A 57,671-nucleotide genomic window follows, 5' to 3' on the forward strand; every position below is an offset into this window, starting at 1 on the left:
TGGGTCAGGGTGCAAAAACTACATTTAGTAAAATAGTAGCTGATACTTTAGGTATTTCGTTAGATAAGGTAATCTATTCAAACCCAGATACAGACAGAGTACCAGATTCTGGTCCTACTGTTGCCAGCCGTTCTTTAATGGTAGTAGGACAATTAATAAAACGTGCAGCTGAGAAATTAAAAGAACAATGGAAATCCGGAGAAGAGCAATTAATTGAGGAACATTATGTTCATCCTGATTTCTTAATTCCATTTGATATTAAGATATTCCACGGAGATGCTTATCCTACTTACTCTTGGTGTGTTAATGTAATTGAACTGGAAGTAGATACTATTACTGCTACTACTCAGGTAATTGGTGCTTGGGGTGTATATGATGTAGGTACCCCTCTTGATTTAAACATTTTACATGGTCAAATGCAGGGTGGTTTCTTACAATCCATTGGATACGCTTCTATGGAACAATGTAACTATAATGAAAAAGGAATCATTCGTAACAATAGTTTCAGCGATTATATTATTCCTACTGCAATGGATATACCGAACCTTGTTACAGATATTATTGAAGTTCCTTATGTGGAAGGACCTTATGGTGCAAAAGGTGCCGGAGAATTACCATGCGTTGGTCCTGCTCCTGCCTACATTGATGCTTTAGAGAACGCACTTGAAAATAACATTTATCACATTCCTTATACACAAGAGGATGCCATGAAATATTTACAGGAGGTGGAAAAGTAATGGTTAAATTTATTCTTAATGGCGAAGAAGTTACAAGCAATGCAAACCAAAATGAACGCTTATTGGATGTAATCAGAAATGAATTCCGCCTTACAGGTGCAAAATGTGGTTGTAAAGAAGGCGAATGCGGCGCCTGTTCCGTAATCCTTGATGGAAAACTGGTTAACTCCTGTATGGTAGCTATGGGAAGCATTGAAGGCAGTACTGTTATGACAATTGAAGGATACAGTCATACAGACCGTTTCTCAGTTCTTGAAAAAGCATATGCTTCTGTTAGTGCTGTACAATGCGGTTTCTGTATCCCTGGCATGATGCTTGCTTCTGAAAGTATACTTGCAGAGAATCCAAATCCTACCGAAGAAGATATTCGCAGAGGAATCTCTGGAAATCTTTGCAGATGCACCGGTTATAATGCTATTGTAGAGGCAATCGGCATTGCAGCAAAGGAGGGTAAAGGACTATGGTAAAAAGTTATTTTGCAACATCCTTAAAAGAAGCTCTGGAAATACGAGGTAGAGAATCAGTAACTCCATATGCAGGCGGTACCGATTTAATGATTGAAGCAGATGATAATGCTTCCTACCTGTTTCTGAACAAGATACCGGAATTAAAACAAATCACAGCAGATGATGAATATATACGCATTGGTGCTGCCAGTACATTTACAGAAGTTTATCATAGCGAACTGATTCCTCAGATTTTAAAAGACGCTGTAATTGAAATTGCTGCTCCTGCTATCCGTAACTTAGGAACTGTTGGCGGTAATATCTGTAACGGCTCTCCAAAAGGAGATAGTGTATTAATCTTCTTTGCAACCGACTCTAAACTACGTCTTGCAAGCAGTAAAGGAGAACGTATTCTTCCAATTAAGGAATTTTATTTAGGAAGAAAAAAACTGGCTATACAAGATGATGAACTTTTGGTAGAAATACTTATGAGTAAAACAGGACTTGATAATTATTATTACAAGAAAATCGGAGCAAGAAACGCATTAGCGATCTCCAGAGTATCTTTTGCAGGGATACTTGACATAAAAGACGGTAAGATTATGAACTGTATGACTGCATTCGGTGCTGTAAGTGATGTAGTTATCAGAAGACCGGAGCTTGACGGAATATTAATTGGTAAAACTATCGAAGAAGCAAAGGCTGTGAAGGAAAAATATTTGGCAGCATTTGACGAAGCAATTGTTCCTATTCGAGGCAGAGTTTCTGCTGAATATAGAAAATCTGTATGTATGAACTTACTAAAAGATTTTCTTGAAAGTAATGGAATTTAATAATTAATAACCTTTGCTTATATAAACTAAATAGCCATTCACTTTACTCCTTGTAATATAAATATTATGTTAATTGGGCTACAAATCAGGTTAAGGTCTAAGAAAAGCAGTCTAGCCCTGTTTTTCTTAGATTCTTAATTTGAGTCCTGCAAGAGTACTAAGTAATGGCAGGAAATAGGTATGTCTTTTTTGGATTTTTAGTACCTATTTTTACCACATTTTACTATATTTTGTTAGTTGTATTCTTAGACATATGGTATAATGCATAAACTCTCAATACAAAAGTTCAGCAGTAATCAGGAACACTGATTCATTCTTTTAAAGAATAAAGGAATGAAAATTAATGAAATTAAATAGTTCTAGATGTAATTGCTGCTTTTAATATAAATAACTAGGTTAGCTAAAATTTTAGAGAGGTGAAAACACACATGGGAAAGAATGAGTCAACAGAAGCAAAAACAATGTCAGGACTAATTTATCAAGTATCTGACAAACCTAAAATCCTTACGGCTATTATATTGGGATTTCAAAATATTTTAACCGCATTTAGCGGTATTGTAGCAGTTCCATTAATTATTGCAGGAATTGCAGGACTTAATGTAGTGGATACAGCTTATTTGGTATCTGCTGCCCTGCTTGCTTCAGGTATAGCATCTATTATTCAATCAAGAGGTTTTGGTCCTAAGAAATTTAGAGTCGGTGTTGGCTTGCCAACTGTTATGGGAACTGACTTTGGTTTCGTACCTCCTGCTAATACCATTATCAACACAATGGGGGGTGGAATGGCAGGTTACTTCGGAGCATCTATTTTAGGAGCAATCTTTGAGTTTGTTCTTAGCTTTTTTGTAAAACCTTTAATGAAAATTTTCACACCAGTTGTAACAGGTACAGTTATCGCACTTATGGGTATGTCTATGATGCCAGTTGCATTCGACTGGATTGGCGGTGGTGTTGGTAATCCAAATTACGGTGATCCAATGTACATACTGGTAGCCGCAATTGTATTCCTTGTTATTCTGCTGTTAAACCGTTATGCAAAAGGTATGTTAAATACAGCTGCCGTTATGATTGGTATTGTGGTCGGATATATTATTAGTATTCCATTGGGGTTAATTGACTTTTCACAAATTGCTTCCGCTGATTGGATACAGTTACCTGAAATCGCACGCTTTGGAATTGATTTTAATCCAAAATTCGTTGTTCCATTTATTGCAGGTTATTTAGTTACAGTAATTGAAACTGTTGGTGTTATGGAAACCCTTGGAGAAGTTACAGGTTCACACTTGACCAGTGATGATATTGTTGCAGGTGTAAGAGGTGACGCAGTAAGTTCCGCCCTTTGTCCTTTTGTAGGATCCGGCCCTGCACAAACATTCAGCCAAAACGTAGGATTAATTCCTTTAACCAAATGTGCATCACAGTTTGTTGCTATCGTAGCTGGTGTAATTCTTATATTAATGAGTCTTTTCCCTAAACTTTCAACTATCGTATCCATTATGCCATCCTGTGTACTTGGTGGTGCAGGTATCTTAATGTTTGGTACAGTTGCAATTTCCGGTATTAAGACTCTATCAAAAGTTAAATTTACAAACCGTAATCTATTAATCATTGCAAGTTCTTTAGGAATTGGCTTAGGTGTAACTTTCAGACCTGATGTTGTTGCTCAACTTCCTGGAATCTTAAGTAGTTTATTTGGTTCAGGAATCTCAGCAGGTACCATCGTTGCATTAATATTAAGCGTAATCCTGAAAGATGATCCAAATGAAGCTGAAATAGATTAATCAGAAAAAGCCTGTAATAGCTTTAATAAATATACCCTTTATAAATAAAAGGCTGTTCAAATAAAAAATAAACTGTCATTCGCCTTAATACTTAGAATGACAGTTTATTTTTTACCCCTATACTCCTAGCACATGATTTATAGTAGAAATCAGCCGATTCTTTTTAATCGGTTTTATTACATAATCAGAGGCTCCTAATTGTATTGCCTCTATGATCATGGACTTCTGTCCCATGGCAGAACACATGATTACCTTAGCTTTCGGATCAATTTTCTTGATCATCTTAAGCCCTTCGATTCCGGTCATATAAGGCATGGTTACATCCATAATAACCAAATCCGGCTTAAGGTTCAGATATTGCATCATTGCCTCATTACCATCTGTTGCCTCACCTATAACCCTATGACCTGCCTCTTGTATCATATCGCCAACAATCTTTCTAATAAAAAGGGAGTCATCTACTACTAATATATTTGCCATATTAATTCCTCCGTTATAACTCCACTCTTCCCTCTAAGGCTCTTAATAAAGTTACCTCATCAATATACTCTAAGTCCCCGCCTACAGGAACACCGCTGGCTATTCTGCTCACTTTTATTCCGGTTGGTTTTATCAGCTTACTAATATACATTGCAGTGGTTTCTCCTTCAAGGCTTGAGTTAGTTGCTATAATAACCTCATCCACATCTGCTTGAAGTCTTTGTATTAATTCCTTAAGTTTAATATCATCGGGTCCAATACCTAGCATAGGAGAAATTGCCCCATGAAGAACATGATAAACCCCACCATACTTTCCTGTTTTTTCATATGCTGCCAAGTCTCTGGGATTCTCCACCACCATAATTACATTCTGGCTTCTCTTATCACTTGCACAAATAGGGCATAATTCTTGATCGGTTAAGGTATAGCAATTCTTGCAGTACCGGACATTGGCTTTTGCATTCGTAATTGCCTGAGATAGATTGTTCACCTGATCTTGCGGCATATTTATAATATGAAAAGCTAATCTCTGGGCTGTTTTTGCACCAACACCTGGAAGTCTGGATAATTCTTCGATTAATTTGCTAATTTGGCTGCTGTAATAATTCATTGATATACCTCATATTCTTTTGATTTATAAGTCAAATCACTATTACAATTATAACATAATAGAAAAATTAATAAAAGCTTTTCTATATTATCTTAACTAAGATACGTAAAAATATGGATAAAAAATCGAACATAAAATCCAAGTGTGTCTACACTCTGGATATATGCGGAATTACAAAGATTTTTTATTTATATCTTTAACGTATTAGTATAAATAAAGAAAAGCTTTTATCATAAAATCATTTTATAAGATTTTAAATTACCTAATTAGGAATTACAAGAACCTGGCCAATGTATATTAGATCCTGATTCTTAATCTCTTTGTTCAGCTTAAGAATATCTGAAATTGTACAGCCAAACTTCTTTGCTAAATTCCAGAGGCAGTCACCTTTTGCTACAGTATATTTTGTATCCTCAACAGGTTTCACTGTCTCTTTTTCTGCCGGTTTTTCTTTTGCCGGTTTTTCTTTTACCGGATTCTCTTTTACCGGTTCTTCTTTTACTGGTTTCTCTTTTACCGGTTTTTCTTCTGCCGGTTTTGCAGGTTGTTGGCTAACCCTCTTAGCATCTTCTGGGGTAATAACACCTGCTTTAACTAATTCATTCATATTCACAGCCTTGACGTTGGTAGTCCTGCCATCTACAGAAGTAGGAATCGCAATTTCACCCTTACGAATCATATCATATACCTTTTCAGCACCTGCATAGTCAAAATTATATCCAATGATTTCCCAGTTCTTATCTGTTTTAGGCATGATACTTCCTTGTTTTGCAACATATTCAGATATCATATCACGTACTGCAGGAACAGATGCCGTAGCTGCTGAATCATAAACAACGTCTGCGGGATCGCTGCTGATTAATCCTGCTGCAGCTAATCCGCCGTAACGGTAATTGTTCAATGCAAGAACAAGCTGTTCATTATCCTTCAATGGAGCACCTTTGTATGTAACATTTACAATACGTTTACCTTCCGGCTTGGATATATCGATTTGATAATTTACGCCTGCAAACATATCATAATTATATAGCCTTATATTTTCATTAAAGCTGATGGTAATATCCCCATCTTTATATTGATTGAAAAAGTTCCCTGCCTGAAGCTCCATAATGGCTTTTAGCTGTTTTCCGGTAATCTTTACAGCAAATAAGGTATTATCATATTTATATACCTTTACCCCATCTTTCATCTTGTAGTCACCTTTAGTAAGGTTAGAATTCACATCAAACAATGCTGCTAAAGATACGTCTGCACCGGTGACTTCTAACTGTACTTCATTGATTAAATCAACCAATGGTCCATCTGCAATGACTGCATTAGGAATTCCCGGTAAGAAGAATGGATCGTCATAAAAATTCTTGCCCACTTTGCCAACAACTGTATTAGCAGTCTTTACACTGGCTTCATGGATATCTTTTATTGCTTCCACTAATTCTGCATCTTCTTTGTATTCTGCAGTAGATATATTTCCAATCTTTTTATCTTCAACTTTCCAGCCTGCTCCATCCTTTTGAACAGAAATTGTGATTTTACCAACATTCTTTCCATTACTTCCGGTTTCAAGAAGTACAGTACTTGCATCTTTGGAATATTCATCTGTAAATTCACCATTTACAAGGTATTTTGTAAGGGTAGAATGTGCATGGCCAATAAAAAATGCATCAACTTTGTCCTGATACTTTTTGGCTACTTCATACATACCTTCTGCTCCGTATTCACCATCTTCACCATAGTGAACAACACCGATAATAACATCTGCCTTGCCTTCCAGCTCTTTTAAGATTTTACCCGTTTCTTCCATCGGTGTAGTGAAATTCATGTTATCATAATGGCTCTTGTCAGATTCCCATCTGTCAACATGAGGAGCAGTTACACCAAATATAGCAACTTTAACTCCCTTTACCTCTTTTATAACATAAGGCTGTAGGAATCTGGTACCATCCTGCTTATAAATATTACCCCCAAGTACAGTTGCATTGGATTTAGCTATAATATTTTGTAAGCTTGAGAATTCATAATTGAATTCATGATTACCTAAAGTAAATGTATCATATTTCATCAGATTCATAGCTTTAACTACTGGATGAATATCATTATTACGATAATCTGATACAAAGTTACCCTGAGTAGAATCGCCGGCATCAACTAAAAGAAGATTCGGATCTTTTGTACGTTCTTCTTTTACTACGGAAGCTACTTTTGTAAGGCCGTTAGTTGTGGGCGTATCTGTTGCATAATCGTGGGCTCTTAGGAATCCGTGCATATCACTGGTACCTAAAATATTAATTTCCACACTTTCTGCAGCTCGTACATTTATTGGTCCCAATATTCCAATAAACATAGCTAAAAATAGTACTACACTAAACAGTTTTCTTAATTTCCTGTTCATAAAAACACCTCCTTATAAGATATAATTATAGTCCATTTATTGGTAACATTCAAGTAATAATTAATAAATTAACCATTTATATCATATACTTTTTTGGTAATTTTATATATAAAAAGGTTCTAAAATAAATAGCAGCCTATGCGGTAAACAAACTGTATTTATAATAGAACCATAATCGGTACCATGGAATAAATATTTTAATGCCGGAAAAATCTCAAAAATCAAGATATTTCCGGCATATAATTTTGTATATCAATTTATCTCTTTTTTAGAAAGGGAATCCCCCACCAAAGCCGCTAAGGCCTCCGGTAATTTGTCCCATAATAGCAGATGATTCTTCTTCCATTTTACGATAAGCTTCATTAACAGCTGCCATAATTAAGTCCTGTAACATTTCGATATCATCCGGATCTACCACTTCTTTTGATAATTCTACGGATATTACTTCTTTCTTACCGGATACTTTTACGGTAACCGCTCCACCGCCAACAGATGCTTCCCATTCCTTGGTTTCCATCTCTTTCGTTTTTTCTTCCATCTGTTTTTGCATTCTTTGAGCTTGTTTCATTAGATTATTCATATTACCAGGCATTGCTCCTCCTGGAAATCCTCCACGTTTTGCCATAACATTTCTCCTTCCATCTTACGGAATTATAAATTCCTATTCCTCATATTCAATCTTTATATTTTTAAATATTTTAGAGAGGTCGGGAATATCTTCTATATTTTCCTTCCCCTGAGTTAACAGCTTAGTTTGTACTTCCACTTCTTTTCCAATGACTTTTGCTATTGTATTTTTTATTTCATTTATATGGGATTCCTCAGAAATAAAATCTTTATCCAAAGACTCTGTAAATACTAACAACAGCATATTATTATTGCCTATACTGGGCCTTCCGTTGGCTAAAAAAGATCTTACCAAGGGTGAGGTATTAGCCATAATAGTACTCCAGTTCTTAGCAACTTCCTTTAAATCTTCCGGAACTGCTTTAGGTAAAATTACTGTTTTTTTTTCTTCATCCGGTGTAACCGAAGTTGCAGCGGAAGCCACTGCTGGCAGGGGTGCTGCCACAATACCTTTTTCCAATTTATTCTCAATTGCTTTAATACGGCTTACTATATCATCCGGATTACCTTCCATTTGTGGTTTACATAATTTAATCAGTGCTACTTCCACCATAACTCTTTTTTGGGATGCATATTTAATCTGATTTGACAAATCAGAGAATATGCGGATGTATCGAATTAACGTATCCATATCAACCTGTTTTGCCTGCTCTTTTACTACAGCCATATTCTCGGTTGATACCTCTATAATTTCTGAAGCATCTTCAGAAGTCTGTACCAATAGAAGGTTTCTTAAATACCAGGTAAAATCAATGGTAAATTGAGTTAACTCTCTTCCTGATATAATAAGTTCTTCCAAAAGCTTCATACAGGCAGCTACGTCATTCTTTTGTATATAGGTCAACAGCCTTGAAAATACCTCTACATCCACAGCTCCTAAGACTTCAAGCACCTTATCATAAGTCAGTTTTTCACCAAAATAAAATGCTATACATTGGTCTAACAAGCTTAAGGCGTCACGCATAGATCCGTCTCCCATTCTTGCCACGTATCGCAAGGCTTTTTCTTCCGCATCTACCTGTTCTTTTTCTGCCAGTTCTTTTAATCTGTCTGTAATGGTTTCTATGGTAATTCTCTTAAAATCATATCTTTGGCACCGGGACAGGATGGTTATAGGAATCTTGTGTGCTTCTGTAGTAGCCAAAATAAAGATGACATAAGAGGGCGGTTCCTCCAAAGTCTTTAATAAAGCGTTAAAAGCTCCCGCTGAAAGCATATGAACCTCATCTATAATATATACCTTAAATCTGCCTTCCGTAGGGGAGTATCTTACCTCTTCTACTATTTCACGAATATTATCAACACCATTATTTGAAGCAGCATCTATTTCAATAACATTCATGGAAGTCTGATTATTAATTGCATTACACATGGCACAATCATTACAGGGATTACCATCTATCGGATGTTCACAGTTTACTGTTTTCGCTAATACTTTTGCAATTGTAGTTTTACCGGTACCTCTTGTTCCGCAGAACAAATAGGCATGACCGATTCTGTCCGCTTTAATCTGGTTCTTCAATGTAGTCACAATATGATCCTGACCTTTTACATCGTTAAAATCAGTTGGGCGGAACTTTCTATAAAGAGCAGTATATGACATGCTTGCACTTCCTCTTCAATTACTTTCTAAATTATTTTATCAATATCATGTTAGAATGTCAAAAGATAATTCTTTCTTCTCAAAGCTTCTTCTATGTTATCTAATATGGTTTCCGTATCCGCTTCTACAGTATGAAGGTGGATACCGTCCGTCAATTCCTTTAAAGGAACCGTTTTCTTATACTTGATTTTCTGAACAAAGTCATATACATCTTGCCGGTTACTTATAATCAGATTGGTTGAAATCTCACCATATATATCATGGGAAACAATAACGTCTAATACTTTTCCTCCGTTATCCACAATAGTTAACAGTTCATCCTCTATTTGATCTGTAGTATGTTTCACCAGAAAGCAGCGGTTTACTTTTTGACTCTCCTGATAATAGAGAATATAACCCTTGGTGGTAGAAAGAATATTCTTATTCACTGCTCTCAGCAGAGCTATATCCTGAACAATAACCTGACGACTTACTCCTAACTTCCCCGCAAGTTCGCTTCCTGAAACAGGTTCCTTAGAGCCCTTAAGTATCTCCAACAGTTTTTCTCTTCGTTCACTACCTTCCATAAGCCGTTCTCCTCCTTTCAATAAAACCATACTAATAAAGTTATTCTATATGAACTAACTGGGAAATGCAAGGAAAATACTTATTACCCTTCCTTTATTCTTTCCTACTTTATATTGCTTTTTTCTATATTTTGTTCTAAAATAAAGTATTATTATTTAAATACCGTAATGTCACTGCCACTCATGCATGGTATTGGGATAAGATAAGGGTTAATACAATCTAAGATTCAATAAGCAGTATTTTTATAAGTGGGATTTGTATTAATTAAATACTTTTACGACAAGATAAAGGAGCAATCATTATGTTTAAGAAAAAGAAAGTATCTTCCTGCTCAGAAATGGGAATCATTTTGAATTATTTTGAAGACACAATAAATGGGGTTGACGGCGTGTGTCCAACTACAAATCACCCCATGCATACGAAAGTAATTACGCAATTTGAAAAACTTATGGATAATGAAAAAAGAATGTCAAATGCCGCAAAAGAAATACTGCAAATTACCAATGCCATAAGTTCTTTTGATGTGGGTATGACTCATATCTCTGATCAGTTGATGAAATTTGCTGAAGAACTGGCTGTTCTTAGTGAATCTAACCTTGCGATTGTAGAAGAGACCACCGCAACTATGAATCAGGTTACAGAAACCATTGATTGTACCGCCAGTACATTAGAGACACTATCCAATGAATCAAAACAGCTGGCAGAAAAAAATAATGAAAGTAAAGATCTATTAAATGAAGTTGTCCATTTAAAAGAAAATGTTATTGAAGATACTGGCATTATGAGTAACAAAATCGAGCAATTAGTGGATTTGGCAACAGAAGTAGGTAGAATTGTAGACAGCGTACAAGGAATTGCCAATCAAACAAATTTGCTGGCATTAAACGCAGCTATAGAAGCAGCAAGAGCAGGTGAACATGGTAAAGGTTTTGCTGTTGTAGCAGAGGAAGTCCGTAAATTATCAGAAGATACCAAAATGAATTTAGACGGTATGAAAAGTTTTGTGGAACATATTTATAATGCATCACAAGAAGGTAAAGAAAGTATGCATAGAGCATTAGAATCCACAAATCAGATGAGTGTTAAAATTGATGCCGTTTCAGAAACAGTAGGCAGTAATATAGAAATGCTCCATGGTGTTGTTTCTAACGTAGCGGATATAGATGAAAGAATGCAAGGTATTAAAATTGCTGCTAATGAAATAAATAAGGCAATGGAAACTTCAAGCATTGATGCCGAAAAGTTAAGCCAGATGACATTAAATATTCATAATGATGCTATGGAAAGTGTTGAATATGCAAAAAGTATTGCCGAAATAGATGGTAAATTATCAATCGTGGTAGCAGAATTATATAATAACTTAAAAAGCGGAAAAAATGCAGTAACCAATGAGGAACTTTCCAATGTTATAAATAAAGCATCCCAAGCTCATATTGAATGGCTGGAGCAGCTTAAAACCATGAAAGATACCTTTGAAATAATCCCATTACAAACAAATCCAAATAAATGCTCTTTTGGTCATTTCTATCATGCTTTAACAGTAGACCATCCTGCTTTAAAATCGGATTGGGATAAAATCGATGGACTGCACAACGACTTCCATCATTTAGGAGATTCCATGATGAATGCAATCAAAGAAAACAGAAAGAGCGACATTGATAGTATATATGAAGAAGCAGTTTCCATTTCTAAAAATATGTTAGCATTATTAAGCAAGGTTAATGGGAATATTGAAGAACTGACTAAAAAAGGAATTAAAGTTTTTGAATAGTGTTTAGCACATAATCATAATCAACTATGTATTAGCTTAAGTATCATAACTCTCAGGTAATATATGATACTTAAATTATATAAATTAATAGCCCGTAACCTTAATTAATCAGGTTTTATGGGCTATTTTATATTGTTTTCAAACCACTTTAATACCTCATAAAAGGAAATTCATACGTAAATATTATAAAATAGTATTTTACAAGAAATAACCAGTATTTTTTATTCAAGAGGTACTCTCCAAAATAGAATAATTTAACTTCATAAGGATTACACTATACATTTTCCAAAAGAGTGTGCTATAATATTGGACATATTTAGAATGAAAGAAATGGAGAACACTATGTTTAGATTGTGGGCCAAGGTATTTAAGGACAATCGTATGCAAAAGGATCTGGTAATATGCAACGATGATACTTCCTTAAGCCGAACAAAAAAAATATTTGCAGCAGTGGATGAAATTTGTTATCAGTTTGACTTATCTAAACCAATTTGGTTAGATGTAACTGTTTCGGACTTTAAGAAGCATGATAAAACAAGATTCACCCAGGATAATTTTATAGATTCCATTGATTTTGATTATTTGGAGATACATGTAATAGAGGAAGATTAATATTCCCGGGTTAGGCGCTAAAGCGTCGGAATTGAGGTTGTATGAGAGGAATTCGCCGAAAACTAATAGTAATATGCCTATGTATTATTTTATTTGCAGTATTTTCCCTCTTGAGGTATAGAAAAAGCAGTAAGGATAATGATACAAAAGGAAAGCAGACACAAAGTAATCAGGTAACCAAGACAGAAGATTCAGCTTCGGATGAAAGTACAATGCCGGATAAACATTCAGTGCCGGATGAAAGTACAACACCAGATGAAAATACAACATCAGGTAAAAACACCAACTCTGCTTCAGCTAATAACAAAGAATCTTCCGAATCTCCTACTACTTCTACAGATAAAAAGCCGACTTCCGATACGGAAGTTACTAATGTTCTGAATGAAGTACCGGATACAAGAGAAGCTTTGAATCAGCTTCCGGCAGAGACAATATTAAACATCAGCAAGGTGGAAGATATAGCAATGGATACTTATTTTTATTATGAAGAAATATCTGAGAATGTATTTAATAAAATAAAAGGGAAATCATACGGTGAAGATTGTACGGTTCCCCGGAAAGACTTAAGGTACATAAGGGTACTCCATTATGGATTTGATGAAAAAACCCATATTGGAGAACTAATTGTAAATAAAGCAATTGCAAAGGACATAGTCGAAATATTTAAAGAACTATATGAAGCAAAATACCCTATAGAAAAAATGGTATTGATAGATGCATATGACGCTGATGACAATACCTCCATGGCGGACAATAATACCTCTTCTTTTAATTTCCGTCCGGTACCTGGCGGAAGCCATTTATCCAAACATGCCCTTGGGTTAGCTATCGATATAAATCCTTTGTATAATCCATATGTTCAATATATGAAAGATAAAACAGTAATCCTGCCTGTTGAGGGCTCCAAATATGCGGACCGAAGTCTGGATAACCCTTATTATATCCGGGAGAATGATGTCTTGTTTAAAGCATTTACTAAACGGGGTTTTTCCTGGGGGGGATTCTGGAAAACCGAACCGGATTATCAGCATTTTGTAAAGAAAATAGATTAACTAAAGTGCCTGATACATGGCATATATCTTTTGGGGATCACTCCTTTAAATCAAGCAGTTTTTAATCTGAACTGTTTGCTTCAAGGGGAGTATCTCAAAAGGCATTATACCACCATGTATCAGGCACTAACTTCTTTTATTAAGCTTAAAAACATTTTTTAAACATTCTGAACATAATCGCACTACAATCGGTATTTGTATTCAAAATATAAACATCTAATTCCACTTTTGCTATATCATGAACCTGAAGCATGTTCATAAACTTAGTTCCTTCATTCGTTTTTATATCATAAAGGATTATAATCTTTTAAGCAATTCTTCTCTTTGCTTTTCAAACCCTGGTTTACCTAATAATGCAAACATGTTTTTCTTATAACTTTCCACACCTGGTTGATCAAAAGGATTTACTCCAAGAATGTAACCGCTTACACCACAAGCAAATTCAAAGAAATAGAATAATTGACCTAAATAAAATTCATTTTGCTCCGGTATATTAATAATTAAGTTAGGAACACTACCGTCTGTATGTGCCAGTCTGGTTCCCTTCATAGCGCTCTTATTAATAAAGTCTACACTTTGTCCGGTTAGGTAATTTAAACCGTCCAAATCTACTTCTTCCTCTTCTATTAATATTTCACAAGTTGATTTCTCAAGATTCATCACTGTTTCAAATAAAGTTCTTTGACCATCCTGAATAAATTGTCCCATGGAGTGTAAATCTGTAGTCAAATCAACGGAGGCAGGAAAAATACCCTTTTGATCTTTTCCCTCACTCTCTCCATAAAGCTGTTTCCACCATTCCGAAACAAAATGCAAAGATGGCTCATAATTAGCCAGTATTTCTATTGTTTTTCCTTTTCTCAGTAAAATATTACGGATAGCTGCATAAAGTACTGCATCATTATTCTCATAAGAGCTGTTAATGCAATGCTCTCTCATTGCAGCTGCACCTTCCATTAATTTTACAATATCCGCACCACTTACTGCAATTGGAAGCAAGCCTACTGCTGTTAGAACAGAATAACGGCCCCCAACTTCATCCGGAACGATAAAGCTTTCATAACCTTCCTCAGTAGCCAGGTTCTTTAGAGCTCCTCTTGCTTTATCTGTGGTTGCATAAATTCTCTTGGCAGCCTCTTCTTTACCATATTTCTCTGTCAGCATCTTTTTAAATACTCGAAATGCAATGGCAGGTTCTGTTGTTGTACCTGATTTACTAATCATATTGATAGAAAAGTCACGGTCTCCAATTACTTCAATTAGGTGCTTCATATAAGTACTGCTTATGTTGTTTCCAACATAATAGATTTCAGGTGTTTTTCTGATTTCTTTTGAAACAGAATTATAAAAACTATGTCTTAAAAATTCAATTGCTGCTCTGGCACCTAAATAAGAACCGCCGATACCTATTACCAATAATACTTCCGAATCATTTTGAATCTTCTTAGCTGCGGCTTGTATACGCGCAAACTCTTCTTTATCATAATCTATGGGTAAATCAATCCAACCTAAAAATTCATTACCAGGACCTTCCTTTTTTACCAGCTCCTCTTTTGCATTTTCTGCGATTCTTTCCATCATTGTAATTTCAGAATCGGAGATAAAACCTTTTGCTGATGAATAATCAAACGTTACCATACTTTTCATTTTCTTATGCTCCTTTGACATTCCAAATGTAATTAACAGTTACTAAAATCTTTCCACTTATTCTATCAAAGTCAACTTATTTTATCAATATGCAAATCTAATAAAAGGAAATAAATGATTCTAGTCTATTTGTATTGAAATATAAATAATTTTATATTAATGCTGGTTGTACGAAATAACTCGTATACTCTAACATTTATATATAAAAAATCCTCCAAGCATTAATCTATCAAACATCGCTTGGAGGTGCAATTACAGCTTAATTCACATCAGAATTGGTATTGTCATCCTTGTCCTCTGTCTTTTCTGCTGTATCCCGTTTATCTTTATCCTTTAGTTCTTTCTCTAAATCATGGTTCTTAGCGGTTTTTGAGCTTACTGCTTCCGTTACTTGATTCTCATTAATGTCCTTAATTTCTTCGTACACCTTACTTAAGCTTTCACCTATTTTAGCGGTCAAATCAGATGCTTTATTTTGTAATTCAGCAAGACGTTCATATTTAGATTTATGTACTCCCTTACGTGATGCATCAAGTTTAATTTCTGTTCCTAAAACTCTTAACTCACCCTCTGCTTTGGTTTTCACAGAAGACACCACTTTCGCTTGATCCAAGCTTGAAGACATATTTACCATTGAATGCAACCGTTCCGTTTCAATCTCATCTTCTGTTTTTGGCTTTTTGTATGCCACTTTTTTTTGTTCTTCAACTTGCTGCTTTAATTGCTCAGAGGTAATTTGAGCAATTTGATTATCTATGTTTTTAATCTGTTCCTCAAAAGTTTCAAGCCTTGTTTTAATGCTGTCCATACTTCCCCCTTTTTCAAGGGTTCTGCCGATAAGCTCATTTTTATTTTCAATTATCTTTTCTTTTTGCTTTGTTAAGGATTCAATAAGACTCTTTGCCTTTCCCAAAGAACTAATCGATATGGAATCCGAATCTTTTCCTCCTTGCTGTTCACTTCCCTTTATAGCAAAGTTTTTTTCATACAAGCCTTGATTAATAGGAGTCGAATTAAAAAAGTTGTTTTTTATAGTAATATTCATATTAGTACCCATCAGGCTTCCTCCTCTCTTATATATAATATCGTTTTAAATTTTAAAAACTTTATGACAAGGTATAATAATTTACTTATTTGTAAAATTTATTAATACTAGTTATTTTCATAAAGATTATTAAGCAGTTTATAACATAAACCAATCTTTTATAATACCAAATTTATAAAGTTAAAGGAGGATTTATTATGTATTACAGCAGTGGTAATTATGAAGCTTTTGCACGTCCGGTTAAACCAGAAGGTGTTGACCGTAAATTAGCTTATATTATAGGTTCCGGGCTTGCTGCTCTGTCCGCGGCATGTTATCTCATTCGTGACGGCCAAATGAAAGGAGAACGGATTCATATTCTTGAAAAGGAAGATATCCCCGGTGGCGCATGTGACGGTTACGAGCACTCTGACCGGGGATTCGTAATGAGAGGCGGACGCGAAATGGATAATCACTTTGAATGTATGTGGGATTTGTTCCGATCCATTCCTTCTATTGAAACAGAAGGAGTCAGTGTCCTGGATGAATATTACTGGCTAAATAAAGAAGACCCTAACTATTCCCTGATGCGGGCTACCATAAACCGGGGAGAGGATGCTCATACCGAAGGTAAGTTTAGTCTGTCCGATAAAGGCAGCATGGAAATAATGCGCCTGTTCTTCACTCCGGATGAGAAGTTATATGATAAAAGTATTGAAGAATTGTTTGATGATGAAGTACTAAATTCCAACTTCTGGCTATACTGGCGTACCATGTTTGCATTTGAAAACTGGCATAGCGCCCTTGAAATGAAAAGATATATTCACCGCTATATCCACCATATTGGAGGCCTTCCGGACTTTAAAGCTCTTAGATTCACCAAATATAACCAATATGAATCCATGATTCTCCCTATGATTAAATATCTGGAAAGTCATAATGTTCAGTTCCATTACGGAACACAAGTTGTCAATGTGGAATTTGATATTCAAAATAATAAAAAAACAGCCAAAAAAATCAGCTGTCTCCGAGAGGGGAAGGAAGATAACATCAACTTAACAGAAGATGATTTGATATTTATAACTAATGGCGGATGTGTTGAGAACTCTACCTTAGGTGATCAGAATCACCCTGCTGAATTTAAAACGGAATTAAAACCCGGTGGCGGTTGGGATATGTGGCGTAAGATTGCTATACAGGACTCTTCCTTTGGTTACCCGGACAAATTCTGTTCCAATCCGGAAAAAACTAACTGGATGTCTGCTACAGTAACCACCTTAGATGATAAAATCCCACCATATGTTAAGAAGATTTGTAAACGTGATCCATTCAGTGGAAAGGTTGTTACCGGTGGTATCGTTACAGTTGTTGACTCCAACTGGTTACTCAGCTGGACCTTCAATCGTCAGCCTCAGTTCCGTACACAACCTAAAGGTCAGCTGGTAGGCTGGATTTATGGGCTGTTCACAAATAAACCGGGTAACTATGTGAAGAAGACCATGACTGAGTGTACCGGAAAGGAAATATGTATGGAATGGCTCTATCATATGGGTGTTCCTGAAAATGAAATCGAAGGACTTGCAGAACACAGTGCTAATACCATTCCATGTATGATGCCTTACATTACTGCTTTCTTTATGCCTCGTTCTGCCGGTGACCGTCCTGCAGTTGTACCACAAGGAAGTGTTAACTTTGCATTCATCGGTCAGTTTGCTGAAACAGAACGGGATACCATCTTTACAACGGAATATTCCATTCGTACTGCCATGGAAGCTGTTTATACACTTTTGGATGTAGACCGGGGGGTACCAGAGGTTTGGGGAAGTGTTTATGATATACGGGCACTTTTAAATGCAACGGTACAGTTAATGGATGGTAAGAAAATAACAGAACTTAATCTTAGTTTAAAACAGAAATTGGCACTAAAAGAAGTCCTTAAAAAAATAAAGGATACTGAAATTGAAAGGCTGCTTAAAAAATATCATGTAATTTAACAGATAAGCTCAATTAGAAATTGTCAATCTAAAGCTGAAAAGGAAGAGCCTCACTTTAAGAGTGAGGTTCTTCCGGTATATAATTCAGTTTTGCTGAAGTTATGCTCTTAGAATGACAATGTCATTTTACCACAACCTTTTAGCTGCTATTTGCTGCTAACAAATAAATGTTTTAATATAGAATAGAATATCCCTTTGTTTATCCTATTCCTTTATAAATAATTCCTAAAATAAAAATCAAGATAGTTATAGGAACATAAATATATCTTGCCACTACTGAATATACCTTCGGCAATTTTTTCTTTCTACCACAATTTAATTCTTCTTCAATCTTATTTCTTCCCAGTATATAATAAATAGATACTGCACCAAATACTGCACCAAGGGGAACTACTAAAATTGTTATGAAATCCATAAATTTACCCACATTCAACTCATTCTCCAAAAATACACCTATAGAAAATGATATTAAAATACTAATCAGTGCCGCTATATTTCTGGAAATCTTATATTTATACTGTAAACTTTCAATAACAGCCTCGAACATGTTGATTAATGAAGTAATTCCTGCTACAAGCACTGAAATAAAGAAGATACATGCAAATATCCTGCCGAATGCGATCTGCCTGAAAATGTCGGGCATTACCAGGAACATAAGTGAGGGTCCTGCTGTTGGTTCAATACCAAATGAAAACACAGCTGGCATAATTACAAGTGCAGATAATAAGGCTGCTAATGTATCATATATAGAAGTCTGCAGTGAAGCATTAACTATATCCTCTTTTTTACCAAGATAAGCTCCATAAACAATCATGCCAGATCCTGTAATTGATAACGAAAAAAATGCCTGTCCCATTGCCATAATCCATGTTTCAATCTGTAATAAAGACTGCCACTTAGGAATAAAAAGAAATTTATATCCTTCCACAGAACCTGGCAATAATAATACCCGTACCGCCAAGAAAGCAAAGAGTATGTAAAATACCGGCATTAATACTTTGCTGACTTTCTCAATTCTTGCCACTGAATCTGTAAATAATATAAGAACCGTAATTCCTAAAATCGCAATATGCCATATTACACTACCAAAATCTCCGGTTGCCTGTGAAAAATAATTCCCGCTTGAAGTTTCAAATAAGGCTCCGGTTGCAGAGCCAAATAAAGCTCTTAATACCCATCCTATTATAATTGCATATCCGGTTGCAATACCAAGAGAACCGACTAATGGAATCCACCCTAAGGCTGTTCCCGTCTTGGAATGCTTTGATTTCTTCCAGCAAACCTCATATGCTCCAAGAGTACCCGTTTTTGCCTTCCTTCCTATAGCAAACTCTGCTGATAATCCAACATAACCAAATAGAAAAATGAATAATAGATATGGAATCAAAAATGCTGCTCCACCATACTGTCCCAGTCGGTATGGAAAAAGCCAGATATTACCCAATCCAACTGCTGATCCGACACAGGCCAAAATAAAACCCCATTTACTTCCAAATAAATTACTATTTGAATTTGTTTGTTTCTTTTCCTTCATATATTTAACCTCTAAGTATTTTGATATTGAATTTCTTCATTAATTACTATACCATACTACTTAGGATAAATATAATTGATAATATAGATAATATCATCAATATTTTTGATATGGCTTGGAGGGTAAAAATGGATTTTAAGAATATACAGACCTTTATAAAAGTTGCAGAATTAAAAAGCTTTTCCTTAGCCGCTTTAGAGCTTGGTTATTCACAGTCAGCGGTCTCTACACAAATTACTAATTTAGAAAAAGAGTTAGGCCACTTACTTTTTGACCGCATCGGCCATAAAATTGCACTTACTGCAAATGGGGTTATATTTTTACAATACACACAAAACATCCAGCTTTTAACCGAAGAATTAAAAGCACAACTAAATGGATGTACCGATGAAATATCCGGTACCATTCGAATTGCAATGGCTGATTCCATCTGTACATCCATTTTTCCAAAAATACTTACCGGATTCCAAAAACAATATTCTAATGTAAAAATTGTTATAAAAACCGGGGTAACATCGGATATGTTCACTTTACTTAACCATAATGAGGTAGATATAGTATGCACTTTGGACTTAAAAATACAGCGTCCCGATATTGTTATATTAAAAGAATCCCCTGTCAACGCTAATTTTTATATTTCCTCCAACCATCCTCTTGCAGGTAAGACTAATACTACCATATCTGATATTAAGCAATATCCTATCTATCTTACGGAAGAAAATATCAGTTATCGAAAGTATTTAGATCATATCATAGCAGAGCTTGATGAATTTATAATTCCCACATATGAAATCGGGAATGTACAGGTGATTAAGGAACTTATCTTAAACTCTTTTGGTATAGGATTTATTCCTGACTTTGTGGTAGCAAAAGAACTAAGTGAAAAATCAATTCTTCCAATTTCCAACCCAAACTTTCTGGTTACCATATGGAAGCAATTAATATGCCATAGAGGAAAAGCACTCACTCCAGCAATGAATGCCCTGATTAATTTTATAGACATCTGACATTATACAAAAACATTTACTGTATGAATCTAAATTCCATCTGCAGTCATAGCAGAGAGAACATTAGGATTATAATTGTTTGGACTTTTAATAGTCCAAACAAGAGCAGCAACTTGTTCTGAATTCAAATCCCGGGGAGAAACGCCGTAATAGTGGTAAGAAGCCTCTTTTATTCCATAGCATCCCTCACCGAAATAAATAATATTTATATATAGTTCCAATATCTGGTCTTTTGTTAAGTGCTGCTCCAGATCATGGGAGGCAAAAAGCTCAGCTACTTTTCTTTCTAATTTCTTTTCAAATGAAAAATATATATTTTTTGCAAGCTGCTGGCTTATGGTACTTCCCCCCTGGGCAAAATATCCTAGCCTAATATTGTTAAACATTGCTCTTGTTGTTGCAATCAGATCAAAGCCGCTGTGACTATAAAATCTTTTGTCCTCCGATTTTATCAGATCTTTTATAAACTCTTCGGAAACTTCATCAAGTTTAACGTAATTATCACGGCTTTGAACTTCTGCTATGGTTTTTTCAAGATTAACTGTATTCTTGGAATTGCGGTACATTTCATATCCACTGCGAATAACCGGATAAACCTTTATTGTAAAAACAGAAAGAAAAATAAGAAAACATACAAGTATCATAGATTTCAATATTTTTTTCATATTCTATACTCCTTTCAATATAATACAATTATATTGTATCACAGGAGTATTATTATGCCATAGTCTAAACTTACAATAAACTAACATTTTTGTAAGGTTATTTCTTTTTTCTTACAGGAATCCATACCTCAAACTTAGCATTTTGTGGTTCTGGGTTAAGATAAACTTCTATATCCGGGCCGTTATCATATTCGTATCCGGAGGTAGGAAGCCATTCTGTTACAATCCGTTGTTCTAACTCTTGTATAGCCTGGGGGCATTGACCTTCTCCTGAGAATATTGCCCATGTAAAAGGTGAAACCACATATTCCTCCAATGCTTGATCCACTGTTTCTTTTGCACTTGCAACGGCAATAAAATATTTCCACTCTTCGAAATCATTGCAGACACTTACACCTAACACCCCCACAGGCTCCCCTTCCATTATGGAAACCAATTTAGGGATTGATCCATCCATAGCAGCTTTTTGCCACATCTGGGGTACAATCTCAAAGTTCTTATCAATTTCTTTGTGAAGGGGCTCTGCTATTCCTACAATACGAAATGCCTCTTTCTTTTCAATTCTGTAGTTCATTTTATCTGCTCCTTTAATAATTATTTTGAAGCTGATAGGAGGATAGGCTCTTAAGGACACTCCTTCTTCTTTTACAAGAGAAGGAGCAATTCCATGGACACTTTGAAACGCCCTGTTAAAGGATGTGGGAGATGTGTAACCATATTTTAAAGCAACATCAACAACTTTTTCATCTCCACTTTGCAAATCCACAGCTGCCAAAGACATACGCCTGCGGCGGATATATTCAGAAAGAGAAACATTCGCCATATAAGCAAACATTCTCTGAAAATGATATGTTGAACAGCAAGCTACTTTTGCAACCTGGTCATAATCAATTTTCTCTCCCATATGTTCTTCAATATAATCAATCGCCTTATTTAATCTTTCAATCCACTCCATATAGTCAACTCCTTATTATTAGTATATTGATTTTACAAAACCATGTCCTCTCAATTGATGCACAAATAAGCGAGGCTGCTAACCACTCTGAATATTCAACTTTTCTGGAACTTTCTTCAGGGTATATTTTATTTTACAATATCTTTTTTCTCTGAAGATAATTACATTGTATCATTAAGTCCAATGAAAGCAATTCCTTTTACTTTGTCACAGAGAACAATATATATAAAAATAGGCTATGTTTTTCCATTAAAGAAGAACATAGCCTATTAAATATTATGACTATAGTTTAAGCAATTTTAGTATAACCTCATAGTTTTCCGGCCGATGTGGGAATGTACAGTTAGTGCAGACTTTTATTACTTTACCGTCATATTCCTTGTATTCCGGTTTTCCCGGACAGTTTTCTCTTGTATAAAAAGGACAATAACAAAAAAGGCAGTTAAAATCCTTAAGTCCCTTATGGCACGGAAAATACTTGCAGTCCCTGTTTTCAAAAAAACGATATGAGTTCTCCATATATCCTGCTATCCCTTTCAAACTTTCTCTTTCACTATTACAATAGTCAAATAACCACTTTCCGTATCCAGATTGTTTATCCCGATACTTATTGACTCCTCTTTCATTCCGCAATTTGATACAGCATAAACTTCCAAACCCTCTAAACCCTCATATTCCAGCAAAGTCTTCTTTAACTGGGCAAGGTTTTTTCCTGATTTCATATAAATCTTTGTTCCATCCAGTTCCAAAGTATGGACTACATCATAGGAGCCGGGTATGATATGTATTTCGTCACTGTTATCTCCTAAGGAAATACCAAGTGCCGCCGCAACTGCACAAAAAGAAGGAATTCCACTTATCATAACCGCTGTACCTTTATCCTCTGACACTCTGGCATGAATATAGCTATATGTGGAATATATGGAAGGATCTCCAATCACAAGAAATGCAACGGTTTTATCTTTTGCTAAAAACCCCGCAATATCTTTATATATCTCATCATGGGTCTTTTTTAATATCTCTTTATCTTTAATCATTGGAAAAGGCATGCATTTAATTTCTTTTTCCTTAATCTGAGGATATACTTTCTCAACTATATGGTATGCATAGCATTCCTCTTTCGATTCCGTAGGAAGAATGATTATATCACTTTCTTTGATGCATCTTAACGCTTTCAAAGTTAATAGTTCAGGGTCCCCCGGACCTACTCCAATTCCATATAAAACCTTACTCATTCAAACCTCGATTCCAGCGTTTTACACTTCGTATTTGCCTCTCTTAAATGTCTAATGTAAAGATTACGTATTCCTTCATATTCTCCCATTCCTCTTAAGATACATTCCGGTTCATAACCCTCATTTCTTAGTTTTGATGCTAGGGAATCTTCTTCCCCGGCCATATCATTTACAGCATGGTCTCCTGCCACCAGCATAAAAGGCAGCAGCAGTACACGTCCCTTTTCTTTCGGGGATGCCTTCAGCCTCTCTATCACAGTCTCAATCGTAACCGTTCCTTCCACGGTTGCTATATAGATTTCTTTTCCAGTATAACTCTGCAGTTCCTTCTCAACCATTGCATAACATCTGTCTGCTTCGTGAGCGGATCCGTGTCCCATAAGTATAACAGGCGCGTCTCCTGCTATTTTCTCTATTTCCTTCCAGAAAGCTTTAGCAATATACTTACAATCCTCCTCATTTCCAAGAAGCACATCTGCTGTTTTTATATCATCAAATAACTCACGGCAGCTTTCTATAGTTTGCTTCATTCTGTTATTTTCAATTCCGTCTATGATATGTGTAGGCAGAACTACGGCATGGGTAACCCCCTCCTGGTGCATCTGCTGTAATGCCTCTTTTACATCAGGGACAATAATATTATCCCTTTTCTTTAAAATACTTCTTACAATTCCACTGGAATAGGCCTGATAGATATTCCAGTCCGGGAAGTTTTCCCGGACTGTTTCTGCTAGCTTTTCAATATTTTTTTCCCTGGTATCCTTATGTGTGGTTCCAAAACTAACAATTAGAATTCCCTGTTTCATATATTCCTCCATGTTGCTGACCCGTTATTTGGGTATCTGTACGAATTTGCTATGTAAAATGCCCTCCAAATACATGAAGGTATATCCTATAACTCACTTGTCCCCTTAGTATTCGCCCACTTCTTGCGCTCTACAAAACGTCCCATACAAAAGGCCAGAATACCAATTCCGATTCCTGTCTGAAGGCAGAAGAAAAGACTTTCTACTTCACCTGGAAGTTCTCCCTTAATCATGGTTTCTAAAACCGGTGTAAACCATGGTTCATAACTTCCTCTAATTTCTTCAATCATCACACTTCCGGCATCGTCAGAACCTCCAAACTCCGCACCTTTTAATGCGAATAGGGGTATCAGAGCTATTAATAAGGCTGCAATAATCAATAAGATAACTGTTCTCTTTGTCTTATTCATATTAATTTTCCTCCAAATTTAAATTAACCAGCTTAAGCTCCTGATTTGCATATGTTTTCAACGCAATCATAATTAAGACAGTAAGAATTCCTTCCAGTACAGCAAGAGGAAGCTGTGTTGGTGCAAAAACTCCCAAGAATTTTCCCATAGATGTAATTACTCCGCCTTCTTCCGATGGGTAAGCAATGGCAAGCTGGAAACTTGTAATGCAATATGTAAAGATATCTCCAAAGAAAGCTGCCAGAAAAACACTTACCATAGGATTTACCTTTAATTTTTTGCAAAGCTGAAAGATACCATAACTAAGAAGGGGACCTGCAATTGCCATGGAAAAGGTGTTGGCGCCCAGTGATGTCAGTCCCCCATGAGCAAGGAGAATTGCTTGGAATAACAGAACAATAACTCCCAGAATGCTGACAGCCGTGGGTCCGAATAAAATTGCTCCTAACCCAGTTCCGGTCATATGGGAACAGCTTCCTGTTACAGATGGGATCTTCAAGGAAGATATTAAAAAAATAAACGCTCCTGCCATTGCAAGCAGGGTAATATTCTTTCTGTTATCCTTCAGTTTCTTTTTAATGGATAGATATCCTGTTACTAAAAATGGAATGCTTAAAACTCCCCAAGCAATACAATATTTTGGTGAAAGATATCCTTCCATAATGTGCATCCCATAGGCTCTTTGGGAAAAACCCATGATCACTGACACCACTGCCAGTGTAAAAATCATCTTTTTTTGTTTCGTTGACATATTAACCTCCATTCCGATGCTTTGCACCCTTAAAAATTTTCACAGCAATTTTTTGCTCCGGCACAAATTGCCAGTTGAAGAACTGATTCGGTAGCAACTAATTAGTTGTTACCATTCTTTTATAAAAGTAGAGCAATATCTGATAATTTTTTGGGATATTCTGTTGTCTCTTTGATTTTTCCCTTTTCCCTCAACAGGTCATATAGTTCCATAAAAACCGGCTTTTTTAAATTCGCTTTCTTTAGTATAACCTCATCCCTAAAGATTTCCTGGGCTGTTCCGTCACCAATCAGCTCCCCGTCACAAAAAACCAGAATCCGCTTTGCAAAACGAAAAGCAAAATCCACATCATGGGTTGAAAGAAGAATTGTTTTGCCTTTCTGCTGGATTTTATCCAGAATTTCTTCCAATGCCTGAGCATTCACCGGATCTAGAGATGCAGTAGGTTCATCAAATATCATAATTTCAGAGTCCATCGCCAGAATATCTGCAATACTGACTCTTTTTTTCTCGCCGCCGCTAAGATAATGGGGAGGTCGGGTAATATAATCCTCCAGTTTCATTTCTCTTATGGCCTCCATGGTTTTTTCTTCAACCTCCCCTCTTGGAAGCTTCATATTCAATGGACCAAAGGCCACCTCCGCCTTTACTGTGGAAGCAATAATCTGGCTGTCGGCATCCTGAAAGACTATCCCTACATTACGTCTTAACTTGGTTTTATTTTTCTTGTCAATCATCTCCCCCCGATACCGGATCTCCCCGGATGAAGGTTCCCTCACACCGTTTAAGTTCAGAAAAAAAGTAGTTTTTCCTGCTCCATTGGCACCTAGAACCGCAATCTTTTCCTGTTCGTATATTGCAATACTGATATCCTTTAATGCCTGATGATTTCTATCATAGGCAAAGGTCAAATGGTTTATTTCCAGAATTTTTTCCTTCATCTAAACGTTCCTCCGTAAGACTATAAAAACCAACATTAGTAATAGAGTATATAGTGCTCCGTACATCAGCTGCTTCCCTGTTACTGTCTTGGTTTCTTCCCAAAAAATCCCGGTTCCCTCATAGCCTCTTGCTTCCATGGCATCATAATACATATCCGCCTTTTTCATAGACAGTACTAACAGGTTAGCCATCTCACTGCTAAAGGTATGAAAAGAAGTCTTCATATCACAATATCCCAGTCTTGATTTTGCCGCATCTTTCTGTTTCTGATTGGTTTCTGACAGAATGAAAATATACCGGTAGATCAGATGCATCAGTTCCAGTATCAAGGCAGGTACATGAAGCCTTCGGAACACGGATATAATCTCTCCCATAGGTGTAGAAAGGGTAAGCATATAGAATGCACTAACGGCTGCAAGTGCCTTTAAAGTTACATTAACAGCCAGTAATAGACTGTCCTTTGTAATATATAGCTTCGTCTGAAAAAAGCTGATATAAAATATACTGTTATGCCCCCTTCCAATCTGTACCATAATTGCTGCTCCTCCCATCAAAAGGAAAGCCGCCGGAATTTTCATCAGCCTTAAATAGGCTTTCATGGGGATTCTTCCCACCCCAACACTGAGAAATAGCATAAACAGTATGGTTACAAGTGAAATCCAAAGGGAATCCGCCCCTATTACCGTTATTAACCCTCCCATGGAGAATATTACTTTATAAACCGCATTCCAGTTCCCTAAATCAGAAATATATGAATAATAATCAATAGATTTTTGTTCATAAGCTTTTCCTTTTCCCATATTCCTGCGCCCTCTCCAAATAACATCTCACATAACCCGGATTAGAGTAATAATACAGATGGGGAAAGCCCCACCAGTAGTTTTTTCCGGCGTGAATGCATTGCCATTCTTTCCCCGATACCGGCTTCCACGCGATACAGGAATCTCCATTCTCAGTACTGTCATAATAATGGAATTCATGCCCTCTAATACCGGCATTCTTACTTAGAAAGGCCTCTTTTTCTTCTGTAATATTAATGTAACCGAACCGCACCAGTTTCCCTGTATAATGACAGCTGCCCCTTATGGCTCCCACCATGGAAAAATTCTTTCCTTCCATATCCTCCATGGATTTATGGAGATACATAAATCCGCCGCATTCGGCTATAGAAGGCATTCCATTATCAATAGCCTCTTTAATGCTTGTTTTCATCCGGCTGTTTCCGGATAGTTCCTCTATATAAAGTTCCGGATACCCACCTCCCAGAAGAGTACCATGGATGTGCTCCGGTAGCTTTGAATCCCTTAAAGGTGAAAAGTAAATCAATTGGGCTCCTAATTTCTGAAGCAGTTTTAAATTGTCCTCATAATAAAAACAGAAAGCTTCATCTCTTGCAACTCCGATTCGTATGTTTTTTACCTGAGGGGTAATCTTAACCTCTTCCCCTTCCAATTCAACCGCTTGTAAAGCAAGGGCCATTACTTTGTCAAGACTGACTGTAGTCTTTATAATATCCGCTGATTTTTTTACCTGCTCTTTAAGATCTTCCACCTCATCAGGCATTTGAAGTCCCAGATGCCTGCTCTCAAGGCGGATATCCTTTTGCTTTGGAAAATACCCCAGAACAGGAACAGGTATCTGTGCCTCCAGCTCTGGTTTTAAGGTCTCATAGAACATCTTTGAAGTGTTATTTAAAATCACTCCCCGAATCAGTTGTGATCTATCATATTGCAGAAATCCACTAATTAGAGGAATGACCGACCTTCCCATGCCATGTGCATTAATAACAAGAATAATGGGGGTCTTTGTAACCTTAGCCAGATCATAGGAGGAGGCTTCTTCCTTTATTCCTCCAAGACCGTCATAAAGCCCCATTACTCCTTCGATAATCGAGATATCTTTTCCTTCTGCTTCCTCCAAAAACAGGTGCCTTGTTATATTCTCATCAGTAAAATAAGTGTCCAAATTCTTAGATGGTACACCAATCACCTTCTGGTGGAACATGGGGTCAATATAGTCAGGTCCGCATTTAAAAGCAGCCACTTTCTTATTACAATCCACCATAGCCTGTAATAAAGAACAGGTAAGTAATGTTTTACCGCTTCCGCTGCTCACTGCTGCAATCATAATTCTTGGCGCTTTCATTCTTATAGCCATGCTCCTTTCTGGATAATTTGTGCATAGCGGTCTTCCATTTGTGAAAATGTTTTCTTTTACACTTCTCCCCCTGCCATGTGAACTTTAAAGTCAAAGGAGATAATATAAACAGGATTCTCTGCCTGCATCAAATGATATCTGCCCAAAGTATTTGCCCTGCTTACCTGAACTTGGACAATCTCCTGATTTTCTACCGGAAGAATACTTAGAAGAGCTGTTACTTCGCTGATTGTTTCCAAAGTTATTGCATTGATAACCACATGAAGCCGGGGATTTTTTTCATAAAGTTTTTCAAGAATATCCTTCATGTTTCCGCTGCTTCCACCAAGGAAGGCATGGGTAGGAGCAGGCAATCCGTTAAATACCTCCGGCGCTTCTCCCTCAATAACAGTTATGTTGTTAAGGTTGTGCTTTAACCGGTTATCTTCCGTCAAGCCAGCAGCTTCCCTCTTTTTATCAATGGCATATACCTGTAGATGTTCCGATAATCCGGCACACTCTACCGCTATAGAGCCTGTGCCGCTTCCGATATCATAAAGAACCCCATTCTGGTATAGCCTGAGTTTGCATATAGATATTTCCCTTATCTCTTCCTTTGTCATGGGAACCTTATCTCTGAGAAAGACTCTATCCGGCAACCCATGAGTGAGGAATCTGTTCCCTGCATTGTTATTCTCTATCAGGCAGACATAAAGTCCCTCTTCCTCAAGGGCTGAACAATCTGCTGGTGATAATACCATAATCTGTTCTTCCGGATAAGAAAGCTGATACCCTACATAGATTTTTACCTCTTTCATACCTGCTTTAATAAGAATGGATCCAAGCGCCTTCATGTCCTCTAATCCAGAGACTAAAAGAAATGTCCTCCCATTGGTTCTGACTGCCTCCGGTATATTGGCAGTTCTTCCATGGATACTTATAATAGCTGCATCCTGCCAGCTGCATCCTAGTTTTGCTGCCAGATAGGATACGCAGGATATCCCTGGATAGATTTTTACTGTTGCTGCTAATCTTCCAGCTTTCATCTCCCTCAACAACTCTTCATAAAGCTTCCCGGCTCCGCTGTAGAAACCGGTATCTCCGGAAAATAAAATGGCTGCCCTTAACTTTTCATTATATCCATACCCCTTTGAAGATTTTTCTATTAAACTTGGTATGATATCCTTTGCCAAATAATACGGCAGTTTTTCTACATCTGATGAAATACCTGCCAGAAGCCGCTGCGGACCAAAAATCAGATCTGCTTCCTTAATCCGTTCCTTAGCCTCCAGGGTCAATAGTGCTTGATTCCCCATTCCCGTACCTACCAGTGAAATATCAATTCTGCATTTCTGTTCCAGCTTAACACCTGTCAGCTTTTCCAGCTCTTTGCATACTTCATGAAAGGTATATCCACCAATTTTTTCCGGGTTCCCTATTACCATTGTCTTAATTCCGGTATTTTGGGCAGCCTGTATCTTTTCTAAAAAACCGCCGTTATTTCCGCTTTCCTTGGTAACCATCCAACGGATAGCATACTGCCTTATGATTGCTTCATTTAATTCCAGGGAGAAAGGTCCCTGCAAAGCTAGTATCTGCTTTCCTGTAATTCCATTCTCCTGACATAGGGCTATGCTTTCCAGTCCCGGCAATACTCTTGCATAAATCCGGGAACGTAGATTTTCTGATTTGCTGTATACTCCCAGTTCTTTACTTCCAGTCGTAAGAAGAATATTTCCCTCCGTATCTTCCAAAGCGGCAGCGCAGGTTTCATTGCTGCCAAAAAAGGTAACATCCCCCTCTTGTTCCAATCTGTTATTCGTATTCCGCTTTAGCCGGAAATAAGGAAGATGACTATCCTTCATACTTTGTATGATATTTTCTGAAACAACAGTTGCAAAGGGGTGAGTAGCATCCACTACCCCAAGGAAGCCCCCTTCATCAATGAAGTCCTTCATTTCTTCCGCAGTCATTCTACCCTGACGAACTGTAAGTCCCTCCTGTTTATCCATGACCTGCTCTCCGTATTCCGTAGCGACGCAGACTGTACAGTGAATGCCGTTTCTACACAGGTATTCTGCCAAGCTGCGTCCTTCTGTTGTTCCTGAAAAAATCAGTATCTGTTTCATAGCTGATATCCCCTTTTTGTAACTAATTTCCCTTCCAGTAGCTCTGTCTGGGAATTACCAATAAATACGGTTGTAAACATATTAACCTGTGCTTCTCTTAACTCCCTTAGTGAACAAGTAACGGTTTTTGTTCCTTCCCGCCCTATGTTTTCCACATATCCGCAGATTCTGCTTTCCTCAAACTGCTCTAATAAGATATCACAGGCTTTTCTTAAATAATCCGCTCTCTTATAACTGGAGGGATTATAGATCGCAATGCAGAAATCTCCTGTGGCTGCCGCCCTTAATCTTCTTTCAATGGTTTCCCAGGGAGTCAATAGATCACTTAAACTTATAACACAATAATCATGACCTAAAGGTGCTCCAAGACAAGCAGCTCCGCTATTGGCAGCGGTTATTCCCGGAATAATGGTAAGTTTACAATCCGGATATTCCGTACTCATCTCATACATCAAGGATGCCATCCCATATACCCCCGCATCTCCGCTGCAAATCATGGCTACCTTTTTTCCCTTACAAGCTTCCTCAAAGCACATCCTGCAACGCTCTGCTTCTTTTCTCATAGGTGTGGATAAGAATTCCTTCCCTGCAAAACGTTCTGTCAGCAAATCCAGGTATACCGGATAACCGATAATAACCTGGCTTTCCTCTAAAGCCCTTACTGCCTGGGATGTCATCATCTCTTCTGCCCCTGGGCCCATTCCTACAACATAAATATTATACTTCATCAAAAGTCACACTCCATTTTCGTTCTGCAATTGCTACAGTAATCCCATTCTCCGGGTATTTTCTTGTAAGCAGCCTTCCCCCCTCTCCACAAGCTGCCATGGCAGCGCGCTCACTAACATTATCCACACCCACCTGTTCCTGTACAAAAGAGGAGAAAGTGTACTCTCCTGGGATGTGCTTAAGTTCTTCCTCAGAAAAAGTCTGGTAAGGCAGGTTATATTTCTCAGCATACTCCAATAAACCTACTTCTTCCTTCTTTCGATCAATAGAGGCAAGGGACGCCACCGACTCCTGCCGGATTCCTACCTTTAACAGCTGTCTTTTTACCACTTCCTCTATCTCAAGAAGGGATTTTCCTCGTCTGCATCCAATCCCAACAATATAAACCTTGGGGCAAAGCTGCAGATCTGCTTTGACTACATCTTCCAAAAAAGGAGAGATGATAATGGAAGCCTTACCTACCACCGGGTAGGAAATCAAGGTAAGTTCTTCCGGCAGCCTTCCCTGATAGTTACAAGCCATAGCAATGGTTACCTTTTTCCCAGCAAGCACTGCCGAGGAAACCTCTTTAATTCCTTTTCGATTACAGATTACAAGGCCATTTTTTCTGGCAAATACATCTACTGCAAATAAATTGTTTACATCTGTTGCAGTGGTAAGTACCGCTGTTCCACCCAGTTTTTCTGCTATTATTTCAGCAAGTCCATTGGCTCCGCCATAATGTCCTGACAATACCGGTATAACAAACCTACCAGCCTCATCCATTACCAGAACTGCCGGTTCCTCCAGCTTATCCTTCACAAAAGGTGCAATAGTGCGAATGGCAATGCCACAGGCTCCAATAAACAGCAGTGCATTCTGTGACTGAAACTGCTCTCCCACCCAAGTTAGGAGATCCTTCTTAATATACTCTGGTCCTTCAATACCTTTCCCTTTCATAGGGACTTTATTTGTCTCCAGTATCTTACACTTTGTATAAACGGTAACATCTATTTCCTGCTCCAGGACATTTTGTACAGTCATGGAAAGTGCCCGTCCTCTTTCAGTAAAGCTTATTATGCTTAACTTCATAAACGCATTCCTCTGAATTCTGTTTCAAAATCCGGTGCATATAGTCTGGAACGACTGTATTTTTGAGGGGCTATTGCATCTCCAATCAGAATTATGGCGGTCTTTGTTATTCCATGAGCTTTTGCTGTCTCCTCCAGGGTTTCAATGGTACACAGATAAGCCTCTTCCTCCGGCCAGGTAGCCTTATAAACTATAACCGCCGGCGTATCCGGCCGATATGCTCCCTTAAGCAGTCTTTTTCTCAATTCTCCAAGCATCCCTGTGCTTAGATAAATTGCCATGGAAGTTCCGTGTGATGCCAGGCTTTCTATGCTCTCCTCTTCAGGAACCGCTGTCTTTCCTTCCATCCTGGTAATAATAAGGCTTTGTGCAATCCCAGGCAGGGTATATTCCAGATTTAATGAAGCTGCTGCTCCAAAGCAGGCACTAACCCCTGGACAACTCTCATATTCTACTCCAAGCTCATCCAAAAGATCCATCTGCTCCCTGACGGCCCCATAGATACTTGGATCACCTGTATGAAGGCGTACAGTATTTTTATTATTTTGTTCTGCCTGCTCTATAACCTGGATTACTTCTTCCAGAGTCATTTTTGCACTGTTATATATGCTGCAATCTTTTTTTGTATACTTTAAAAGCTCCGGATTTACCAAAGAACCTGCATAGATGACCACATCCGCTTTCTCCAGCATGTTCATTCCTCTTACGGTAATTAAATCTACCGCCCCTGTTCCTGCTCCTACAAAATAAACCATAGTTACACTTCCACCTCCTTAATTTTTTTTAATAATTTTTCTGCGCCTTTACTCTTTGCCAATTCTCCAAAATCATTGGCATACATGATACATTCTATATGAAGCCTCCCGGCTGCCCGCTTATTCAGATAATAACATGCTTTATCCATGATAATTTCCATAGTCTCCATAACTTTCCCATATTCCTTCAGTATCCGTACTGCTTCCTCCGTAGAGACACAGGTAAGAATATCCTTTGCGGCCTTTAAAGATATTCCGGCTTGAATTCCTGCCGCCATCATTAGTTCCATCCTGCAATCTCCCTCTTTCGAGTGAGTATTCATCATCCCACCGGAGAGCTTAACCAGTTTACCCACATGGCCGGTTAGGAGCATTTCCTCAAACCCCGCCTCAGATGCCATATCAATAACATCTCCGATAAAATTACTGCATTTGACACTTCTGTCCAAATCATATTGATAAGCATTCTTCATAAAAGCCTGCCCATAATTACCCGGTGTTACAGCAACAGCTTTCTGCCCTCCTTCTTTCTTTACATTCAGCTCCACCCGTATAGTCTCAAGAAGTGCCTGACTGCTCATTGGTTCTACAATACCGGTAGTACCAAGGATGGATATTCCTCCGGTAATTCCAAGCTTTGGATTAAAGGTCTTTTCCGCAAGCATTTCCCCATGGGGGACTGATATTACCACTCGAATTTTTCCATGATAATCCGTTAGCTCACAGATTTCCTCAACCTCTTTTGTAATCATTTCCCGGGGAACATGATTAATAGCTGCATTCCCAACGGGCTGATCCAGACCTGCCTTAGTCACTCTTCCAACTCCAAGGCCTCCATCGATCAGAATTTTACCACCTTTAAAACCTGATTCTTCCCCCACTAATGAAACCTCGGCAAAGATCAACGCTCCGGTAGTAACATCCGGATCATCTCCCCCATCTTTTCTTACTGCGCAGCTAACCCTGAATTCCTCTCTGGTAATCTCCTCGATTACTGCATCAAAAGGAATTCCCTTGGGGGTATCAATTGTAATTGTTCTTTTTTCTTTTCCGGTCAAAAGCATATAGGCACTTGCCTTTGCCGCAGCTGCTGCACAGCTTCCAGTTGTAAAACCATATCTCATTCCTATCTCCCAAGTTCATAAAGAATGGCATTGCATATTGCTGCCGCCACATTACTTCCGCCTTTTCTTCCGCGGTTAACGATATAAGGAACATCTGTCTTTAATATTAACTCCTTGGCTGCTTCCACGTTGACAAAGCCAACCGGTACACCAATAATAAATGCAGGCCGGAACATCCTGCTCTCTATCATTTCATATAACTGAACCAAAGCAGTAGGAGCATTCCCAACAACAAATATTACTGGTTTCTCTATTTTGGAAGCCCACTCCATACTAACAGCCGCTCTTGTGATCTGGCGTTCCTTTGCCAGAACCGCAATCTCCTTTTCTGCCATAAAACAATGAGCACTACCTCCAAAACGTGCCAATACAGTCTTATTAATACCTGCCATTGCCATATTGGTGTCTGTAACGATATCCGCACCTTCTTTAATCAACTGCTTTCCTTTCTCAACTGCTCCTTCAGAAAACACAAGGGTATCTGCATATTCAAAATCCGCACTGGTATGGATAACCCGCTTGGTGACCATCTCCTGCTCCGGCGGCAGCAAAATATTTCTTTCCTTAAGCTCCCTGGATATAATCTCAAAACTTCTCTTTTCTATCTCCTCAGGAAGTACAAATTCAATATTATGCATCTTTATATCCATGCTCCTTTCAACGTATTGGAAAGAATGAATTTCTTTCAACCTTCCAAACATGATATCCCCTTGCAACATCTCTTTAACCCCTTTTATCAGCATCACATTATCCGAATGCTTCTTAACCGCAATCCGGTAATATCCTCTTCCTAATCCTCTAAAATTACTGCAATCACGAATCAGTATTTCTTTCTTAAGCAATTCATCATATAGCTGCAGATCCGTTCTTATTAGCAGATAATCCGCGTCAGAAGGATATACCTTAATTCCCAACTGTTCCAACTGACCTTTAAGATATTGCCTCTCTGTCTCTACAACCTGTATGCTCTCTTCTATGTACTCCTTTTCCTGACAAGCTGCAATTCCGGCTGCCTGAGCAAAAACAGATAAATTCCATTCCGGCAGATGTTTTTCAATCCTGTTTCTTAATTCCTTATCACCACAGAACAGGTAACCCAGTCTTGCTCCCGGTATTGCATAGATTTTTGTAAATGCACTGACAACTATCACATGGGGGTAGGTTTCCAGTCTATTTTTGTATGTATACCTTTCTTCCTTACCTGAAAATTCAAGAAAACATTCATCAAGTACAATAAGTATCTGCTTCCTTTTGCACTCCTCTGCAATTTGTTCCAACAGAGCGCTGTCTATCAAATTTCCTACCGGGTTATTGGGATTAGCCAGAAAAAGCAAGTCCGTTTCCTCCGTAAGATATTCCATAATCCCTTTATCAAGTGTATAACCCATCTCTTCCTTCATCTCATAGAAAAGTACTTCCCCCCGGGAAGACATCACTGCTCTTTCATATCCATAAAAGGAAGGAACCGGTATCACGATTCTCCCCGGATCCACGGCATGGATAATTGCTGTAAACAGCTCCGATGCCCCATTCCCAAGTAAGATATGTTCCTTATTAACTCCCATTCTTTCAGCAAGACTTTCTGTCAGCCTCTCTGCCTTAATATCCGGATACTGTTCACAATTTTCCACTGCCTCTAACAGTGCCTTCCTAACTGCAGCCGGCATCCCAAGAGGATTGATATTTACTGAAAAATCTATTTTAACTTTATTTCGATATATGTCACCGCCGTGAAACATCTATTCCTCCTAACTAAAAAACCATCTGCAAAATTCCCATACAAAGCAGACATATTCCTTCACAAAGCCCTGCAGTTATGTACAGCAGGCGATTTACCCGTACAATATCTTCGAATTCCACTGCCCTTAAGTCATCTCCAATATATGGCTTTTTTACAACTTTGCCAAAATAGCTGTTATCTCCGGCAAGACGTATCCCTAAAGCTCCGGCACATACTGCTTCCGTATGGGCAGAGTTTGGACTGGCATGATTTCTTCTGTCCCGCTTATAGATCTTCCATGCATGTTTCCTATTGTATTCTTTTCCGGCAAAGGAGCAGGAAACTATCATAAGTACTGCACTGATTCTGGCAGGAAGGAAGTTTAGCACATCATCAAGTTTAGCAGCTGCCCTTCCAAAATAAAGATACCTGTCATTCTTATATCCCACCATAGAATCCATGGTATTAACTGCCTTATAAAAAAAGCCAAGAACCGGCCCGCCAATTGCCAGACAGAGCATGGGTGCAATAATACCATCAGAAGTATTCTCGGCAACTGTTTCAATGGCGGCCTTTGCTACACCGCTTTCATCCAGTACCCGGGTGTCTCGTCCCACAATCATAGAAACCGCTTCTCTTGCACCCTGTAGATTCCCTTCCTTTAACTTTACATATACCTTCATACTTTCTACCTTTAAGCATTTTGTGGCCAGCATCTGATAGGACATAATACTTTCCACAGCCAGGCCTAGTAAGGGTGCTGCTTTATATGCAGAACATAAGATAATAGCTGTTACAGCTACGGTAATCACTAATACCAGAACAGTAAGGCAAATCCCTTTCATGAATTCTTTTTTATAGTTTCGTTCCCTCTCACTGATATCTCCTAACAGCTTTTTGTCTAATTCTGCTATTAGTTTTCCGATTAATCGGATTGGATGAGGAAGCCAGTAAGGATCTCCAAGTAATAAGTCCATAATAAATCCAATAAAAAAGCCAGCAATATGATAAATCATTGATTATTCCTCTATAACTTCCGTATTATTTCTATTCTTATTTCACTGTTATTCCTGATTAAGGAGCACACATACCCTTCTCCATTCTTGCACCCGTAATCAAAATAATCCCCTCCGCAGTAAGCACTTAACAGCGCCATAATGCTGCCCCCATGAACTATAACTGCTGCTGTGGCCGGTGCTTCTCCTGCTTTTTGCTCCATTACTCCAAGCAGCTTATGTAAACCTTCCTTGCATCTGACTTCAAATTCCTCTCTGCTTTCTCCTTCCGGAAAGGGTAATTCCCCATTGCTGTCAATCCAGGCTTGATACTGTATATCTTCCTTCAATTCCTTATAGTTCTTACCTTCAAAACGGCCAAAATCCATCTCCTTCCATTCCTGTATCAAAATAGGTTTCCTGCAGCTATAGATAATATCTGCGGTCTGAAGGCAGCGTTTCATGGGACTTGAAAATATAATCTCTCCCTTTGGATATTTCCCTGCCATTTTATTGGTAATAAGCTTTTCTCTTCCCTTCGCTGACAGTTCTTCATCTGTTCGCCCAAGATATCTGCCAAAGGAATTGGAGGTTGTCTCTCCATGTCGTATTAGTATCAGATTTATTTGAGTCTCTGTCCGATTCCACATATGACCCGCTCCACCTTTTCTGCTTTTTCTGCCAGAGTACAAAGAATTCTTCCAAGCCGCTCCCTATACTCCCTTTCCTCTGCTTCCATGGGAACAATTCCGTTTCCAACTTCGTCGCTGATAATTATTAACCGGGGACATTTAAGTAATATCCCTTTTATTTCCTCCTCGGGATCCACACCAGCTTTCAACCAGTTCCTTACTAACATATGGAAATTGTTAAGAACTCTTACATCTTCATAAGAGGAACCGTCCGTTTCCAAAGCACCATCCAGTACCTTTTCTAAAGGTACTCCGGTCTGCTTCATCACATAACTTAATTTTCCCTGGGCATAGCCCCCAATATATAATTCCATACTCTTTCCCTTCCATAATTTAAATATTTATTGTAATTGCATCCTCGATTCCGGTACTTTGGCCGCCAAATAATCACAGCAACTTTGTGCCCCACAAATTACCGGTTAAAAATCTTGTTTCAACCTGCCTCCCATTAACATCAGATCAACCCTGCTATTGAGCAAACACCCACAATTACTACAGTAACTCCTTCGCATAGAGTTACAAAATATCCGGAAGTATCCCCAGTAATTCCGCCAAATTCCTTATAGCAACGGTAACGGTAATAACCGAAAGTTAACAAAGTTCCGGCAATTACCGCCATGCCTGCCCATAATGACAAGGTTATCATTACAGCGAAGCATAGTATAAGCTGTATATAAAGAGAAATCTTCACAATCTTTTCATGGGCCTTACTGGAAAATAGAAACAGTAATCCGTCCTTTTTTGCATTTTTAAAGGTTACAACTCCAATTCCGCATAAAGTACGGGAGAGAAAGAAACCGGCGCTGACTACAGCCAATGCCCTAAGGCTTATAATTTCAGAATAAGCCCCCATATACACCAAATAATATAAGACCAGTTGTATTACAGAAAAGGCACCAATATGAGAATCCTTTAATATTTCCAACTTCCTTTCCCTGCTCTGGTAGGAATGAAAGGCATCCATAGAATCCATAAAGCCATCTACATGAAAGCCACCTGTAACAAGAAGAGGTATTGCTGTTCCAACCGTTGTGTATAATACTCTTCCTATAGATAAATTGTTGCAAATTATCCCCCAGAGCATTGTCACAAGTCCAATTACAGCACCCACCCAAGGGAAAAAGCAAAGAACATATTTCATATCCTGATCCTTCCATTCAAGCTGTGGAACGGGAATTTTGGAATACATTGAAAATGAAATTATAAATGATCTGATTAACAATCTAATCATATTTGATCAATTCCCCCTTTACTGGAACCGGAATGCCTGCCACAACTTCTGTTACTGCATCCGCCATAGCTGCCAATTGGGTATTAATTCTTCCCAATGCTTCCATATAACTCTTTGTTGCAATTTCATAATCAATACCATCCTCAAACACATTATTAGTAACAATAATCAGGTCATTTGTTTTTTGCCTGAGGGAACATATACTTCTACAAATTTTGTCTACTACATCCTCCACTACGTTTAATTCTCCTGAAAACATCTCATTTGCTACCAGATTTGACATACACTCCAGCAAAACTATTTTATTACCACTCTTCATATTTTCCAGTGCTTCAAGTATATTGACCGGCTGCTCAATGGTTTCAAATCCTTTTCCAGCTCTTAATATCCGGTGCCGTTCCACCTTTTTTCTGCCTTCCTCACCGTAAACCTGCATGGTAGCAATATAATATAAGGACGGATCGTTTAGCTTATTAGCCAGCGAGACCACTGTTTTCTCTCCATAGGCGGATTTTCCGCTGCCGCTGCCTCCTGTTATTAATACAAACATTGTTATTTACCTATCCTATTGATATCTTCAAAAGTAACGGGGTTATCATATAAGGAGAGTGCCATATCCAGTAATGAAAACATCATCACAGCACCGGTACCTTCCCCTAATGCCATTTCCCCATGGATTACCGGGTGCAGTCCAAGTTCCTCCATTATCTTTATTGCAGCTGGCTCTTTACTCAGATGAGAAGGGATGATATAATCCTTAACTCCCGGAACAAGCCTTTCCGCAGTCAAAGCTGCTACTCCGCTGATCACACCATCCATGACTACCGGAATATGGTGAACCGCTCCGCCGATAAAAACTCCTGTTAGTCCGGCAATGTCATACCCTCCCACAGTTGCCAGGATTCGAAGAGTTTCACTCTTATGAAAGTTATAATTATCCAATGCTTCTTTAATAACTTCCACTTTACGATTCACTCCTTCCCTGCTAAGTCCTGCACCCTTTCCTGTAACATCCTCTACCCTGCACTGGAGCAGGGCTGCTGTCATTGCACTGCTTGTGGTGGTATTGCCAATCCCCATTTCTCCTGTTGCAACAAGGCTGTAACCTTGTTCTTTACAGTCAGCAACCATTGCAATTCCAACTTCTATTGCTTTCAGGACATCTTCCTGTGACATGGCCGGTTCCTTTTTAAAATTCCTGGTTCCATGTGCAATATTACGTTGAATCATGCCCCCTATCTCATTATCCCTGTTTATTCCGATGTCCACCGGCAGGATATCTGCCCCGGTCACTTTTGCCATTTTACACACAGAAGTATCCTTCATTACCATACTGGAGGCTATAATTGACGTCATCTCCTGGCCATACTGGGTTACTCCCTCTTCCACAATTCCATTGTCTGCGCACATAACAATCACGGCCTTTTTTGAAATATCAATGTGTGTGGTTCCCGTTATGGCTCCAATTTGTGCGAAAATTGTTTCAAATTGGCCAAGTCCCTTTAAGGGCTTTGCAATTCCATCCCAGATATTTTTTACATTTTCCCTAATGTTTTCATCCGGTCTGTCAATATATAATTTAGATAATGCTTCTGCTGTCATATTCCCCTCCCTCTAAAATCCTGTATATTCCATCCATGTCCAAATATTTTCTTAAAGTATCTGCAAGCTTATCATATTGGGTTTCTTTAAAGCTTCTATAATCCATCATCAGGCCCCCTTCCAAGGTAATGCCTTTTCTCTCTGCCAGACCATTCACTATAACAGAAGCAATTGTTCCTTCATCAAAAATCCCATGAACATAAGTACCATAGATATTATCTCCGAAAATTCCATCCTCTTTCCATTGACCATTCAATGCATTTGTAAGAGTACATAGGGGTTTACAGCCTTGCTCAAGCCGGGTGATTCCCATATGGATCTCATAACCTTTTAATCCCATGCCGGATAATCCTGATAGTACACCGGTTAGTTTCCCGAAACATCCTTCTACCTGAGTACGAACCTTTTCTTTCTCCAGTACCGTTTCCATTGGGAATAATTCCATTCCGCGGATTGATCCTCCCTCTTCTATAGAATAGGGATCAGATATTCTATTGCCTAACATCTGGTAGCCCCCGCAAATTCCAAATATAACACAGTCACCTTTTCCCTTTTTCACTGCTGCCTCTAAGCCATTCTGCCGCATCCATTTTAAGTCACCCATAGTATTCTTACTGCCAGGCAGAATAATCATATCCGGATGATGCAGCTGAGTAACAGAATCAACATACCTTACAGATACTCCTTTAATTTGTTCAAAAACAGAAAAATCACTGAAATTTGAGATTCTGGGGAATCTGATAATTGCAATATCTATCTGTGCCTCCTCTTTTTTATCAAATCGGCTTGTCAGGCTATCCTCATCTTCCAGAGATACGTTCATATACGGAACTACTCCTATTACCGGAATACCTCCCTTGTTCTCAAGCATTGTGATTCCCGGATCCAGAATTGATTTATCTCCCCTGAACTTATTGATAATAAGTCCCTTTACCCGAGCCTTTTCACAATCTTCCAAAAGCATTAAGGTACCAATAAGCTGGGCGAAGACACCGCCTCTGTCAATATCCCCCACTAAAAGTACCGGTGCGTTAAGCATTTCTGCCAGCCCCATGTTTACTATATCGTTTTCCTTTAAATTGATTTCAGCCGGACTTCCTGCACCTTCAACAACGATAATATCTGCCTGTTTCTCCAGTTCTTCATATGCTTTTTTAATATCCGGCACAAGTTTCTTTTTAAGCTTGAAATAATCCTTAGCATTCATATTCCCCATCACTTCGCCGTTTACAATTACCTGGGAACCAATATCATTGGTAGGCTTTAATAGTATTGGATTCATCAATACCGAGGGCTTTATTCCTGCTGCCTCTGCCTGCATTACCTGGGCTCTTCCCATTTCCAGGCCTTCCTCCGTAATATAGGAGTTCAAGGCCATATTCTGAGACTTAAAAGGAGCGACCCGGTAACCATCCTGCTTAAATATTCTGCATAAGCCTGCTACAAGCAAACTCTTCCCTGCATTTGACATAGTTCCCTGAACCATGATTACTTTTGCCATAAAAAAACCTCCATTGCCACAACGGGCATGGAGGTATAAATTTAGACACAAAAAAAACGTATCATCCATTCCAAACCAGTTACTCGTGGCTGTAGTAGCTTCATCCAAGGCAGGTCTCCTGACTAAAAGATCATCATTAACAGCAGTCTTCCCGATTAATATCAGTGACGTATTTGCCGCAACTCCCTTATCACAGTGACGAGTTCGTACAGGATTTTCACCTGTTTCCCTTTTCATCAGAACCAATTTGGTATTCTGACACCTTAAATGTATTATATTTTTAATAACAGTATTGTATCACATAAATTATAATTCTGCCAACTTTTTTGTCCTCATCTTTCGTCAACAGAATACAAAATTGGCGTATGTTGTCATTTACAATCGTATGGTGTATGTGTATAATAATCTGCAGTTAGAAGTAAATGCTCATTATAAATGATAATATGCCTATAAGCAGAAAATCACGTGCATAATTATTAATAAATTCAGCACTATTATAAATTATAGAAAGAGGTCACAAAATGAAAATGAAATCCAAAGGTCATCCAATAAAAACGGTGCTGCCTAATTCCATTGGTGAAGAAATGGGTATAGAACCCGGTGACTATCTTGTAGCTATCAATGAAGAAGAAATTGACGATGTATTTGATTATCAGTATCTTATTAAGGATGATTATATTGAAGTTCTTATCAGAAAAAGCTCTGGTGAAGAATGGATTCTTGAGATAGATAAGGAATACGACGAGGATCTGGGTATTGACTTTGAGAACAGCCTTATGAGTGATTACCGTTCCTGCCATAATAAGTGCATTTTCTGTTTTATTGACCAGATGCCAAAAGGCATGCGGGAAACTCTTTATTTCAAGGATGATGATTCAAGACTTTCTTTCCTCCAAGGCAACTATATCACATTGACTAATATGTCAGAAAAAGACATCAGCAGAATCATCCGTTTTAATCTGGCTCCAATTAATATATCCGTACAGACAACCAATCCTGAACTTCGCTGTAAGATGCTTAACAATCGTTTCGCCGGAAGTGCTCTTAAGAATCTTGATAAGCTATATGAAGGTTGTATAGAAATGAACGGTCAGATTGTCTTATGTAAAAATGTTAATGATGGCTCCGAACTTGAAAGATCCATAAAGGATCTGTCCAAATACCTTCCATTTATGAGGAGTGTATCCGTAGTACCTGCGGGGATAACCAAATACCGTAAGGGGCTGTATCCTCTCGAACTATTTACTAAGGAAGAAGCCGGTTCAGTAATCGATTTGATTGAAAGCTATCAACAGGGGCTTTATGACAAATATGGGCTTCATTTCATTCATGCCAGTGATGAGTTTTATATTATTGCTGAACGTGAATTCCCAGAGGAAGAATTTTATGACGGTTATATACAGTTAGAAAACGGTGTAGGTATGATGAGACTGTTTATAAATGAATTTCATGAGGCATTGAATAAAGTTATTGCAGCTGAAGAATACAACAGTTTAAAGCTGTCCCTGCACAGAAACATTACAATAGCTACCGGAAAGCTGGCTTATAAGACTATACAGTCCTTTTCAGAAGAAATAATGCAGGCTTTCCCAAATGTAAAGATCAATGTATTTTGCATAAAAAACCATTTCTTCGGGGAGACAATTACCGTAGCAGGACTAATTACTGGACAAGACCTTATTAAGCAGCTAAAAGAGCAGAAAGATAAGGGAATAGATTTGGGTACCAGCCTTCTGATTCCATCAAACATGCTAAGAACCGGCGAGAAGGTCTTCCTTGATGATATCACCGCCGATGAAGTGGAAAGTGAACTTAAAATAAAGCTTGTGCCCATAGAATCTGACGGACATGGATTTATTAATTCCATATTAAATAAAGATTATCAAATGAAAAGAAATAATGAAAATTTTGTATATGTGAAGGCATATGAGGAATAATACTCTCAAAATGGTGCCTAAGCACCGGAATGGAGGATATTAGATATTATGAATCAAGGTCAGGAACAATTTTACAACTTTATTTTAGAAAGAGTACAAGAAGGCAAACAGGATGATGCCAAAGCACTTCTATCAGAGAGTTTCGCAAAACAAGCGGACGGCTCATTCAATACTGAGTATATGGAAAATTTCATTCCCAGAATGATGGCTATTTTAAAGCCGGAATGTATAGAAGAAGTACAGAACATTATGCGGGAGTTTTCGCAAAATATGAAACATTAACTTACTCCTGATAAATGAAAAATTGAACTTTTATCTTTAGTAGAAATAATCACTTACTATATATGGGGCTGTGGCACAATAGAACAGGGATACCAGAACAGGATCAACTGTTTACAATCCATGTCCGGTATGGAATATATTGCAACAACCCCTGATAGAAGTAAATAAGGTAATGATTATAGAAAATAACAGTCACCGCTTCTGCTTAACATTACCAATACTACGGGCTAAATGACTTAGATCAGCTTTCCAACTAGTTTTTAAAAATAGACTGCATATTTTTTCTTACTGCCTTTAACAATTCTTTAGGCAGTTTCTCTACTTGTTCTCCAATTATTACTCCATGTGGTTGTTTATATCCTTCATTCCATACAAAGTTAAAGATTTTTTCGTTTGTTTCACTATTTTTCCCTATTTGAAATGCATAAACTTCCACATGTTTATATAATAATTCTTGAACTGCTTCTTTTGCTGTTCCTGGGAAACTTGATGCGCCGTCCGTAATTTCAAAAACAATCTTTATTTGTTTTCCTTTTTTCAGTTCTCTTTCCTGCAGTGAGGTAATGTTATTGGATATTTCTCTAAGGCAGCTTGCATCATCTGTTGCTCCCCCTGTTGCATCCAACTTTACTATTGAGCGGATGATATCGCTTTTTTCTTTTTCTTTCAGATTTTTATGGTTAAAATCTTTTACATTATAATACTTACTGCCAAAAAACCAGGTCTCACTTAAAACTTCTACTTTTTGATTTAGCAGTTCTGCATTGCCTTTTAAATATCCGTTAAAATCATCTATAGACAACAAAGTCACTGCCAAAGCTTTTCTGGCTGCTTCAATTTTTGACGCATCCATTGATCCGGAATTATCTATTACAAATGAGATTTCTATTCTTTCAGGCAATACATCTGCCTGAGTCTCCAATAGATATTTATTAAAAATAGGCAGATTTTTGTAATTTCCCTTTTTTTCAGCTTCTACAAAATCCGGATAAGTATTAATAAAGCTGTCTATATCTAATTTCCCATTTACCTGATCTTCTTTTTTTACACTAATTTCTTTTTTTGCGTCCCCTATTAACTTTTTCCAAAATTGACGCATTTGTTCTCTTTCTGGTTTCATTTTATTAGAATAAAATTGAAACAATTGTTGATCTGATTGGCTTATACCATAAACCTCTAAATCTACCTTTCCTTGTAGCGTGTTTTGTATGCTTTCACTTGATTGGTCTTGTTGATTCTGCATCTCTTCTAAAATTTTTTCTACTTCCTCTTGTGTAGATTCCAGTGAATCCGGTATTTCATCTGATTTTGATGGTTCAAAAGAATTCTTACTACCTTTAATCAGTTCTTCTTCCTGTCCTTTTGATTTATAAAATATCATTTCATCAATTTCCTGTTTCCATAATTGTTCAAAAGTTGGAAAGATGAAAGAGCGAATGAATGGATCTCTATCTATAATTCCCCGATTATTATTAATTTGTCTTACTAATTGAGTATGAATATAATCAATTAAAGGCTGACTAAAGATTTTTTTGTCAAAAGGATTTTCAATACATTCTTCAATTTTAGGCTCTGCTTTATATAATTCAATCATTAAGAAACTGTTTGCAAAAGCTCTGTGCCTGGGCATCTGAGAAATTGACTCCATAGTCCTGCCTGTTTGTTTCATATAATAAACAATCTTCTCAAAATTTTCTTCATCCCTGTATATAGGACACATTTGTAAAACTCTTAAAAACGCTGTCAGTTTATCCAAAAGATACAAGAAATCAAGAATTTCTTTTCTTACATAATTAGAAATAACTTTTGATTGGTATGCAGGATCATTAACCAGCCCTTCTTTTTTTATCCTGGCTAAAACATAGTTTGTCATGTGATCAATTTCTTTCTGCCAATCGTTTTTTCTGTTCCGATATTTTTTAGCTTGTTTTTTCCAATCCGCATATAATGCTAATTCATAGTAGATATGCCACATGATTTGATTTTCATCTAATTCTCTATCTAAAAAACTTTCCAATGGCAAATACAAGACTCCTTTAGACGGATCCAACAGAAATCTTTGTAGTTTCGGATCCGGAATATACATCAAACCAGAATCTCCTGTAAATGTGGCTAATGAGCGTTGTTCTTTCTGTAAAAATTCTTCGCAATGCCTTTTAGATTCCTCTATTAGTGCTTGTTCATCAAGTTCAAACATACTCATCTCCCTCCTACCTATAAAGTGGCATATTCCACAAATCTTTTGGTGTATTGATCCGATCAATGTATAACAAATTCAATTTACCTTCTATATCCATGACTAAATATTTTGAAATACCCAATTTAAAAACATCTGTAAAAAAGATATCTTTCATAGTTGCCTCTTCATTTAATTTCCAATCTCCAAAATTCTCTTCCAGTAAGTATAAGATTCCATCTTCACTTACAATTACAGCTGTACCTTTTATTGATTGAACATCAAATAAATTACCTTTCAAATTATCCAATTCCATTTTTATATCTTTTGAATCTTCATAGAAAGAAAGAACTTTAAGCTGTCCTTTATTACCTGTTACTATAAGGGAATTCCTGCTGCCATCTTCATCTTCCAAACATTTGATTTGCCTTATCTCATCATCCAGCAAATCAACTTCTTCAGTAATAGTAAGTTGTTTGTTCTTATATTTAAGAAAGTTCAATTTTCCCGTCTTTGTTCCGACTGCAAAATAATCATCTTTTATTTTTCCTAATGTAGTCCAATTTGAAATCATGCAGTCCATATCTTTGTGAGATATTAAACGATACTCCTCATTAACTTTTATTATTTCGAATAAACGTAATGCTTCATCTCCATTTTCCACTAAAAACAAACCATCTCCAATTGGGAAACATCTTCCAAATCCATTCAAATCAGAATCTGCCTGAATCCTTTTCACTTCAATCTGTCCATCCACATTAGGCAGTTTATCAAAGTTATCACTTGAAAGCAGATAACATCCCCCTCTGACTCCCAAAAGCAAAATTTCTTTGTCATTTAATTTATATATAAATGAAATTGTCTCTTTTATTTCCTTGATAGGTGGGCTCCATTCTCCCTCCATTTGTTTATGGTTCGAAGAATCAACTTCTGTATCTATATAAAAAAACTGAACTTTTCTATCTACACTGCTTGTAATAAAAAGATTTTCATTCACCTGTAACGAAGTTTGTAAAAAGCTATCAAAGCTGAAAGCCCCCAATTGTTTTATTGGACTTATCTTCATTGAAATCTTCCTGAAATTATTTGCGTAAACTCGGTAATAAGGAATTAAGCCAGTTAATAATGTTTCTTCTGTTTGTAAAAGTTTTTCCAGCTCTTCTTCGAAGCCTTCCTCTAAATACCCATTTCCTTGGCATTCATCCAGCTTTTTTCTCAGCTTTTCAACTTCTTCCTTAAACTTCTTTCCATCTGCTAATAAACCTTTTTTCATTTTTATACTCATTGCACATCTTCTCCATTACCTTCCATATATTCAAGCAGGTCTTTTGAATGCTCTAAATGAGATAATTGTTGGTCCAGTTCCTGGTATTTCTTCCCATCAATCTGAGGTAAATCATCATTATCAATTTCAAGAGCTTCTTTTAATTCTTTTGAAAAAGCTTTCCTTGGTGTTCCTTTTCCAAATACCAGGTGAACTACATCTAAATAACTTAAGCTTTCTGTTAATGGACGAACATAGTGATATGGACAGGTACGAATTTCGTCATATGTTGTGGTTGCTTCTCCTGTGGCTTTTGTCTCTACGTTCCATCCTTCCCCTTTAGGAAAAAATCCAAACCGCACCCCTTGTGATAGAATATAGTTTTGGTCATCAGGATAAGTGATTGAACTAATAAAGCCATCCCACAAGGCTTTGCTTAAGTCTTTTTCTTCCCCCACATTCCAATTATCTAGAACGTGCAAGATATTTCGTATTGACAATACAGATTCCCTAAGCTCCGGTTCATCCCCTCCAAAGTCTTTTTGAGCTTCGTCATCTTTCCATTTTCCCATAAAAACATTCTGAGTAACCTTACATAATTGAGAAAACCGAAATAATTCTTCTAATGTCCTTTTTGAGTCAGGAACATGAAGATTTCCATTTTTATCAGCCAACCGGGCTATTATGACCCTAAAAAGTTCGTTTTTCTCCGGAAACTCTTGATCTTCTAAGGAACCGGTTGTTTTTTGTGATACATAATTGTATTCAATGGTTACAAAACGTGATTTAAATGCTGGATTTAACTCATTGGTCCCTTCATAATTAACCATTTGGCTTGACAGGTTTCCTGTGCCAATAAATCCGAATCCTGGTTTAATCAAAACAGGGCCAACTCCAGTAATATAAGCTGTATTGCCTGCATGACGCTGTAAAATATCATTTAAAGCGATTAAGTTTTGCATGGCAATTGTATTTAATTCGTCTACAATGACTGGACGTCCTTCTTTTACTGCAATCAAAATTTCTCTTTCTATTTTTTTGATTTCAGTACCGAAAGCACTATTACTTGCTACTAATAAATCAGAAAAACTTTTCCATATCTGAATCTTAAGCTGTAGCTGTTCTTCATCTGTCATCTGCTCCAGCCTGGTTTTATGCTCATCCATCCACGCATAAAAATCTCCTATAATCATGTTCAGATAGTCGGAATAAGATCCTTTGGAGAAACTGCTTTTTAAAGACAAGGTTTTCTCTACAAACATATCTTCATAAGTTAAATTATGAGAACCGGATATAAACAGTGGCTGTAAAGATTCTATTTCCTCCTCACTTCCATTAGTAAATATGTTCTTATAATAAAGTTTTCTTTCATTAAGAAATTCTCCAAACTTTCCAATCCCGTCTTTTTCTGTGGCATTTGGATTTACAGAAAACCACTCTTCCATTTTGTATTCCAATTCACTTTGTATTCTGTTTTGAACAGTAAAATCCACCGCTGCTTCCGTGGCTAATTGCGTTTTTCCACTTCCTAAATGTCCTACAATATATACCGGGACACCTAAATTCAAGGAATCTATTACTTTTTGTTTTGCATTAGCTACATAAGGGACAGTTACCAACCGCTGTTGATGTACCGTTTCTATATCACTTAACAATTGACGTCTATAATAAAACTCCCAAGCTTCCGGGGAATTTTTCAGAATCATTTCTAATTCTTTTTCCAATTCTTTTATACGGTCAACCCGGTATCTTGTAGCTGAACTACTGCCGTAATGACTGTAATTATTACTTTCGCTATTGACTCTTCTTTCCCAGCGAAGAAAAAACTTTTCATATTCTATTAAGTTCTCAATTTCTTGTATTTCTTTTCCCTTGTTTGCTGTTTCTTCTTCTACATATGCTTTGTATTTTTTGTAATACACATTACCTTCTTTAGTATCAGAAGGAATTTTGTCAGCCCTTTTTTCAAATCTTCGGAAGGCTTTAAAAAATGCCCCTTGCTCTTCTACTTTCTTATGATTCTCATATTCCGATGATTTTAAGGCTTCCTCCCGCAAATCATCTTCATACCGGCTTTGCATTTCTCCTATAGTAGGAATATAAACTTGCTTGAGATTTGTTTGCTCAATCACAGAAGCTTCCTCCCTTGCATGATGTTCTAAGCTACCATATAAATTAAAATCCCGATTTAAAAAAATTCGGGATTTTAATTATATTATCAAATTTTAGTATTAATAAATGTTGTTAAATAACTCCATATTCTTTCAATAAATCTTCAATTTCTGTTCCTGCTAATTGTTTTAATATCTTACGTTTAGCCAATGGTGGTATATCAAGTTTTGGTTTTTCTCCATCTAATAGGCATGTACCTGCATTTAATAAATAGCGGATATCGTATTTGGAAGAGAACACCTCAGGAACTCCCTTTTCAACCCCGGTTAGAACATATACTGCTTCCATGGCTGTACGTCCTGAATATTCGATAGTAAATACCGTATCACGTCCCGGATCATCCAATGTTTCAGCAAATTGTCCAAGAAAAGCAAAGTTTACTCCATTCTTAGGTACAACATAAGGACGGTCACCAAGTTCACGAGGCATAAATTGAGATGTAATAAATGGCATCATAACAGGAATTGCAGTACATGATCCTGCTAATTCTTCGATTTCATCTGCTGGCACACCTATGTGATATAACCATTCTTTTGTGATTTCCTTACCAGTACAATCTCTCATTGGTTTTTTAATATAGTCTCCGGGAACATCAGAGAACAATCCATATACCCAAACAACAACATCTTTTTCAGGTTGTCCATAATATTGTTCCTGACGGTTTATAGTCCAGCTCATCAGCCATGAGGAATCAAGTGCTGTAACAATACCACCGGTTACAGTACGTCCGCCGTATGGGGAACGTTTTGTAATCTTTTCAATATACTTAGGAACACGTTCATCATGACAAGTTACAGTACAAGACTCCCAGTTGGATTTCTCCGGATCTGTACAGAATTTATCCGGACGTCCAAATTCATCGGATTGAGCCGCTATATTTCTCCATAATGTCCAGCAGCCTTTCGCTTCCTTATTAAATGGTGCAGGGGTGTTGTCATCACCGTATCCGGAACCTTCTGTCATAGAACCATTGGTGATAAATACTAAGTCATTTTCTGTTAAGTCAATAGAAATATCCTTACCAGTCTTATCTTTTGCAACTATTCTCTTTGCAACCTTTTTATCATCTGAAATTGAGAACTCAACGTTATCAACAGTAACTCCATATTCAAATTTAGCACCATGATCCACTAAATATTTAACCATTGGTTTAACAAATGAAGTGTATTGATCGTGGCGTGAAAATTGTAATGCAGAAAGATTTGGTAATCCTCCAACATGGTGGATGAACCGTGTCATATATAGTTTCATCTCTAAAGCACTATGCCAGTTCTCAAATGCGAACATTGTTCTCCAATATGTCCAGAAGTCAGTATTTAAAAGTTCCTCTGAAAATATATCTTCAATAGTTTTATTTTCAAGATCTTCATCTTTCATAGTAGTAAAAGCAGCTAATTCTTTTGCCAGATCCTGACCTAAATTAAATTTACCATTGTCATAACGCTCACCTTGGTTTTTCGTAATACGGCAATTGCTAAAGTTTGGATCATCATAGTTTGTGTAATAGAAATGATCCAGCACACTCATATTAGGATCTTCTGTAGATGGTAATGAACTAAACAAGCCCCATAAAACCTCAAAATGATGACCCATTTCACGTCCGCCACGTGCTACATAGCCCAAGTTCTGACGAACTTCGCCGTCTAAAGATCCGCCTGGAATATCAAGTTGCTCCAAGAAAGTAATCTTGCTGCCATCCATGTGGGCATCACGAATTAGAAAGCAGCCTGCTGCCAAAGCACCAATTCCGGTACCAATTAAATATGCCTTTTTGTCTTCAATTCCTTTCGGCTTTCTTGCATTTACCAAAGCATGATATGTTCCATTTGTAAGAGTAAGCCTATCATCATGTGTTTTTAATTTCATTATAACTTCCTCCCTTTCTTTTCCGCTAAACATTAATAATAATAAAAGTGTCTAGCATGTTTTTTTGTTATGCACTTATAATATAGTCTTTTTTATTCTTTTTCATTAGATAAAATAGCTGCGGTGTTGGATTTTTGAACACCGCAGCTATTTTGCCTAATTTTTAGGCATTGTATTTGAATTGTCTGATTAGTAAATCTTTTGTACCTTAATCCCTTACACTATTCTTGATTATCTCAATAAGTGCTTTAAAACTATTTGTTTGAAATTTATCTTTATGGAATACTATATGATTTATATTAACTAACTCAAAATCATTAACCTTTATTTCAAAGAGTTCTCCACTATTAATTTCTTCTTCTACTAGTATTTTAGGCAGCACACTTATTCCCAAATTGTGTTTTACTCCATGAATAAGTGCCTGTGAATTTATACTTGTCCAATCCGGATTTGCTCTTAAATTATGAAGTAATAATGCGCTATCAAAAACATCACGTATTGCGCTTCCTTTTTCTCTAAGTAATAATCTTTCTTGTATTAAATTATTGATTTCTACAGGTTCTTCTATGGCTAATTTATGTTTAGGAGAACATATTACAGCTAATTTATAGGAGGAGAATGGAATTTTTATTAATTCTTCATTATAGATGACCCCTTCTATTAAGCCTATATCAATTTCGTTATTATATAACATCTCTTCAATTGTTCCTGCATTTCCAATGGTTACTTTTGTGGGCGTATTCTTGTAAATGGCTTCAAAATTTACTATAGCTTTAGGTAGTATAAAATTCGCTATAGTTATACTAGATCCGATTTTGATAGTGGCACTGTCTTCTAATTCTTTAACATTTTGCTCTAAATTATCATACAAATCTAACAGCTTTATTACCTTTCCCAAAAATAACTTACCAGTTTCATTTAAATAGATCTTTCTTGAAATTCTATCAAATAAACACACCCCTAAATCACTTTCTAATTCACTTATTGCGTTTGAAACTGCTGGCTGGGTTATAAATAATTTTTCTGCTGCCTTTGTAATGCTTTCTTCTTCGCATACCATTTTAAAAATACGCAGGTATCTTATATTCATATCTAACTCCTTATTCATTACTATTTAGTTATGTGTTTCATAAAATTATACTATTATACTTATGTCAAATCAAGGTGTATAATAAACAAAACTGATAATTGATCTCTTGGAGGTACTATTTATGATTAAAAATTTAAAGATATACTTCTCACTCTTTAAAATCACGTTTTATATCAGTGCTTTTACCTTTGGAGGAGGATATATAGTTATTCCTATGATGCGTAAATACTTCGTTAATGACCTGAAATTAATTAGTGAGCAGGAGCTATTGGACATGGCTGCAATAGCTCAATCAACTCCTGGTGCTATTGCAGTTAATATTGCAGTATTAGTGGGCTATCGTATTTCTGGAATTACAGGTTCAGTTATTACTTGTATTGGTACAGTCTTACCTCCCTTACTAATATTATCAATCATATCCTTTTTCTATAAAGCCTTTAGGGATAATAGAGTTATTTCTGCAATATTAAAAGGTATGGAAGCAGGGGTTGCTGCTACAATCGTAGATTTAATAATCGATATGGGACAGGGCCTTTTAAAAGAAAAAAATTGGCTATTGACTTTAATGGCCCCCATTGCATTTATAGCTAGTTTCATTTTTAACATTAATGTGTTGGTTATTATTATTTCCTGCTCTATTCTATGTTTTGCTCAAACATATATTAAAAGCAGACAAGGAGGAAGATAAGATGAGTAAAACCATTTATATATTATTTATTAGCTTTTTACAGATTGGTTTATTCAGTATTGGGGGTGGATATGCTATTATACCATTAATACAGGAACAAGTAGTAAACTCTTACAACTGGCTTACCCTCCAAGAATACACAGATATTATAACAATCTCCCAAATGACACCTGGTCCTTTGGTTGTTAATACTGCTTCTTTTGTAGGAATACGTCTAGCAGGTATACCTGGAGCTATAGCAGCTACTTTAGGGAGTATCCTATCTGGATTTATTATTTCTATTTTTTTATATAAATTTTTTATGAAACATAAGGATATAGATAGTATTTCAAATATATTAAAAGGACTGCGCTCTAGTTCTGTGGGCCTTATTGCATCTGCTGCATCCACTATTATTTTGATTGCTTTTTTCGGTACTGCATCAATTGGGGTTAAAGGTTTTAGCATAAACATTACCGCTATAATTCTATTTGTTATTTCTCTGTTTTTATTGAGAAAGTATAAATTAAACCCAATATTGATCATGATTTTTACAGGTGTTATAGGTTTGTTTTTTTATTAATAGTTTACAGAGCGGGAATAAGGCAGGTAGGGTAAAAACAAATACCTCTGGGAAAAAAATTAAAAACCATAAAATCAATAAATTAGTCTTTAACTATAATTTATAAGTAAAGGAATTTAAGTAAAAGAACGATATAAGAATCAGAAAATAATAGTTGACTTTTTACGTTATTGTGGATAAAATAATGTAAATAAAGGACGGGTTGATATACAGTTATCCTGTCGCACATACTAACACGAGTAGTACCGGTGCCAAGTGTCTGTGCTTTTGTACAGTGCTCAAGTATTTGGTGCTCTTTTTTTGTTCTTATGTATGTCATTACTTCTAACTGCGGGGGAAAGACGCCTCCAATTCCGTTCTCAGGAGGTATATCCCGTAATAAAGACTAAACAAAATACCAGAGGAAGGTGTAATAATGAAACTGATTTTAAACTATACTTGGCGCTATAAACACTATCTACTCCTCAGCCTTTTGGGGGTGGCCGGATTTGTAGCAATACAAATTGGAGTACCTACAATACTAAAAGATATAATAAATGATGCACTTCTACTTAATCAGCCAGTACTTCTTAATCGACTAGTACTACTTATGGTAGGAGTTATGGTAATTGGGCTGGGATGTGAAATCTGCATGTCTTATGCCAATAGCCGCATAGCCTCTAATGTTATAAGAGACATCCGAAATGACCAATTTATTAAAACCCAGGGATTTTCCCATAGTGAATATGACCAGTTCAGCGTCTCATCTTTAATTACCAGTACCACCAGCGATTCCTATCAAATTATGGTTTTTGTTCAAACTATGTTACGTAGTGCCTTGATCACCCCTGTTATGACTATTAGCGGATTTATTATGATTTTAAATAATAATCCTAACCTTTTTTGGGTAGTTACAGCAAGCGTACCAGTATTGCTTCTTGGTATGTTTACCATTAGCCGAAAAAGCCGCCCCTATTCCAAGCAGCAACAGACTACCTTAGATAAGATCAATCTTATTATGAGAGAAGGTCTAAGCGGACTCCGGGTCATTCGCGCCTTTGGTAATGAAGAATTACAAAATGAACGGTTTGAAGAGGTAAACGAAACATACTGCGGAGTTTCCAAGCGGATGTTCCGCATTGTTTCTGTCACTCAGCCTGGTTTCTTTCTGATTTTTAATACTATGATCGTAATTGTTTTATGGCTTGGTGCCAAGGAAATCAACCAGAGCACTATGGATGTAGGCACATTAAGTGCATCCATAGAATATATTTTCCATATTCTCTTCAGCTTTATGATGCTGGCGGTGCTCTTTGTTATGTATCCAAGAGCCTCTGTATCCGCACAACGTATCCAGCGAGTACTTGACAGCATCCCAAGCATAGGGGAAAATTTAGAGACCGGTATTACTAAGACAGATAAAAAGGGATATATTACTTTTGAGAACGTGACTTTTTCTTACCCTGGTTCTCCGGAAGAACCTGTTCTAAAAAACATTAGCTTTACAGCAGAACCAGGTCAGACTATTGCGTTTATTGGGAGTACCGGCTGTGGAAAGACTACATTAGTGCAGCTTATTCCCCGCATGTATGATGTGACCAGCGGCCGGGTATTAGTGAATGGAGTGGATGTTCGGGAATATAATATCCACGCTCTACGAGATAAGCTTAGCTTTATTCCACAAAAAGCCCAGCTCTTTACGGGTACCATTGGGGAAAATCTTCGCTTTGGCAAACCCGATGCATCTATAGAAGAACTAAAGAGAGCCGCAGAAATCGCCCAAGCAGCAGATTTTATTTCAAAGAAAAAAGATGGATTTAATGAAATGATCACCGAAGGAGGTTCCAACCTCTCCGGAGGTCAAAAACAACGTCTTGCCATTGCACGGGGCATAGTGAAAAAACCTGAAATTTATATTTTCGACGATAGCTTCTCTGCTCTTGATTATGCAACTGATCTCAAGCTGCGTACCCGCCTCCGCCAGGAAATAAAGAATGCTACTATGCTTATAGTGGCCCAGCGTATCGGTACTATTCGCCATGCTGATAAGATTATTGTTCTTAATGAAGGACGTATCGTAGGTCAGGGCACCCATGAAGAACTCATGAAGAACTGCGATGTTTACTATGATATAGCAGCAAGTCAGCTTTCAAAGGAGGAACTATAATGAAGAACCAAACATTACGTAAAGCTGGGCAGCTTATACAGATATGTATGAAACCTTATAAATGGAAATTTATAATTGCCTTGTTTCTACAGTTTTTCGGTGCTGTTTTAGGTACCCTCAGTCCTTTTATCAATGGATTTGCTATTACGGAGCTAGGGAAAAATGTAATGGAAATAGCCTCAGGCAAGCCTGGTGCCTCAGTCAATTTTCAATACATTTCAAAGATTGTAATAATCTTAGGCGTTTCAGCAGTAATTCGTCAAATAGGTACCTATTCTGCCAGCTTTTTAATGGCAGGATGCGTTCAGGATAGCTTTAAGGATCTGCGAAGCAAAATCAGCCTCAAAATGAACAGGATTCCTGTAAGTTATTATGACCGTAATCAGCTTGGGGTAACACTTAACTGTATTACAAATGACGTTGATGCGGTATCGAATGCCATGCAACAGAGCCTTATGCCACTGGTCTACGCAGTTACCAACCTTTCAATGACTTTTATCATGATGCTTGTAATTTCATTACCATTAGGGCTTATCTGCCTGTTACTCTTACCCCTAACTTTCCTTCTTTCTCGATTTCTAATGAAAAGGAGCCAGGGGCAGTTCCGTAACATGCAAAATACTCTGGCTGAGTTAAACGGTTACATCCAAGAACGGTACACAGGTTTTACAGTAATTAAACTTTATAATAACGAAGTAAATACCACCCAGAGATTCCAAGACATAAACGGTCGGCTCAATAAGGCAGGTTTTAAGGCTGGGTTCATATCCAGTCTAATTTCCCCTTTTATTGAATTTCTTCTTGGTATTGTTTATGCGGCAATGGTGCTTTTCACAGGATATTCCGTTCTATCTTCCAGTATGACCCTAGGAAATATGCAGGCTTTTGTGTTGTATATCTGGCTTATCTATGAACCTATGAACCAAATTACTCAACTTGCCACTCCAGTACAGAGTGCAGCTGCCTCTATGGAACGTATTGTAAACTTTTTGGAAGAAGAGGAAGAAGAAAACGAAGCAGAAAAACCTGAGACTTTGGACTTAAGCCATTTTGAAGGGAATGTACGTTTTAAAAATGTGAATTTTTCTTATGCAGAGGACAGACCTCTTATCACTGACCTATCCTTTGAAGCAAAATCCGGTCAGAAAATAGCCATCGTAGGTGCAACGGGAGCTGGAAAAACAACCATTATAAATCTTTTGATGCGTTTTTATGACATCAAAGAAGGAGATATCACTATTGATGGCACATCCATCTATGCCATGAGGCGGAATAATGAAAGGGCTCTTTTTGGTATGGTCTTGCAGGATGCATGGTTATACCAC

52 protein-coding genes, 1 pseudogene and 1 riboswitch (2 of these 54 cut by a window edge) are annotated in these 57,671 nt (G+C 37.3%); of the genes and pseudogenes, 15 read left to right on the plus strand and 38 right to left on the minus strand.

Translation table 11 applies throughout. The features are described 5' to 3' along the window. From BM183_RS06400 to BM183_RS06415, 4 genes are all read left to right on the plus strand, one after another. Positions 1–737, plus strand: the final stretch of a protein-coding gene (locus BM183_RS06400; protein ID WP_091685403.1) for a xanthine dehydrogenase family protein molybdopterin-binding subunit. 1,378 nt of this gene lie to the left of the window's left edge; only the last 737 of its 2,115 coding nucleotides appear in the window; its start codon lies beyond the left edge, outside the window; it ends in the stop codon at positions 735–737. Further along, a complete protein-coding gene (locus BM183_RS06405; RefSeq protein WP_091685404.1) occupies positions 737–1,204 on the plus strand; it encodes a (2Fe-2S)-binding protein in 468 nt (155 codons plus the stop codon). Before BM183_RS06400 ends, BM183_RS06405 begins: the two co-directional genes overlap by 1 nt. Beyond that, positions 1,198–2,016 (plus strand): FAD binding domain-containing protein, encoded by an 819-nt coding sequence (locus BM183_RS06410; protein WP_091685406.1) that lies wholly within the window; start codon positions 1,198–1,200, stop codon positions 2,014–2,016. Before BM183_RS06405 ends, BM183_RS06410 begins: the two co-directional genes overlap by 7 nt. Before the next feature lie 428 nt (positions 2,017–2,444). Continuing rightward, complete coding sequence (locus BM183_RS06415) at positions 2,445–3,797, plus strand: uracil-xanthine permease family protein (protein WP_091685407.1); 1,353 nt, start codon at positions 2,445–2,447, stop codon at positions 3,795–3,797. Between the two features lie 117 nt (positions 3,798–3,914). Here BM183_RS06415 and BM183_RS06420 read toward each other — a convergent pair whose 3' ends face one another. From BM183_RS06420 to BM183_RS06445, 6 genes are all read right to left on the minus strand, one after another. Continuing rightward, positions 3,915–4,277, minus strand: coding sequence for a response regulator (locus tag BM183_RS06420; RefSeq protein WP_091685409.1), 363 nt, complete (start codon positions 4,275–4,277; stop codon positions 3,915–3,917). Positions 4,278–4,290: 13 nt separating this feature from the next. Continuing rightward, on the minus strand, positions 4,291–4,887 hold the full coding sequence (gene recR, locus BM183_RS06425) for a recombination mediator RecR (RefSeq protein ID WP_091685410.1): 597 nt from the start codon (positions 4,885–4,887) through the stop codon (positions 4,291–4,293). A 262-nt stretch (positions 4,888–5,149) separates the two neighbouring features. Then, the gene (locus BM183_RS06430; protein ID WP_091685412.1) at positions 5,150–7,276 is read right to left on the minus strand and encodes a 5'-nucleotidase C-terminal domain-containing protein; all 2,127 of its coding nucleotides are present in this window, start codon (positions 7,274–7,276) and stop codon (positions 5,150–5,152) included. A gap of 268 nt (positions 7,277–7,544) precedes the next feature. Continuing rightward, positions 7,545–7,901, minus strand: a complete 357-nt coding sequence (locus BM183_RS06435) for a YbaB/EbfC family nucleoid-associated protein (protein WP_091685414.1) — start codon at positions 7,899–7,901, stop codon at positions 7,545–7,547. A gap of 36 nt (positions 7,902–7,937) precedes the next feature. Next, complete coding sequence (gene dnaX, locus BM183_RS06440; RefSeq protein ID WP_091685415.1) at positions 7,938–9,506, minus strand: DNA polymerase III subunit gamma/tau; 1,569 nt, start codon at positions 9,504–9,506, stop codon at positions 7,938–7,940. 50 nt (positions 9,507–9,556) lie between these two features. After that, the gene (locus tag BM183_RS06445; RefSeq protein ID WP_091685417.1) at positions 9,557–10,072 is read right to left on the minus strand and encodes a transcription repressor NadR; all 516 of its coding nucleotides are present in this window, start codon (positions 10,070–10,072) and stop codon (positions 9,557–9,559) included. Positions 10,073–10,374: 302 nt separating this feature from the next. On the opposite strand from BM183_RS06445, the gene BM183_RS06450 reads away from it, so the two are divergent. The 3 genes from BM183_RS06450 to BM183_RS20945 all read left to right on the plus strand — a co-directional run bounded on the left by BM183_RS06450 (position 10,375) and on the right by BM183_RS20945 (position 13,508). Then, positions 10,375–11,844 (plus strand): methyl-accepting chemotaxis protein, encoded by a 1,470-nt coding sequence (locus BM183_RS06450; RefSeq protein ID WP_091685419.1) that lies wholly within the window; start codon positions 10,375–10,377, stop codon positions 11,842–11,844. A gap of 342 nt (positions 11,845–12,186) precedes the next feature. Further along, positions 12,187–12,456, plus strand: coding sequence for a hypothetical protein (locus BM183_RS06455; RefSeq protein WP_091685420.1), 270 nt, complete (start codon positions 12,187–12,189; stop codon positions 12,454–12,456). 41 nt (positions 12,457–12,497) lie between these two features. Continuing rightward, complete coding sequence (locus BM183_RS20945) at positions 12,498–13,508, plus strand: M15 family metallopeptidase (protein WP_242960888.1); 1,011 nt, start codon at positions 12,498–12,500, stop codon at positions 13,506–13,508. Positions 13,509–13,805: 297 nt separating this feature from the next. Here the strand turns inward: BM183_RS20945 and BM183_RS06465 are convergent, their stop codons facing one another. Continuing rightward, a complete protein-coding gene (locus tag BM183_RS06465) occupies positions 13,806–15,155 on the minus strand; it encodes a glucose-6-phosphate isomerase (RefSeq protein ID WP_091685422.1) in 1,350 nt (449 codons plus the stop codon). A 259-nt stretch (positions 15,156–15,414) separates the two neighbouring features. After that, the gene (locus BM183_RS06470) at positions 15,415–16,212 is read right to left on the minus strand and encodes a hypothetical protein (RefSeq protein ID WP_091685424.1); all 798 of its coding nucleotides are present in this window, start codon (positions 16,210–16,212) and stop codon (positions 15,415–15,417) included. Between the two features lie 185 nt (positions 16,213–16,397). Here BM183_RS06470 and BM183_RS06475 point away from each other — a divergent pair, with 185 nt between their 5' ends. Continuing rightward, entirely contained in the window at positions 16,398–18,173 is a 1,776-nt protein-coding gene (locus BM183_RS06475) for an oleate hydratase (protein ID WP_091685426.1), read from the plus strand. Between the two features lie 199 nt (positions 18,174–18,372). Here BM183_RS06475 and BM183_RS06480 read toward each other — a convergent pair whose 3' ends face one another. Continuing rightward, positions 18,373–19,707, minus strand: coding sequence for a sodium-dependent transporter (locus BM183_RS06480; RefSeq protein WP_091685428.1), 1,335 nt, complete (start codon positions 19,705–19,707; stop codon positions 18,373–18,375). 128 nt (positions 19,708–19,835) lie between these two features. Between BM183_RS06480 and BM183_RS06485 the strand changes: the two genes are divergently transcribed. Next, positions 19,836–20,714, plus strand: coding sequence for a LysR family transcriptional regulator (locus BM183_RS06485; RefSeq protein WP_170847908.1), 879 nt, complete (start codon positions 19,836–19,838; stop codon positions 20,712–20,714). A 29-nt stretch (positions 20,715–20,743) separates the two neighbouring features. Here the strand turns inward: BM183_RS06485 and BM183_RS06490 are convergent, their stop codons facing one another. The 24 genes and pseudogenes from BM183_RS06490 to BM183_RS06600 all read right to left on the minus strand — a co-directional run bounded on the left by BM183_RS06490 (position 20,744) and on the right by BM183_RS06600 (position 42,163). After that, positions 20,744–21,379 carry a biosynthetic peptidoglycan transglycosylase gene (locus BM183_RS06490; protein ID WP_091685431.1) on the minus strand — a complete coding sequence of 212 codons (636 nt, stop codon included), beginning with the start codon at positions 21,377–21,379 and terminating at the stop codon, positions 20,744–20,746. A gap of 97 nt (positions 21,380–21,476) precedes the next feature. Then, positions 21,477–22,334 carry an AraC family transcriptional regulator gene (locus BM183_RS06495; RefSeq protein WP_091685432.1) on the minus strand — a complete coding sequence of 286 codons (858 nt, stop codon included), beginning with the start codon at positions 22,332–22,334 and terminating at the stop codon, positions 21,477–21,479. A 282-nt stretch (positions 22,335–22,616) separates the two neighbouring features. Further along, positions 22,617–22,853 (minus strand): cysteine-rich small domain-containing protein, encoded by a 237-nt coding sequence (locus BM183_RS21470; RefSeq protein WP_091685536.1) that lies wholly within the window; start codon positions 22,851–22,853, stop codon positions 22,617–22,619. Between the two features lie 17 nt (positions 22,854–22,870). Continuing rightward, positions 22,871–23,569: a precorrin-2 C(20)-methyltransferase gene (gene cobI, locus BM183_RS06505; RefSeq protein ID WP_091685434.1), complete on the minus strand. Its 699-nt coding sequence runs from the start codon at positions 23,567–23,569 to the stop codon at positions 22,871–22,873. After that, positions 23,566–24,375 carry a sirohydrochlorin cobaltochelatase gene (locus tag BM183_RS06510; protein WP_170847909.1) on the minus strand — a complete coding sequence of 270 codons (810 nt, stop codon included), beginning with the start codon at positions 24,373–24,375 and terminating at the stop codon, positions 23,566–23,568. The genes cobI and BM183_RS06510 overlap by 4 nt, the downstream gene beginning before the upstream one ends. Positions 24,376–24,461: 86 nt before the next feature. Continuing rightward, the gene (locus BM183_RS06515; RefSeq protein ID WP_091685437.1) at positions 24,462–24,785 is read right to left on the minus strand and encodes an energy-coupling factor ABC transporter substrate-binding protein; all 324 of its coding nucleotides are present in this window, start codon (positions 24,783–24,785) and stop codon (positions 24,462–24,464) included. Between the two features lies 1 nt (position 24,786). After that, the gene (locus tag BM183_RS06520) at positions 24,787–25,536 is read right to left on the minus strand and encodes an energy-coupling factor ABC transporter permease (RefSeq protein WP_091685439.1); all 750 of its coding nucleotides are present in this window, start codon (positions 25,534–25,536) and stop codon (positions 24,787–24,789) included. 119 nt (positions 25,537–25,655) lie between these two features. After that, entirely contained in the window at positions 25,656–26,477 is an 822-nt protein-coding gene (locus BM183_RS06525; protein ID WP_091685441.1) for an energy-coupling factor ABC transporter ATP-binding protein, read from the minus strand. Continuing rightward, a complete protein-coding gene (cbiQ, locus tag BM183_RS06530; RefSeq protein ID WP_091685443.1) occupies positions 26,478–27,278 on the minus strand; it encodes a cobalt ECF transporter T component CbiQ in 801 nt (266 codons plus the stop codon). After that, entirely contained in the window at positions 27,256–28,623 is a 1,368-nt protein-coding gene (locus tag BM183_RS06535) for a cobyrinic acid a,c-diamide synthase CobB (RefSeq protein ID WP_091685445.1), read from the minus strand. Before BM183_RS06535 ends, cbiQ begins: the two co-directional genes overlap by 23 nt. A gap of 68 nt (positions 28,624–28,691) precedes the next feature. Beyond that, positions 28,692–30,743 (minus strand): precorrin-6A reductase, encoded by a 2,052-nt coding sequence (gene cobK, locus BM183_RS06540; protein ID WP_091685446.1) that lies wholly within the window; start codon positions 30,741–30,743, stop codon positions 28,692–28,694. Then, positions 30,740–31,471: a precorrin-3B C(17)-methyltransferase gene (cobJ, locus tag BM183_RS06545; RefSeq protein WP_091685448.1), complete on the minus strand. Its 732-nt coding sequence runs from the start codon at positions 31,469–31,471 to the stop codon at positions 30,740–30,742. Before cobJ ends, cobK begins: the two co-directional genes overlap by 4 nt. Beyond that, positions 31,461–32,543 (minus strand): cobalt-precorrin 5A hydrolase, encoded by a 1,083-nt coding sequence (locus tag BM183_RS06550; protein WP_091685450.1) that lies wholly within the window; start codon positions 32,541–32,543, stop codon positions 31,461–31,463. The genes cobJ and BM183_RS06550 overlap by 11 nt, the downstream gene beginning before the upstream one ends. Next, positions 32,540–33,298, minus strand: coding sequence for a precorrin-4 C(11)-methyltransferase (gene cobM / locus BM183_RS06555; RefSeq protein ID WP_091685452.1), 759 nt, complete (start codon positions 33,296–33,298; stop codon positions 32,540–32,542). The genes BM183_RS06550 and cobM overlap by 4 nt, the downstream gene beginning before the upstream one ends. Positions 33,299–33,300: 2 nt before the next feature. After that, a complete protein-coding gene (cbiD, locus tag BM183_RS06560) occupies positions 33,301–34,422 on the minus strand; it encodes a cobalt-precorrin-5B (C(1))-methyltransferase CbiD (RefSeq protein WP_091685454.1) in 1,122 nt (373 codons plus the stop codon). Between the two features lie 2 nt (positions 34,423–34,424). Then, positions 34,425–35,060 (minus strand): precorrin-8X methylmutase, encoded by a 636-nt coding sequence (locus BM183_RS21475; RefSeq protein WP_334292866.1) that lies wholly within the window; start codon positions 35,058–35,060, stop codon positions 34,425–34,427. 171 nt (positions 35,061–35,231) lie between these two features. After that, positions 35,232–36,161 (minus strand): annotated as a pseudogene (locus BM183_RS21480) (pyridoxal phosphate-dependent aminotransferase); the annotation flags it as partial. Positions 36,162–36,174: 13 nt separating this feature from the next. After that, entirely contained in the window at positions 36,175–37,158 is a 984-nt protein-coding gene (cbiB, locus tag BM183_RS06570; RefSeq protein ID WP_091685458.1) for an adenosylcobinamide-phosphate synthase CbiB, read from the minus strand. Between the two features lie 11 nt (positions 37,159–37,169). Then, positions 37,170–37,787: a histidine phosphatase family protein gene (locus BM183_RS06575; protein ID WP_091685460.1), complete on the minus strand. Its 618-nt coding sequence runs from the start codon at positions 37,785–37,787 to the stop codon at positions 37,170–37,172. After that, positions 37,760–38,143, minus strand: a complete 384-nt coding sequence (locus BM183_RS06580; RefSeq protein WP_091685461.1) for a bifunctional adenosylcobinamide kinase/adenosylcobinamide-phosphate guanylyltransferase — start codon at positions 38,141–38,143, stop codon at positions 37,760–37,762. Before BM183_RS06580 ends, BM183_RS06575 begins: the two co-directional genes overlap by 28 nt. Before the next feature lie 140 nt (positions 38,144–38,283). Next, positions 38,284–39,060 (minus strand): adenosylcobinamide-GDP ribazoletransferase, encoded by a 777-nt coding sequence (locus BM183_RS06585; RefSeq protein WP_242960889.1) that lies wholly within the window; start codon positions 39,058–39,060, stop codon positions 38,284–38,286. Then, positions 39,053–39,610: a bifunctional adenosylcobinamide kinase/adenosylcobinamide-phosphate guanylyltransferase gene (locus BM183_RS06590; RefSeq protein ID WP_091685463.1), complete on the minus strand. Its 558-nt coding sequence runs from the start codon at positions 39,608–39,610 to the stop codon at positions 39,053–39,055. Before BM183_RS06590 ends, BM183_RS06585 begins: the two co-directional genes overlap by 8 nt. Positions 39,611–39,612: 2 nt before the next feature. Further along, entirely contained in the window at positions 39,613–40,662 is a 1,050-nt protein-coding gene (cobT, locus tag BM183_RS06595; RefSeq protein ID WP_091685464.1) for a nicotinate-nucleotide--dimethylbenzimidazole phosphoribosyltransferase, read from the minus strand. Further along, a complete protein-coding gene (locus BM183_RS06600; protein WP_091685466.1) occupies positions 40,640–42,163 on the minus strand; it encodes a cobyric acid synthase in 1,524 nt (507 codons plus the stop codon). Before BM183_RS06600 ends, cobT begins: the two co-directional genes overlap by 23 nt. A 91-nt stretch (positions 42,164–42,254) precedes the next feature. Continuing rightward, positions 42,255–42,444: riboswitch (cobalamin riboswitch) on the minus strand. Between the two features lie 240 nt (positions 42,445–42,684). Between BM183_RS06600 and BM183_RS06605 the strand changes: the two genes are divergently transcribed. Both BM183_RS06605 and BM183_RS06610 read left to right on the plus strand, forming a co-directional pair. Continuing rightward, positions 42,685–44,100 (plus strand): DUF512 domain-containing protein, encoded by a 1,416-nt coding sequence (locus BM183_RS06605; RefSeq protein WP_091685467.1) that lies wholly within the window; start codon positions 42,685–42,687, stop codon positions 44,098–44,100. A 48-nt stretch (positions 44,101–44,148) separates the two neighbouring features. Next, positions 44,149–44,382, plus strand: coding sequence for a hypothetical protein (locus tag BM183_RS06610; RefSeq protein WP_091685469.1), 234 nt, complete (start codon positions 44,149–44,151; stop codon positions 44,380–44,382). Positions 44,383–44,635: 253 nt separating this feature from the next. Here BM183_RS06610 and BM183_RS06615 read toward each other — a convergent pair whose 3' ends face one another. From BM183_RS06615 to BM183_RS06635, 5 genes are all read right to left on the minus strand, one after another. Further along, entirely contained in the window at positions 44,636–46,579 is a 1,944-nt protein-coding gene (locus BM183_RS06615; protein ID WP_091685471.1) for a vWA domain-containing protein, read from the minus strand. A 13-nt stretch (positions 46,580–46,592) separates the two neighbouring features. After that, a complete protein-coding gene (locus BM183_RS06620) occupies positions 46,593–47,843 on the minus strand; it encodes a hypothetical protein (protein ID WP_242960891.1) in 1,251 nt (416 codons plus the stop codon). After that, complete coding sequence (locus BM183_RS06625; protein ID WP_091685472.1) at positions 47,840–49,954, minus strand: hypothetical protein; 2,115 nt, start codon at positions 49,952–49,954, stop codon at positions 47,840–47,842. Before BM183_RS06625 ends, BM183_RS06620 begins: the two co-directional genes overlap by 4 nt. A 112-nt stretch (positions 49,955–50,066) precedes the next feature. Further along, positions 50,067–51,860, minus strand: coding sequence for an oleate hydratase (locus tag BM183_RS06630; RefSeq protein ID WP_091685474.1), 1,794 nt, complete (start codon positions 51,858–51,860; stop codon positions 50,067–50,069). 208 nt (positions 51,861–52,068) lie between these two features. Then, positions 52,069–52,950 (minus strand): LysR substrate-binding domain-containing protein, encoded by an 882-nt coding sequence (locus BM183_RS06635; protein WP_091685476.1) that lies wholly within the window; start codon positions 52,948–52,950, stop codon positions 52,069–52,071. 121 nt (positions 52,951–53,071) lie between these two features. Between BM183_RS06635 and BM183_RS06640 the strand changes: the two genes are divergently transcribed. The 4 genes from BM183_RS06640 to BM183_RS06655 all read left to right on the plus strand — a co-directional run. Further along, positions 53,072–53,638 (plus strand): chromate transporter, encoded by a 567-nt coding sequence (locus tag BM183_RS06640; protein WP_091685478.1) that lies wholly within the window; start codon positions 53,072–53,074, stop codon positions 53,636–53,638. 1 nt (position 53,639) lies between these two features. Continuing rightward, positions 53,640–54,200 carry a chromate transporter gene (locus BM183_RS06645; RefSeq protein WP_091685479.1) on the plus strand — a complete coding sequence of 187 codons (561 nt, stop codon included), beginning with the start codon at positions 53,640–53,642 and terminating at the stop codon, positions 54,198–54,200. 478 nt (positions 54,201–54,678) lie between these two features. Next, positions 54,679–56,346 (plus strand): ABC transporter ATP-binding protein, encoded by a 1,668-nt coding sequence (locus tag BM183_RS06650; RefSeq protein WP_330392350.1) that lies wholly within the window; start codon positions 54,679–54,681, stop codon positions 56,344–56,346. Then, positions 56,346–57,671, plus strand: the 5' portion of a protein-coding gene (locus BM183_RS06655) for an ABC transporter ATP-binding protein (RefSeq protein ID WP_091685481.1). The gene runs 465 nt beyond the window's last position; the window shows 1,326 of its 1,791 coding nt (coding positions 1–1,326); it begins with the start codon at positions 56,346–56,348; the stop codon falls past the right edge of the window. Before BM183_RS06650 ends, BM183_RS06655 begins: the two co-directional genes overlap by 1 nt.

The sequence above is a fragment of the Anaerocolumna aminovalerica genome (assembly GCF_900115365.1).
In the GTDB taxonomy this organism is placed as follows: Bacteria; Bacillota; Clostridia; order Lachnospirales; family Lachnospiraceae; genus Anaerocolumna; species Anaerocolumna aminovalerica.

Excerpts from the sequence above, each read along its gene's own strand:
- BM183_RS06485 (WP_170847908.1), top strand. The coding sequence starts at position 19,836 with ATGGATTTTAAGAATATACAGACCTTTATAAAAGTTGCAGAATTAAAA.
- BM183_RS06640 (WP_091685478.1), top strand. The coding sequence starts at position 53,072 with ATGATTAAAAATTTAAAGATATACTTCTCACTCTTTAAAATCACGTTT.
- BM183_RS06495 (WP_091685432.1), bottom strand. The coding sequence starts at position 22,334 with ATGGAGTGGATTGAAAGATTAAATAAGGCGATTGATTATATTGAAGAA.
- BM183_RS06525 (WP_091685441.1), bottom strand. The coding sequence starts at position 26,477 with ATGAAGGAAAAAATTCTGGAAATAAACCATTTGACCTTTGCCTATGAT.
- BM183_RS06465 (WP_091685422.1), bottom strand. The coding sequence starts at position 15,155 with ATGAAAAGTATGGTAACGTTTGATTATTCATCAGCAAAAGGTTTTATC.
- cbiD (WP_091685454.1), bottom strand. The coding sequence starts at position 34,422 with ATGAGATATGGTTTTACAACTGGAAGCTGTGCAGCAGCTGCGGCAAAG.
- BM183_RS06635 (WP_091685476.1), bottom strand. The coding sequence starts at position 52,950 with ATGAATATAAGATACCTGCGTATTTTTAAAATGGTATGCGAAGAAGAA.
- BM183_RS06420 (WP_091685409.1), bottom strand. The coding sequence starts at position 4,277 with ATGGCAAATATATTAGTAGTAGATGACTCCCTTTTTATTAGAAAGATT.
- BM183_RS06415 (WP_091685407.1), top strand. The coding sequence starts at position 2,445 with ATGGGAAAGAATGAGTCAACAGAAGCAAAAACAATGTCAGGACTAATT.
- cobJ (WP_091685448.1), bottom strand. The coding sequence starts at position 31,471 with ATGAAGTATAATATTTATGTTGTAGGAATGGGCCCAGGGGCAGAAGAG.
- recR (WP_091685410.1), bottom strand. The coding sequence starts at position 4,887 with ATGAATTATTACAGCAGCCAAATTAGCAAATTAATCGAAGAATTATCC.
- BM183_RS06405 (WP_091685404.1), top strand. The coding sequence starts at position 737 with ATGGTTAAATTTATTCTTAATGGCGAAGAAGTTACAAGCAATGCAAAC.
- BM183_RS06550 (WP_091685450.1), bottom strand. The coding sequence starts at position 32,543 with ATGAAGTTAAGCATAATAAGCTTTACTGAAAGAGGACGGGCACTTTCC.
- BM183_RS06490 (WP_091685431.1), bottom strand. The coding sequence starts at position 21,379 with ATGAAAAAAATATTGAAATCTATGATACTTGTATGTTTTCTTATTTTT.
- BM183_RS06450 (WP_091685419.1), top strand. The coding sequence starts at position 10,375 with ATGTTTAAGAAAAAGAAAGTATCTTCCTGCTCAGAAATGGGAATCATT.
- BM183_RS06590 (WP_091685463.1), bottom strand. The coding sequence starts at position 39,610 with ATGTTTGTATTAATAACAGGAGGCAGCGGCAGCGGAAAATCCGCCTAT.
- BM183_RS06475 (WP_091685426.1), top strand. The coding sequence starts at position 16,398 with ATGTATTACAGCAGTGGTAATTATGAAGCTTTTGCACGTCCGGTTAAA.
- cobT (WP_091685464.1), bottom strand. The coding sequence starts at position 40,662 with ATGACAGCAGAAGCATTATCTAAATTATATATTGACAGACCGGATGAA.
- BM183_RS06410 (WP_091685406.1), top strand. The coding sequence starts at position 1,198 with ATGGTAAAAAGTTATTTTGCAACATCCTTAAAAGAAGCTCTGGAAATA.
- BM183_RS06520 (WP_091685439.1), bottom strand. The coding sequence starts at position 25,536 with ATGTCAACGAAACAAAAAAAGATGATTTTTACACTGGCAGTGGTGTCA.
- BM183_RS06600 (WP_091685466.1), bottom strand. The coding sequence starts at position 42,163 with ATGGCAAAAGTAATCATGGTTCAGGGAACTATGTCAAATGCAGGGAAG.
- cobM (WP_091685452.1), bottom strand. The coding sequence starts at position 33,298 with ATGGTTTATTTTGTAGGAGCAGGAACAGGGGCGGTAGATTTAATTACC.
- BM183_RS06610 (WP_091685469.1), top strand. The coding sequence starts at position 44,149 with ATGAATCAAGGTCAGGAACAATTTTACAACTTTATTTTAGAAAGAGTA.
- BM183_RS06575 (WP_091685460.1), bottom strand. The coding sequence starts at position 37,787 with ATGTGGAATCGGACAGAGACTCAAATAAATCTGATACTAATACGACAT.
- BM183_RS06470 (WP_091685424.1), bottom strand. The coding sequence starts at position 16,212 with ATGGGTACTAATATGAATATTACTATAAAAAACAACTTTTTTAATTCG.
- cbiB (WP_091685458.1), bottom strand. The coding sequence starts at position 37,158 with ATGATTTATCATATTGCTGGCTTTTTTATTGGATTTATTATGGACTTA.
- BM183_RS06455 (WP_091685420.1), top strand. The coding sequence starts at position 12,187 with ATGTTTAGATTGTGGGCCAAGGTATTTAAGGACAATCGTATGCAAAAG.
- cobK (WP_091685446.1), bottom strand. The coding sequence starts at position 30,743 with ATGAAACAGATACTGATTTTTTCAGGAACAACAGAAGGACGCAGCTTG.
- BM183_RS06480 (WP_091685428.1), bottom strand. The coding sequence starts at position 19,707 with ATGAAGGAAAAGAAACAAACAAATTCAAATAGTAATTTATTTGGAAGT.
- BM183_RS06535 (WP_091685445.1), bottom strand. The coding sequence starts at position 28,623 with ATGAAAGCGCCAAGAATTATGATTGCAGCAGTGAGCAGCGGAAGCGGT.
- BM183_RS06645 (WP_091685479.1), top strand. The coding sequence starts at position 53,640 with ATGAGTAAAACCATTTATATATTATTTATTAGCTTTTTACAGATTGGT.
- BM183_RS21475 (WP_334292866.1), bottom strand. The coding sequence starts at position 35,060 with ATGCATAATATTGAATTTGTACTTCCTGAGGAGATAGAAAAGAGAAGT.
- BM183_RS06615 (WP_091685471.1), bottom strand. The coding sequence starts at position 46,579 with ATGTTTGAACTTGATGAACAAGCACTAATAGAGGAATCTAAAAGGCAT.
- BM183_RS06445 (WP_091685417.1), bottom strand. The coding sequence starts at position 10,072 with ATGGAAGGTAGTGAACGAAGAGAAAAACTGTTGGAGATACTTAAGGGC.
- BM183_RS06585 (WP_242960889.1), bottom strand. The coding sequence starts at position 39,060 with ATGATTAGATTGTTAATCAGATCATTTATAATTTCATTTTCAATGTAT.
- BM183_RS06435 (WP_091685414.1), bottom strand. The coding sequence starts at position 7,901 with ATGGCAAAACGTGGAGGATTTCCAGGAGGAGCAATGCCTGGTAATATG.
- BM183_RS06430 (WP_091685412.1), bottom strand. The coding sequence starts at position 7,276 with ATGAACAGGAAATTAAGAAAACTGTTTAGTGTAGTACTATTTTTAGCT.
- cbiQ (WP_091685443.1), bottom strand. The coding sequence starts at position 27,278 with ATGGGAAAAGGAAAAGCTTATGAACAAAAATCTATTGATTATTATTCA.
- BM183_RS06620 (WP_242960891.1), bottom strand. The coding sequence starts at position 47,843 with ATGAGTATAAAAATGAAAAAAGGTTTATTAGCAGATGGAAAGAAGTTT.
- dnaX (WP_091685415.1), bottom strand. The coding sequence starts at position 9,506 with ATGTCATATACTGCTCTTTATAGAAAGTTCCGCCCAACTGATTTTAAC.
- BM183_RS06510 (WP_170847909.1), bottom strand. The coding sequence starts at position 24,375 with ATGAAACAGGGAATTCTAATTGTTAGTTTTGGAACCACACATAAGGAT.
- BM183_RS21470 (WP_091685536.1), bottom strand. The coding sequence starts at position 22,853 with ATGGAGAACTCATATCGTTTTTTTGAAAACAGGGACTGCAAGTATTTT.
- cobI (WP_091685434.1), bottom strand. The coding sequence starts at position 23,569 with ATGAGTAAGGTTTTATATGGAATTGGAGTAGGTCCGGGGGACCCTGAA.
- BM183_RS06515 (WP_091685437.1), bottom strand. The coding sequence starts at position 24,785 with ATGAATAAGACAAAGAGAACAGTTATCTTATTGATTATTGCAGCCTTA.
- BM183_RS06580 (WP_091685461.1), bottom strand. The coding sequence starts at position 38,143 with ATGGAATTATATATTGGGGGCTATGCCCAGGGAAAATTAAGTTATGTG.
- BM183_RS06630 (WP_091685474.1), bottom strand. The coding sequence starts at position 51,860 with ATGAAATTAAAAACACATGATGATAGGCTTACTCTTACAAATGGAACA.
- BM183_RS06605 (WP_091685467.1), top strand. The coding sequence starts at position 42,685 with ATGAAAATGAAATCCAAAGGTCATCCAATAAAAACGGTGCTGCCTAAT.
- BM183_RS20945 (WP_242960888.1), top strand. The coding sequence starts at position 12,498 with ATGAGAGGAATTCGCCGAAAACTAATAGTAATATGCCTATGTATTATT.